A 56876-nucleotide genomic window follows, 5' to 3' on the forward strand; every position below is an offset into this window, starting at 1 on the left:
ACGGTCAACATCCTTTGGGTCTCTTTTTTCCTTTCTGCAGCTTTTTAATGACAGTATACTCGACAAATCCCGGACAGACAACGCTGTCAGCAATCAGTCATTTATAGCTAGCAGAAACAGGTACGTTCATCCTTAGGATATTTTAATGCCAAACTCTTTTTTAATGCTTCATATTCTCTTGCTTTATCAGGATTATCATTCAAAAAATCTCTTAAAAAAGTATGCTCTTTCCACCATGTTCCGTTATGTTCAACTATGTGCATGATATGTGTCTTAGTTAGGTTTTCTAAGTTAGAGAATTTAGCAAAAACTACTTTTCCTTCAAGACGCACTTTCGATAAATGGTAATATCCATTTTCTTTTAAACTCTCTTTATCGAATTTCTCAACTTTATCTAAAGACTCCACTCCAACGAGTATGTCGATAATAGGTTTAGCTTTAATACCTTCAATAGCTGTACTTCCAAAATGTTGAATATCTTTTATGTATTCTCCAATGATGGATTGTAACATTTCTTTCTCATCGGCAAATAGTTCTTTCCAGTTTGACGAATGAGTTACCAACTTGACTTCTCCTTTATTTACCCCTAACATTAAAGCCCCTCCCTAATAACATTCTATTCTTTAACAAAAGTGTACTGCGCTGGTTTAGTAAGGCTCCCGTTCCTGGAAGTGTGAATTTAGGTCAACTCTTTCTGAGGCATGAAATCAGATGGATTTAGTTTTTCTGATTCTATTACTATTGCAGTAAGCCCTGAATTAGTGAAAGTTTCGTGTCCTTCACCTTCCTCCCAATAGATAACATCACCTGCTTTAACACTTATTTCTGACATATCATCATTCCGTACCCAGCCTTCACCAGTAACAATAATAAGTAATTGAGGAACTACCGTTTTATGAAAGCCAATAATTCCGTCAGGCTCTAAATACATGCAACTAATTTGAGCAGCTAATTCCGTTTTTGTTATTCGGGACATTATAAAATTAGAGTTAAAATGAGTGACTTTTTTTCCAATTTCATTATCGAACCTATAAAGTTGCATATTATAATCCTCCTTGCAATAGACCATTCTTTTTACGAACTCTTGTATTACTAAACTCCTTCATATACCAAGTCACTCTCTTATGGTAATATTTAGAATATTAGAATAACAGCCTGAAATTTCATGGAAAATTATGCTATAATATAACTAAGAAAAAAGGCAGCGATAACCATTTTTATCGCTGCCTTTTTTGTATGTATGCTTTATTTAAGAATCTACTTCTACTGTTTAACATCAGTCCCCATTACGGATGCAATTATAAAAGCAAGCATATGCAGCTTCTAGGAACTATTGCTCGCCGTTTGTTTAATAAGCACTTCTAATTAAACCTAATATAGTAGTTTATATATTTAAAGTCTTATAGTTATACCAGTTATAACAATTATTATTCCGAGGCCTATGAATGCATATCCAATTATTTTAGACTCTTTCAAAATTAAGGGGGCTATGAGTATAAAAAATATTCCAATTGCAAAAATAAGTAGCGATAATAAATCATAAATTCGTAGAATAGCTTCAGTATAGTGCATACAATTTCCCTCCTTGTTATATAACCATAATTTTTTTATTAAACTCTTTTCCCCTTCGTACTGGCAAGCAATAGCAGCTTGTTCAACGATCGCTCGCCGTTAATTTAAGTACACCATTTCAAAAGTGATTATTCCTTATTACTTTGCTGTTTATTAAGTGTTATCTAAAAAAACTAGAGCCAATGGTATTAAATATATCACTGGACAATGCATAAACAAGTGTCACAAACATAGAAACAGGAATAACAAATAATACTAATTTAAAAAACGAAACCTTATGAAGCATTGTTTCCAATTGTTTAATAATAGATAAAAAACTATAATTCATCATGAATGAGTACCTCACTCTCTATTTTTAATTTGGATAACTTTCTCATTGTTCTATGAAGTTTATATATAAATGTATCTTTTCTAAATATGCCCCTCGTTAATGGAAGAAGCTTAATTTTATTTTAAAGTGCAATAACCAAATGACTAAATGACTTGACTCTATACCCTAGCATTTTTACCAAAAGGTTCAAACGCGTATTGAATAATGAAAAGAGGGAGAAATGCAGATATAACCCACGCTAAAAACGGCAAAGGAATACTTACGAGTAAAGAAACAAGAGTGATATATATAACATCGAAGAGAATCACTTTACTTTTTTTATTGTCAGGCACTTTTTTGATATTTTTATGAACTATTAAAAACAATCCTGCGATAGCAAATATTACGTAAAACCATAGAGGGTAAATATCACCCGAAAGATAATACCAAGAATATCCTTGTGCCGCCATCATAATAAATAAATATCCCAAAAAGTATTCCTTAATAAACCACATAATGACCCCTCCTCCTTCAAAATAAACATATTTAAACTATTGTTTTGTTGCAAAATTTGATTCGTTTGCTTATTGAAGGATCTTCCCCTTTAGTTTTAACATCATTTTCAAGTTGTGAAGCAAAGAAAAAAACCGCATATGCAGCTTCCTGACTCTTCAGCTATTGCTACCTTTAGTCCAGTTACATCACCAAACAACAAGTTTATAAGTATTTTATAAAGTTTATAAATAAGCTTCTTGAGGGTCGTTAGAAAGTTCTTCAATTTCTATAAAATCAAACCTGACTTCCTGATCTTTCCCTTGTGGGCTGCAAGCATATAACCCCGTTTTAACCAAAGAATGTTCTGGGATATCCAAGTGAGCAATACGTATTTGGTTCCATTCTGCCCCGTTTGATGAAAAGTCCACATAAACATTTTGACCAATTCTTGATAACCTGAAAAACAAATATTCATTATTATAGTCTACATTTTGTGAGGACCAATCAGAATAGCCGCGATTTGTAACCACTGCACCCAATTTACTTAATCCATTTGGTATATATTCCAATGATGTTTTTATCCATATATCTTCCGAGAACCTCAACATCAACCCTGCTTGGTCATACCTTGATTTAGGTTTTGTCTTCACTTTTGCAGTTAATCTAAAATTTTTATTTGTTTCTCTATAAAGAAAATGCCCATTATCCGCTTCAAAACCATAATGTGTTTTCTTCCAATAATCGGTGTTCTCATCTGTTTGTATTACAAGTTGAGAGGAACTTTTGTCTACAAACCATTCTTTAGGTTCACAGAACCACACTAATTCATCACTAAGTCTGTTATTTTCAAAATTATCGTTATAAATTATATTAGTTTTCAAAAAAATCCCTCCGCATAAAATTCTAAACTTAACAAAAAGTTTAGTTAAGGTGATGACTATCATCTTAACTTTACCTATCTTCACTTTAACAAAAAGAAATACTTTTGTTTAGCAGACCCCCTCTTAACATCATGTTCCAGTTAGCAGGCAATTTTAAAAGCCGCATATGCAGCTTCCTGGATCTTCAACTTTTGCTCTCCGTTATTTCAACAAACCCCTTCTTAAATCCACTCTTTTCCATGTTCACGAATGAATTTAATATCTTTTTGATAATATTCATAGTGCCCTTCATCTATCATCTTTTGAAATGCAATATTTCCTTCATCGGCTTTTCTTTTCATGTATTTACATAATCCTTCTAATCTTAGCAATACCATCTCTAAATATCCTGCTTTCATCCCCTCAATACCGTAAGATTCAAAGAACAATTCAACTCTTTGTTTTATTCGTTTAGCATCATCTGTTGGATTATAATGAACTGTCTCGCCTTTTTTAGTATGATAATACCTACTTAATGGAACGCATGTGTAAAGAGTATAAGCTATGTCCCAAAGTCTTGGACCAGGAGCAACGACATCAAAATCTATAACACCTACTGGTTTTTTGTGATTGAAAATAATGTTGTATATAGCAAAGTCATTGTGACATAAAACCTCCATGTTATTTGGAGTATTATCAATTGGTTTCCATTCATTTAATGAGGGAAAATCACTTACAGCATCATGATAGAGACGAAGCATTTTCGCTATTTCTTTTAAAACATCATTAGACCACATGTATTCTTTTAGTGGATAATTGGCAGCTTCTCCTTTGATAAATGATAATATCTCTCTATTTTTTTCATCAATCCCTAAAAACTTAGGTGAATAATCAAAACCTTTACTTTCCAAATGTTTCAGTAATTTATGAATTTTAATGCTATCAGGCTTTAACTCTCGTCTAACAGTATCTTCTATGCGATATACGTTTGAGACATTTCCTCCTGCTAGTTTTTCTTCGTTTTTATGATTCGACATTTAAAAATCCCTCCATTAAACTTTTACGCATTGATAATTTTCTATTATCACCTTAGCATCATTTTTTACAAATACTTTAAACAAAACAAAAACGTAATCTACATAATTTACTTTTTATCTAACTCTTCCCTCCATTAGTTTAACAACATTTTCCAGTATATAGATGCAAAAAAAGAGCTGCAAAACTGCAACTCGTAATTTTACTAACCCTCGCCGTTATTACAATAAGCGACTATTCTTTTGAACAATCGCACTTTTCACCACTTTTAGGAAGAACATATGATTGGTCACGAACTACTACTGTTTCGGGTGTAAAGCATATTAGAACATTACTATCATCTAATTCTTTAAAACGTGGGTCCCATTTTTCGATTTCAGTTCCCAAATAACGAGAAAGTAACTGATTAGCTATTATCTCGTCAAAAGGCTTAACAGTTGCTGTCCCTCTAAATCCTGCATGTAAAAATAGACCAGTATGCTGGTTGAAATCTACTATTCCAATAGCGCATTTTGAATTTTTCCTTATTCTATCTGGAAATGTATCTGAAGCTGTACCTATTATCCAAATTATTTTTTCTCGCCAATAAAACCAAACGGGTGAATCTCTTGGTGAATCTTCTGCGACCGTTGATAAATGAGCTACTAATGACATAGAAAGAAAATTATCTAAATCAAAACTTCTACCTGTATCCCTAATAATTTTCATCATAACCTCCTGAGTAGCTAATTAGCTTTTAATGATATCCTTCATTCTTAAACTATTATTCCCTTTTGTTGAACAAGAGCAGCGAGAGCTGATTGAGTTATCGCTTGCCCTTTATTTCAGTCTCATAATATGAAATTTACTCTCCTCGTTTAAACTTTTGCTTTAAAATATAATCGATAATAAAGAATATAACAGCGAAGATGGAAAAAAGGAGTGTAGCATAATTGAAAAAGATTTCGCAAAATGTAAGTTGTGTGAAGGGAATTGATACGAAAATGACACCATACGGCAGGACAAATGCGATTCCAAATAAAATATGAAGTATAAGAGAAAGAACATTCGAGTATTTTTCCAGAGCGAAGCTAATCTTTTCCGAAATTGCAGATGAAAAAATGCCGTAAATAAAAATAACAGGCACTGCATGAATTGAATAAACTAAAATGCCTAATGCCCAACCTCCATCCACAGGTGGTACAGGCTCCATTATATTTAACACTATAACTGCCATTATTGAAGTATATATAGCAGCCATAATTTTTCTCTTAAACATAACATCGCCGCCAATAGCAATTACAATAAATACAACAACTATTAAAGCCGAAATAATAAATGCCACGGTGTTCCTCCTCTTTATTTACATTAAAAGAAGTTCACTTATTCAACTCAACTCCCCCTTTAGTTTAACATCATTTTCCAGTTCGAAACTAAATAAAAAGCCGCATTTGCAGCTTCCTGGACCTTCAGCTATCGCTCTCCGTTTGTCAGGTCTATTTTCCGTTTAAGTTCATCAGTTTTATGGAATATCTATTGGAAAGGATGTGGATAATATGAGTTTTGATTACGATCTTGATTTTGACAACATCGACTTTAGGAAAGAGCCTGACAAGTATAGAGTGGGACGCGGGGAGCAGGGAGTTCTCATGGTAGAACCATATAAAGGGGAGATTCTGCCTCACTGGAGATTTAAAACTCCTGAGATTGCCAAAGAATCCTCTGAGAAAATTTATCAACTTTTTGAAGAGTATAAAGAAAAAAATGACTTCGTAGGAATGGATATGGCTCGGAAGTTTATCCAAATGGGCTACACGAGAGCGAGGCGCTACGCGAACTATAAAGGCGGAAAGAAATACGATAAGGAAGGGGAGATCAATCCGCGAGAGATCAATGATGAGAAAGCGGAATCAGCACGTATTTTCGAAGAGAAATGGAAGATTGTCCGAACCGATGAAGAATACTTAAAGAAAAAGAAAGAGCATCAAAAAAAGTACGGATGAACCTGAGCCTGTGTGATGGACGTTCAGACAACGTCCATCATCTACTTTCGCTATTAGTTTAAACGGTCTTTTAAAGAGTAAGTTGTGGTTCAACATCTTTCATATAAGCTGCTCCACCATAAGCTTCACTCGGCCTTTACTTCTTATATACTACCTTAAATTTTTCACAGACTACTGGTATTTTACTATGGAACTCCTGATCAACCTCTTTGAATTCTTTCTTAAAAAAGTCTTCGTGTACGTCCCGCCAATATTTTAAGGTACGGTCGCCTTCACCTTCTAAATAAGCGTGTTCTTCAGTGACTTCATCAAATGGAACAATCTCAACCGAGGTGGTTTCGGCTACGGCTACAGCTTTTCCATCCCCATCAAGAATAATATTATGAAGACCAACAAAAGGTAACGGCTCTTCATCTCCGTATAATGAATAATTTGAAGCTGTCGCAGTTTTTCTGCCTTCCAGTACTAATTCAGCAAGTTCATCAGCCATTTCCTTAGAATCCCCAAACGCCCACGCTTCATAATTTTCTGGCGCATCCGGATTCACCTTCTTAAAGTCCTCCCACATCTGACTAATCGAATCATTACTCATATCTGCCAACCTGCTTTCTATAATTTAATGGTATAGAATAATTATAACTCTCATTTTGTTGAGTGACCTATACTTTAATGCTGTAACTGTCTATAAATAAAATAGCCAGCCCCTGTGAATAAGAGCACTCCTCCAGCATTCATTGTACATGTAATATATGAATTTATGGAAAGTGTTATATTGGCCATTATCTGTCCACTAAGCCTTTAAAGGCTTGATCATGATCTTTGATGATATCATTCAAGACATTCATAATTTCAGCGTCCACCCCATGAGGGAGTGTAATCTGTTCTTTTTTCCATAAAACAATTCTTTTTTCTTTGACTTCCACTTGAACATGATCCCCCTGCGTTAAACCTACTTTTTTAAGTAGTTTAGCAGGAAGGGTTATACCCAGTCTGTTTCCAACCTTAGTTATTTTTCTTTCAAAGTGTTCCACTCTTTAACACCTCCAAGCTAACGATTTCTTCTCACCAACTGTTTCAAGAATCCTTTAATTGCCTTCAAACAACCCATCAATCAAAAAACTCCATATGTGGTTTTTCTTTCTGGTAGTAATCCAACCTGTCCTGCAAAGTACCTGTATGAAATTCAAACTTATGGCCGTCCGGATCAGTAAAGTAAATTGACCTTTTATCTTTTTCGTCCCGTGGGCGGCCTGACAGGATGTTTATATTCAACTCCTTCAGTTTCTGATAGATGCGATCATAGTCTTTTTCATCTATAGAAAAAGCTATATGGGTATATGAGTGGTTTATGTCGTTTCGGGGAATCTGCTTCTCTTCATTAAGAGCAAGCCACATACCATCTAAATCAAAATAAGCTGTGCTTCTCCCTTTTACTAACAATTTTGCGTCGAAGACTTCTGTGTAAAATTTAATAGATTTTTCTAAGTTAGAAACTGAAAATAAAAAATGATTCAGCCCTTTCACAGTCACCTTTATCACCTGCTTATCTTTTTACCAGAAAACTCCTCTGCTCTTCATCTCGATAGCTTTATAACTGCCGCTGCATCTGGCTGGACCGCGTCGATCAGTTACTCTTTTCCCGCTTTCTTCTTATAGTCTATACTTAGCCAGGAAATTAATAATAGGAGAAGGAGTGTCATAGACAAAGGAATTACCCATAAGTTATCTCCATTTAAATATAACCCTAGACCCATAATGGCCACTGAAATGACTGGTGCCATGACATAGAAGGGTTTAGCGTTATAAAACCAGCCGTACGGGAAAAAATGAGCACCGGTTATAATTGCAAAAAATACGATCGCATCATTTGGACTTTTTATGATCCCCCAAAAAAGGATGGGAAAATAAATAAGCTGAGCCAGGTTTAAATATAAACCAAGATTACCTAAGGGATTATTTTTAAGCCTCCAATCAGCCTTGATTAAAGCAGACATTCCGACGGACAAAGGAAACATTAAACCTGTGGAAAATAACATGTAGATGTTCTTGCTATGTATCTCTATTGGCTGTAAAAATATGATTGTGATGATTGCCCAGATCACAACGGCAGATAACAAAAAACCAATTCCATTTTTACTGATGACTGATAAATTATTCCGGCTTTGAGTAACGTCCAATTGCTTTTCCTCCTGTTAATTATTTGTCAGACAAATTTTCTTCAATTTAAGATTATCATAATTTTCCATTTATTTGGGCAGGAAAAACGGGACTTAGGAGAAAGCAATTAAGGAAGGTTTTTTTTGACGGGTTAAAAGGGGGGAGAAGGGTATGACAGCGGCGCATTTATTGTCGAAATTTGTTATACGGTAGAGTGGCCTTTTTATACGGTATAGTTACACTTTTATACGGTAGAGTTTCACGTTTATACGGTAGAGTTTCGCGTTTATAAGGTAGAGTTTTAATTTTATAATGTAGAATTATTAATGTTCTCTTGTTAATTTCAACTAAACTAGCCGATAAGTTTACGCCTGGCTGTCTGCTAATGTTTCCCCTTGGCTGATTCTCTTACCCCAGCTAATTTTCCTGCAAAATAACCAGCTAAACAAGACAAGTACAGTACGGCTATACTAATAATTCCTAAACTAAAAGAGGGATATAAGTCAAAAAAATATCTCATGCCGCCGTAAATAGGAAGGGTAAATAAAAAATTAGCCGGATAGAATATGGGGGCCAGAAATGAAAAGTAGCCAAAACTGTATAAAAAAGCCCCGATTCCCCAATAAGCTGTAATGAATGAGAAAAAATTATCCTGCATCCTCCTCCCTATAACTAACCCATACAGAAATAAGAAGGAGATAAATAGTATGGAAGACATGCCATGAAACAGGACAGCTTCGCTAAGCATGACATGTGGGTCATAGCTAATATAACTGAATATGGCACTGACAAGGATGAGTATGATTACAGGATGGTACTTACCAGCAAAGATTTTTATACGAGCACCTCCAAATTCTGCAGTAAAACCCTCTCCCAATAATACAAAATTGGCAGGAGATCTTCTGGCGCAAACGCACTCATTAGTTTAAGGCTTTAGTGCTGATTTTTAATATTATCCTTTTTTGTGTGTAGATAAATTTACAACGGGAAGACTAGCTACATGCCTTAATAGAGGAGGAGATTTATGGATAAGCAAATGAATTACGGAAGTGATTATAAATATATTCCAGCCACTTCTAAAGAAAGTGGTTCAGGTATAGAAGTATTGCCGGATCTTTATAACTACACCGTCCAGATCGTAAATATTCATATGATCGGCGACCCAAAAACCTCGGATTTTGTATTGGTTGACGCAGGAATGCCTCATTCAGCCAAAGATATTATCTCCGCTGTTGAAAAACGGTTTGGGACTGACAGCCGGCCAAAAGCGATCATATTAACTCACGGGCACTTTGACCATGTAGGAGCCATTATTGAACTGGTTGAACATTGGCAGATTCCTGTTTACGCACACGAGTTAGAAATGCCTTATTTAACCGGAGAAAGAAGTTACCCGAAACCGGATCCCTCGGTTGAAGGGGGCATGGTTGCAAAGATGTCGCCGATGTTCCCTAATGAACCCATTAATTTAGGAAACAACGTTAAACCATTACCAGCCGATGGATCTGTCCCTTATTTGCCGGAATTCAAATGGATTCATACGCCCGGACACACACCAGGTCAAATAGCTCTTTTCAGGGAGAACGACCGGGCGCTGGTCGCTGGAGATGCTTTTGTGACTGTTAAACAGGAATCTCTTTATAAAGTGATAACCCAGGAACAGGAAATCAGCGGTCCGCCAAAATACTTGACGACAGATTGGAAGGCAGCCAAGGAATCCGTCATTAAGCTGGCCTCATTAAAGCCGACTGTCGCCGTGACGGGACACGGACTGCCTATGTCGGGCGAATTATTAAAAAAAAATTTAAAAACTTTAGCTGAAAATTTTGATGACATGGCCAAGCCTGAGCACGGCAAGTATGTCAACTAAGGTTTTTCACCAAAAAGTAATTTAGCTTTGGCGCGATCAGGTCCTCCTCCCCTCTGCGAGAGTATTGGGGAGTTTTTTTGCCGGCACCAGACCAGGACGGCATACACAAGCGCCACTGCTATTGAAGCCTGCAAATTATAAATTACTTCTCCAACTCACTTTGAATTAGCCTGTATATGTCGTTATCCTCTAAAATTTCATATTCAGTCATCGTTCCAAAATCCCCCATTACCAGCGAGTCGTCTCCGATGTAAAACTGGAAGTGATCATTTTCTGTATGAACAGTGAGATGATAAGAGCCTAAAGGGACTTGGGAGGTCTCAAAAAGGACCATCTCTGCTGGACCAGAAAGGATCTCTGCAATCAGTCTCTCGTCTTCCGTTTCAATTGAGGAGCTCTGGTCGAGCGTTTCTATTTGAATGCTCTTCACAGATTCCTCCTGATCTATCACGTCTGCCATGACGGCTCCATAGGTGGTCAGGTTTCTTTCATAGATTATATGAAAGGTGCCCAAAACAGCCGCTACACTGAGACACATAAAAGTAATGGTAGCCACATGTTTTGTCCCCTCAAGGTACTTCCATTCCATCACTGCTTTAATTCCGTATCCGACTATAAAGGCAAAGACAAGAACATTTCTCAAAAATTCATATTGCATATTCAAAGTAAAGGAAAATAGAATCGCAACTAACAGAAAAACTCCGAAAATTATACGGGCCACACGTGCAAGGGTTTTCCCCTCTGTCTCTGAAAGCTTCTTCTCTTCCCCTGTCACGAGCCGCTTGCCTACAAAATGTTCAATACCCTGGAGCACGCTTAAGATTATGGGTATAAAAGTTAAAAGTGCATTCAAAAAAATCCCCCCGTTCCCCCAGAATCAGAGCACCTGCTCTGTCCCTCACTAACTCAGCTACATTTTAACATACCAGCATCCATATATTAGGGGAATGTATGACTTCATTTGTTTAAAAAGACCTTTCTTCCCTGGCTTTCTTTCATGGAAAATATATATAACGCAAAAACCGCCGTCCCCTTGAAGGACAGCGGCTAAAGCTATTTTACAAAAAATCGTTTGAAGGAGTAAGCGGTGGTGGATTTATTCAATGCTGCAATAGAATGTGTTAATGGAATTTCTTTCGGGCATACTTCAGCGCAGTTGCCTGAGTTGCCACACGACGTGATGCCGCCTTCGGTCATAATGTTTTCAAGCCTTTTGGATGCCTGCATTTTACCTGTCGGATGGGTGTTGAACAATCGGACCTGTGATAAAGGGGCAGGACCGATAAAGGTCGATCGGTCATTCACATTCGGGCATGCTTCAAAACAGAGTCCGCACGTCATGCATTTACTTAATTCATAAGCCCACTGCCTATCTTCCTCAGCCATTCGCGGTCCCGGGCCGAGATCGTGAGTCCCATCAATATCAATCCACGCCTTAACTTTCATTAAGGCGTCAAACATTTGCTTTCGATTAACGATCAGGTCACGTTCACACGAGAACGTTTTTAACGGTGCGAGATGGATGGGCTGTTCAAGTGAATCAATTAACGTTGAGCAGGCTTGCCTCGGCTTTCCGTTAACGAGCATTGAGCAGGCCCCGCATACTTCTTCAAGACAGACCGACTCCCATTGTACCGGTGTCGTCTCTTCTCCGTCCTTGTTGACAGGATTTTTACGGATTTCCATCAGGGCAGAAATAATATTCATGCTCGGCCGGTACGGCACCTCAAATTCTTCCACATAGCTGTCAGAAGATGGGCCGTCCTGACGCCGTATTTTTAAATGAACCAATTTACCGTTCGTCGTCATGACTTCACACCCGCTTTCTTGCCTTTCGTATAGTCGCGTTTACGGGGTTTAATTTTTGAAATATCTACTTCCTGGTAGCTGAATTCAGGCTTCCGCTCTGCCGCGTTAAACGTCGCCATTGTTGTTTTGAGAAACTTCTCATCGTCCCGGTCAGGGAACTCAGGCTTATAATGGGAGCCCCGGCTTTCATCGCGCAGATAAGCGCCCTGGGTAATGACTTTTGCGAGATCCATCATGCCTTTTAAGCCTCTTACAAAGGTGACGGCATGGTTATGCCATTTTAATGAATCCTGAATATTAATGTTTTCAAAACGATTCATCAGGTTGCCCAGCTGCTTATCTGTTTCCAGTAACTTTTTGTTTTCTCTTACGACCGTGACATTCTCCGTCATGAGCGTGCCCATCTCATGATGAAGCTGATAGGCATTTTCGTTGCCGCTCATACTCAAGATCTGTGTCATCTCTTGCTGGTCCTGCTTTAGCTGTTCCGTAAAAATACGGTCGGAAACACCATCTGTTGCCTGTTCGCTATTTTTGGCATAACGTACGGCTTCCGGCCCGGCAACCATTCCACCATAGACAGCTGACAGCAGGGAATTCGCACCCAGCCGGTTCGCCCCGTGCTGCGAGTAATCACATTCCCCTGCGGCAAACAGTCCGGGGATGGACGTTTGCTGATTATTATCCACCCACAGGCCTCCCATTGAATAATGGACGCCAGGGAAGATTTTCATCGGTACTTTTCTGGGATCATCGCCCATAAATTTTTCATAAATTTCAAGAATGCCGCCTAATCGGACATTCAGAAGTTCCGGGTCAATATGGGACACATCGAGGTAGACTTTATTTTCACCATCGACACCCAGCTTCTGATTCACACACACATCGAAAATTTCTCTTGTGGCGATGTCACGCGGCACAAGGTTTCCGTATGCCGGGTACTTCTCTTCGAGGAAATACCACGGCTTGCCGTCTTTATAAGTCCAGACTCGTGCCCCTTCTCCACGGGCAGACTCGCTCATAAGACGGAGTTTGTCATCACCCGGAATCGCAGTCGGATGGATCTGAATAAATTCCCCGTTTGCATAGATGGCGCCCTGCCTGTACAGTTTGCCTGCCGCTGATCCGGTATTGATGAGCGAGTTCGTCGACCGGCCGAAAATCATCCCCGGCCCGCCGCTAGCCATAATAACCGCTTCCCCTTTAAATGAACGGACCTCCATAGACAGGAGTTCCTGAGCGGTGACACCGCGGCACACCCCCTCATCATCTAAAACAGCAGAGACAAAGTCCCATCCTTCGAACTTTCGAACCCTTCCTTCCGATTCGAATTTCCGGACTTGTTCATCAAGGGCGTAAAGAAGCTGCTGCCCTGTCGTCGCACCCGCAAACGCTGTCCTGCGGTGCTGGGTGCCTCCGAACCGGCGGAAGTCCAGAAGTCCTTCCGGTGTCCGGTTGAACATCACTCCCATTCGGTCAAACATATGAATGATTTTCGGTGCGGCCTCGCACATCCCCCATACCTGGGTCTGGTTGGCAAGGAAGTCGCCCCCGTAAAGCGTATCGTCAAAGTGCTCCCACGGGGAATCATTCTCACCTTTCGTATTGCAGGCGCCGTTAATGCCGCCCTGGGCGCAGACGGAATGGGACCGTTTGACTGGAACCAGTGAGAGCAAGTCCACATCCAAACCCATTTCCACTATTTTAATTGTCGCCATCAGCCCGGCCAGGCCTCCGCCGACAACCACTATTTTTTGTCGCTTCATAAGCTTATGTCCTCCTCTTTAATCCTCTTATGCAACAAACGCAAAAATCGCAGTCAAACCAATCCCTGACAGCACAACGAACAGAATCACGCCGATCACTTTTCCGAAGTTCTGGGATTTTCGGTTAACTGTAATACCCCATGTGATCAGCATCGTGCGGAAGCCGTTGCTGAAATGGTAAGTGGTCATCAGAATGCCAACAATATAGAAAAACAGGTAGACAGGATTAGCTACAAGACTGGCTACCATATCAAAGTTAACTTCTGCTCCAAACGCTGCAGGCACCCTTGTTGTTCCAACATGCCAGACGAGAAACAGAAAAACGAGAATTCCTGACACTCGCTGAAAGTAAAAATACCAGTTTTTTTCGTATTTATAGGCGGAAATATTGTTTTTCGCTTCACGGGCTATATAAATCCCGTAAATGCCATGGAAGAGAAGCGGGATAAAAATAATCCCGATCTCCATCGCATAGCGGAAAGGCAGGTTGCCCATCATTGCAGCCGCCTGGTTATATGTTTCTGCCCCGTAAAAGGCCGTATAATTGATCGCAAAGTGAACGAATAAGAACACGCCGATGGGGATGAGTCCTGAAATGGAATGAAGCTTTCGCCAGAAAAATGTGCGATCTGATTTCACGTTGTCCACCTCTTTCACCTCTCTTTTAATTCATGGCCCGAAATACCGGGCTTCGTCATTTCAAATGGATCCAGAATAATATCAAGTTCTTTTTCTGACAACACACCGCGTTCCTCGCAAATCTCCCTTACCGGCCTCCCGGAAGCGATCGCTTCTTTTGCGATGGAAGAGGCGGTCTCATAGCCCACGTGCGGGTTAATAGCTGTAATAACACCGACGCTGTTTCGGACATACTGTTCCATTCTTTCCGTGTTTGCTTTAATGCCTGAGATACAGTAACGGTTAAATACATCCATCACGTTTGTCATCATTTTGATCGAATCAAGCAGGCTGGAGACGAGTACGGGCTCCATCACATTCAGTTCAAACTGTCCCGCTTCTGACGCCAGAGTAACGGTTAAATCATTGCCAATCACTTTAAACGCGACCTGGTTCACGACTTCTGCCATGACCGGATTCACTTTGCCGGGCATAATCGACGAGCCCGGCTGTCTCGGCGGCAGGAGGATTTCATTAAGACCAGTCCGGGGACCTGACGCCATCAGCCGGAGGTCATTGGCTATTTTCGATAGATTGGACATACAGATTTTCAAAGCAGCAGAGACGGTGGTGTACACGTCCGTGTTCTGAGTACTGTCTACGAGATTGACTGACGTCTTCATTGGGAAACCGCTAATGTCTGCCAGTTCTTTAATAACGAGACGAATATATTCAGGGTCGGCATTTAAGCCGGTTCCGACAGCGGTCGCGCCCATGTTTGTCTCATAAAGGAATGGGCGGGTCTGCTTTATTCGTTCAATATCTCTGTCTAAAACGGCCGCATAGGAACCGAATTCCTGGCCGAGACGGATCGGGACCGCGTCCTGCAGGTGGGTCCGCCCCATTTTCAGGCAGCCCTCAAACTCATATGCTTTATCGAGAAACGAGCAGTGCAAAGCTTCCATCACTGGCAGCAGCTGGTTGATGCGGTTCAGAAGAGCCAGTTTGAAACCGGTTGGAAAGGCGTCGTTCGTTGACTGCGACATATTCACATGGGAATTGGCGCTTAACACGAACGCATTTCCTTTCTCTTCGCCCAGTATTTCAAGAGCTCTGTTTGCGATGACTTCATTGGCGTTCATATTGACTGACGTACCTGCGCCGCCCTGGATCGGGTCAACAATAAACTGGTCGTTCAGTTTCCCGTCAATCACTTCCTCCGCCGCTTCAATAATCGCGTCTGCAATGTGGCGGGGCAGCTGGCCAACTTTATTGTTGGCCAGGGCCGCCGCCTTTTTCACCATGCCCATCCCGCGGATCAGTTCCTCATCGATTTTCTGTCCGGTAATCGGAAAGTTATCCACTGCTCTTAATGTCTGGATGCCGTAATAGCAATCATCGGAGATTTCTTTTTCGCCGAGAAAGTCTTTTTCTACTCTGATGCTCTCTTTAGTGACCATTTATAAAACCCCTTTCATTATTTAAAACAAGAAGACGGACAGGATAATACCGATGACCACTGCCATAAAGGTGGAAACGAGTCCCGGAATCATAAAGCTGTGGTTTAACACATACTTGCCGATCCTGGTCGTTCCGGTCGTATCAAAGTTAATCGCCGCTACGACAGTTCCGTAGTTCGGGAAGAAGAAGTAACCGTTAACAGACGGGAACATGGCAATTAACAGCGCCGGGGAAATGCCGAGCGAAATACCTAAAGGCATTAATGCACTGACTGTCGCTGCCTGGCTGTAAAGAAGGATAGACAGGATGAACAAGGCGATCGCGAAAAGCCATGGTGCCACTGTCACAAGTTCCTGAATATTGCCCTGGATGAATTCCTGGTTTCCTGTGAAAAATGTATTACCCATCCATGCGATACCGAAAATGGCTACAACTGCTGTAGCTCCAGCTTTAAACACACTTCCAGACACAATCTGATCGACTTTCGGTTTGCATAACAGGATCATAATCCCGGCAATACTCAGCATAATAATCTGAATCGTGAAAGGCATCGATAGTCGAACAAGCTCCCCATCGACTTCCCATGCCGGTCTCAAAAATTCCATTGAGCCCATAAGAACAACAAGAATCGCACCTGTTAAGAATAACCCAACGGCAACTTTTGATTTCCCGTTCATGTGATACGATTTGTCTTTCTTGGAAACTTCCACAAGGCCTTTTTCCAATCGTTCCTTGTAAATCGGATCATCCGGCAGTTCTACACCGCGGCGGCTGGAGATTAATGCAGCAATCATACAGGCTAGGAATGTTGCAGGGATACAGATCATCAGAATTTGCAGCAGTGTAATGTTAAAAGGTGACAGCAAAGCAAGTAATGTCACAGTCGCTGCTGAAATCGGACTGGCGGTAATTGCCTGCTGAGAGGCGATTACTGCAATCCCCATCGGTCTCTCAGGACGGACTTTTGATTCTTTGGCTACCTCAGCGATAACCGGCAGAACGGCATAGGCGACATGGCCCGTTCCTGCGCAGAATGTAAACAAATAGGTGACCACGGGTGCCATAAAGGTAATGTGTTTTGGATTTCTCCTGAGTGCTTTTTCTGCCAGATAGACGAGAAAATCCATTCCCCCCGCCGCCTGCAGCGTCCCGGCTGCTGTAATCACAGCTAAAATCATGAAGATGACATCGACTGGCGGCGAAGCTGGCTGGAGGCCGAAAATATAAACAAAAATAGCTAGACCAAGGCCCCCCATGACCCCAAGCCCAACACCACTGATTCGTGCACCAATAAAAATACACGCCATCAGAACTGCAAATTGAATCCAAAATTCCACCATTTTGAAATCCTCCTTTTTTGTAACGAATCCTTCACTATTGAGTTGTGAAAAGGTGAGCATTTAGATGTATTATGAAAGTAAGCGTTACAATTCATAATTTGATTGTACGTAGAGATGTCACAGTCTCTCAAAAAGTAACAGAAAGTAACTATGTCGAATTTATGAAAGTTGACAGGAGAGATGGCCTATGAGGAATAAACGGTTTTTTCCTTATTTAATATTAATCCTTCTCGTCCCTGCAGCCGGTGAACTCCAGTTTTACCCTTTACCGGTTGACTTCAGGGTAAGCTTTGCTACGCCGATTTTGCTGTTGCTGCTTCTTTATTTTAAAGACGTCCATGCCCCTCTTGCCGGCTTACTGACGGGCATCAGTGTCGTGCTGACGCGGATCGGACTGGGGGTCTTCGGCGGAGAAGATCTCGCACCTATGATCACCCTTCACCTCCCCGTTCTGGGATATTACATGACGTACGGAGTGCTCTTTCACTTTATTCCTATAAAAAATTATTCAAGAAGGCCTTTATTTATCGGGCTGTTCGCATGCTTACTCGAAATCGCTTCAAGCGGGGTTGAATTAACAGCACGTGCTCTCGTTCTCAATCTTTCTGTCACATCCGGACTGGTCTTAACGGTTCTGTTTGTGGCTGTAATCAGAAGTTTCTTTGTCATGGGATTTTATATGATGATTCTTTACCACGACCTGCAGACGAAAGAAAAAGCCCAGCGAAAGAAGAATGATAATATCCTGCTTGTGATTTCAGATTTATACGTCGAGCTCATTCAGCTTAAAAAATCCATTCAGACGTCTGAAAGTACAACAAGTGAAAGTTACTTTCTGTCAAAGCAGCTTCAGGAACAGGGAAACAGTGAAATGAGTAAACGGCTTCTTCAGATTGCCGGCAGAATCCATGAATGCAAAAAAGACGGCCAGCGTATTTACGCCAGCCTGTCCAGCTTAATTAACAGACAGGAGTTCAAAGAATGGTTATCCGTCAGCGAAATCATCGATCTTGTCGTCCGGACCAATAAGTCTTATGCCTCTTTTCTGAAAAAGGATATTTCTTTTGAAGTAGAGATTAAGGGCCGTCCGGTTAAATTTCACTCTTATTTCCTTTTGTCCATTCTGAACAACTTAATTTCAAACTCTGTAGAAGCTATTGAAGAATCAGGACGCATTAAAATTACGGCCGATCATGCCGTGAAAGAAGGCCGCATGACGTTTTCCATTAAGGATAACGGCCGGGGAATCGAACCGAAATATCACGATGTGATCTTTTCGCCAGGATTTACAACAAAATATAACGCTTCGGGAAACCCTTCCAACGGGATCGGTCTTTCCTATATTAAGAGTGTCATTGAAGCCCATCAAGGTACAATCTGGCTTATGCGATCGGTGCCTCACACGGCCACTGAGTTTACTATCGACATTCCTGTTACGTTAAAAATTGAGGAGGATGCCTCATGAAATATTTTATTGTTGATGATGACCGCGCGATCCGCGGCTCTCTCTTGAACTTGCTTGAGACAGACCTGGAAGCGGAGGTAGCCGGCACAGCTGAGGACGGGGTCCACATTCATGCGTCTATGCTTAATGAGCAAGCCGTCGATATTTTGCTGATCGATTTGCTTATGCCTGAGCGGGACGGCATTGAAACGTTAAAGGCTATTTATCCGGGTTTTACAGGGAAAACGGTCATGCTTTCACAGGTGGAAACAAAGGACATCATTGCTAATGCCTATCAAAACGGTGCTGAAGCCTATATAACAAAACCGGTGAACCGGCACGAGGTGCTTTCTGTACTTCAGCGGGTGGAAAAAAGCCTGAAACTTGAAAAATCAATGGATCAGATCAGGCATTCCCTTCAGTTAATTGGAGACGGGGCCCCGGAAACTGTGGCAACTGCAGTTGCGCCTGAAGCCGCTCCGTGTCTTTCTGAACAAGTGCTGTCTGATTTAGGGATCCTTTACGAAAAAGGGACCGAAGATTTACTTCTCCTCGTAAAGCTGCTGAAAGAAGAAAATATCACAGCCGTCCCGCCTCTTAAGGAACTATGGGAAATGGTAACGTTGGTCAAAACAGGCGGTCGTGAACCGTCCAGGAAAGAAATGAAAGCAACCGAACAACGGGTAAGGCGTGCCATCCAGCATTCCTTTAACCACATTTCCTCCTTGGGAGCAATGGATATCACGCACCCCAAATTCGAACATTACGGCATGAAATTCTTTGATCTCGATCAGCTTCAGTCACGCATCTATGACATTAATCAAGGAAACGGGGATCAGGAAAGAGCAGCTGGAATCAGAGTGAATATGAGGCGGTTTATTGGCGCGTTTTACGATGAATGCCGGATGGAAAGAGTGAGGTAAGGTAAGGTGGGATAGGGTCAGGGTCAGGCAGGGGTTTGGTGCTGCAGGAAGGATCGCGGACTTCCATAAAGGGCGGCCTGGAAAGTGCTTTTATTTTAAAAAGGGGGAGTACGAGCCAGAAATATCTTGGATACAAGGGTATAGTCGCACCTCCATTTTAGAGACGATCTAAAATTTGGAGGTGTATTTATTTTGTTTGCGGAGATGAGGAAAAGGTCCTCTCTTAATTCGCTTGTTTGTGGCTGTGCCATAAAGTCGTAAAAAAGAAAAAGGGCATCATCAATACCGGTGTACAAAGTTTTCGACCAAAAAAACACACACGGAGGTAATAATGATGACCCAAGTTAGTTTTACATTAGATCTAAATGATTTTAAAGGACAAATTAAGGAAAGTTTCCTGGATAGCGCGTTGTGAGTGGGTCTTATTTGCGGTTTATGATCCTCTCAGGTGCTGTAACGCCTTTTGAGTGGACCTTACCCTCCGTTTATCACCCGCTCAGTTGCGGTGGCGCCCTTACTCAATAAAGGACTAATTAATTAAAACTGCCATAGCAGATCAACTAATTTAACGTTAACACTACACATAGAGTGTTAATGGTGATAAAATTGGCACATACTTCCACACAATCCGATACAAAATCATATAAAATATCTAGCTGACACTAAAATTTAATCTGAAAAAAGGGGGCAGATCATGTCCGATAGCTATCCATTATCTATTTCAGACTTTCAATTGCTGAAAAATGCCGCAAATAAGATATTTGAGGTAATTACAAATAGATTAAATGTAAATACAGCGTATGTGACAAGAAAAGGAGAAACAGCGATGACCGTGCTGAGCTCCTTTAATAAAAAGGAAGAAATTATTCCTGAAGGCTACTCGGTCGAATACGGCGGGACGTATTGCAGGCTAATCATTTCAAACCCCAGCGATACCATCCGTACGAGTAATTTAGCAAATTTTGACCTTACAAAAGAACTGGCTGTGACAGGCCAGCTGAAAACAAAAGGATTTTTAGGCGTGACCTTGAGAAACCTTGACGGAGAAGTGTTTGGCACACTGTGTGTCATGGACTGGGAAGAAAAGGACTTCTCAGACGAGGACCGTGACTTTCTTTATTCAATGGCCGACATCTTTTCCCATCTCATTGAACTTGACGAAACCAAGTATAATATGGGGTTATTAAATGTTCCTATTATCCCTATAACGAATGGGGTAGCAATCCTTACGATACAAGGGATTATCGACGAAAAACGAGCGGATCACATTATGAATACTGTGCTTCGTTACGCGGCTGAAAATAATAATGAGCATTTCATCTTTGATGTATCAGGGCTGGTCATATTAGATAATAAGTTTCCAGAGGTGGTTACAGAGGTCGTCAGATGTCTTAATGTTATGGGTGTGCAGACGATTGTGACAGGAATTTCCCCTGACTTTGCTCTTCAAAATACCATTCATTCGAACCTTCAGAAGCTAGAAGTTAAGACTGCCATGGATTTAGAAACAGCCTTAGAGCACATTGGCTTTCAGTTAACAGTAAAATAGATTGTTTATTTGCAAAAAATTAAGGGGGCCTGCATGACACAGGCCCCCTTTGTAGTGACGTTTTATCCGGGTTTAACGTTTTTAACGTTTTTAAGCGCTACCTTTAGTTCCTCAAAAGACAGTTACTCCATTCCTTCGATGACTTTTTTCAAGTTCGCCACTTCTTCTTCAGTTAAGGTCACGCCTTTTCCCATTTTTTCATGATCTGGTGCCCAGTCGCGGATGTCATACTTTGGGTCTCTCCCGTTCCAGCTGATCAGATTCAGCTCTTTCGTCCATCCTTTCGGTGATTCTGACAATACACCGACTGTTTTAATAATCTCATATTTTAATTCTTTCAATTTAAATCCTCCATTAAAGCATTGTTTTATTCTTGTGCGGGTTTTCCCCGCCTGGCTCAGCTCCACAATAACTCAATTTCTCCATTGCGTCTAATTAAGATTTTTACCTCTGGGTAGCTACCCAGTAAAAACATCTCCTTTAGGATAACGAATTTTGCTTGGTTCCGTTTTTGATAAGGCAAAAGCTAGGGTTACTGGGCCTATACGTCCGATTACCATTAAAATAATAATCACTTGTTTTCCAAGCCATGATAATTCGTCCGTCAGTCCCATCGACAATCCCACTGTTCCAAAGGCAGAAAACGCTTCAAAAACGATAAGTAAATAAGGAGCATTCTCTGTTACTGATAGAATAAAGATACTAAATGTAACCGCCATGAGACTAATTACTACAATAGAAAGTGCCCGCATAACCATATGATCAGGAATCGTACGTTCAAAGGCCACAGATTCTTTTCTTCCTTTTAAATAAGTAACCACCGCTAAAACAATAACAAGGAAGGTTGTTAGTTTGATACCACTGCCCGTAGAGGCACTTCCTGCCCCAATAAACATGAGAATAAGAATAAATGTAATCGTACTCGGTTCCATACTGCCAATATCAATCGTATTAAAACCAGCAGTACGAGGTGTGACTGCCTGAAAGTAGGAAGCCCAAATCTTTTCATACCATAGGAGTTTTCCAATTGTTTCCGGATTAGCGTATTCCAGGACAAATATAGTAAACATCGCAATTACGTTGACTGCAAGAGTTCCAATAATCATAAGCTTTGAATGCAGCGATAAGTGATTAAACTTTTTAGTTTTAATTAGATCGTATACTACAGTAAAGCCAATTCCACCAGTAATAAACAGAAAAGTAATGATTAGATTTACAGACGGATCCCCCACATAGGCAGATAAACTGTCTGACCATAAAGAAAACCCGGCATTATTAAACGCTGAAATAGCATGAAAAAGGCTCGTAAACAATCCAAACCCCCATCCATACTCAGGCACCCATCTTAAAGCCAGAAACAGGGTAGCCACCAACTCTGAAGCGAATGCAAATATAAGCAACATTTTTACAAGTCTGATCATTCCGCCAAATGTTGGCTGATTAAATGATTCCTGTATTAAAATTCTCTCTCTAAGCCCTATCTTCTTACCCAGCGCTAACACTATTAAGATTGCGAAAGTCATAAGACCCAATCCGCCGATCTTTATTAAAATCATGATCACTGTTTGACCAAAAATTGTAAAATCTGAGCCCGTGTCCAAGACCACTAGTCCAGTTACGGTTGTGGCTGATGTGGCTGTAAACAAAGCGTCTATAAAACTGATTGGCTCTTCGGTTGAAAAAGGCATGAGCAATAAAATCGTCCCAATAATAATAGCACTTAAAAAACCAGCTGCCAGAAATTGAGGGGGTGATAATTGTGAGATTCTCGTCCTAAGATGTTTCATTTTACAATCCCTCGTCTTCAAAACGATCAAGATCGTTTGTATGCCCCATCACAATAAGAATATCTCCTTCTCGTATCTTATCATCAGGAGCAGGCGCAATATTCATCTCTTTTCCTCTTTTAAACGCGAGGATCGTCACCCCGTATTTTGCACGCACATCAAGCTCTATTAATGTCATGTTATGGACTTTTGATGTAGCAAGCAGTTCGACAATACTATAGTCATCAGCTAAATCAATAAAGTCAATAATCTTTTCTGAAGACATATTATGGGCAATACGCTTTCCCATATCAAACTCAGGATGGACAACGAGGTCAGCGCCTATTTTATCGAGTACTTTTTGGTGATAAGAGTTTTGTGCTTTTACCCATACAGTCTTTACTCCTATTTCTTTAAGAACGAGAGTCGTTAAGATACTAGCCTGGATGTTGTCCCCAATAGCTACCACTACATGCTCAAAGTTACGGATCCCCATACTTATTAAAGATTTTTCGTCTGTACTGTCCAGTTGTACGGCATGCGTAGCAAATTTAGCATATTCATTTACCTTATCTTCATCTTTATCGATGGCCAACACTTCGTGTCCCATCTTGAATAGTTCTTTACAGACGCTGCCTCCAAACCTTCCCAATCCAATTACTGCAAATTGCTTTTTAACTTTTGACATTTAATCCACTCCTTTGACATTAAAAAAAACCATTACAAAGAAATGGTCTAATGGAACAGACCTTTCTCTCTTGAAATGACGCTTACGAGGTTAGCTGTCGGATTAGGGATCGAGAGTATCCCTTCTTTTCGGAAAAAGATTCACCCCAAGACAATTACTAATTGCCAAAATTGGTTCCCCCGCACTGTCTAACAACAGTTTCAGCGAACAAAAGGCGTAATATTCGGTTTTTATAAATAGAATCTACTCCTGGCGGGGTTAGTTGTCAATATAATAATTAAAACATTAATAATTCAGAATATTTAAATGTTTACACCTTAATTATATTGTTATAGGTAGGGTCTTTATGTTTTTTTATAGCATATAATTCACTAAAAAAAACCGTTTTAAAGGGAGGGATATGGATGGTGGATTTTGGTTTATTTAGAGGGTTTGTGACAAGCATTAATGACTTTTTGACGGGGCAAAATACTGAAAATGAAGGCTGTTTTAAATTAATGACGGTCGAGGACGGTACCGGCACTATAGTCAATTTCGTGGTCGCTCCCGACACGTATGTTGTAGACCAGGCAATTATTGACGTCGGGGACCGGATCACCGGCTACTATGACCGGAACGCCCCCGTGCCCTTAATTTTCCCGCCGCAATACCGTGCGCTTGTCATGGTTAAGGAAATACCTGGTGTAAACGTTAAAGCAGACTTTTTTAATTCACAGCTCGTGAGCAGCGACGGCTTGCTCCAAGTTAATTTGACCCCTTACACACCGATCCTTCTGGCAAACGGGCAGCCTTTTACCGGAAATCCCGCAAACCGCAATCTGATTGTCATTTATGGTCCGTCCACGCGAAGCATCCCTGCTCAAACCGTCCCTTACAGAATAATTGTCTGGTGTTCTGTGTAATGTTTGGTGGTTTTTAGTGGGGATGAGGCGTAAATTGAGGGCCGGGGTGTAAGTTTAGGGGTGCTCGGCGGATTTGGGTGGTGCAGCAGCGAAAATGAGTGGTCATTCTGTGGATTGAGTTGTGCTGTCAGCGAATTTTGCTCTCACTATCGGCGGAAAATGAATTCTATCAGCGATTTTGTACCCTCAATCAGCGAAGATTTGATTCTATCAGCGATTTTGCACCCTCAATCAGCGAAAAATTGTATCTATCAGCGATTCTGCACTCTCTATCAGCGAAAAATTGATTCTATCAGCGATTCTGCACTCTCTATCAGCGAAAAATCGATTCTATCGGCGATTCTGCACTCTCTATCAGCGAAAGCTCCCTTCCTATCAGCGAATTAGATTTATTCTAATCACCCCCCCTCCTATTCCCCTTTACCCGTTACTTACAAAAAAAGCGCCTCCCGGCTACCACCCCGGGAGGCAAAATACCAGAACTACTTTTCACTACCTCATTTCAATACGAAACATTAACTCTAAATTTTTACCAAAGAGAAAAGTGTTTCCTTTATGCAACTTTATATGATATCCGTTAAAATGTCAATTAATCACAGACAAAACATTTCCATCTTCCTAACTCCACATCCACAACTATAGGTCTTCTCTATCCTATTTCCCCTCAAGCAGTTCCCGCGTTTTATCGAGAATCTCTTCGTCCTTCAGGCGGAATTTGAATTCTACCCGGCGCGATGCTTTGGCGCTGTAGTTGCCGTCTTCATCAGTGCGTCCGACTGAATGTGATTTTCCGTTGACTGTTAGCTTTTCTTTTAAGGCAGGCTGAATATTTTTGTAAGGAAAGTCAGCGCTCAGCACATATTCCGCCACGCTGAATGCCCGCTCCTGCGAGAGGTTCAGATTATATAAATAGCCGCCGTCACGGTCGGCGTGCCCTTCAATAATAATCTCGGAAATATAGTTTTCATAGCCTTTTTCTAACAGGACGTCTAAATAAGCAGGGACAAATTCATCGAGAAACTGAAACGCCTCCGGTTTAAGAACCGTGTCATCGTATTCAAACAGAATGTCGGTATTAAAGATGATCGCACCTGTCTTCTCATCCACCTCTATTCCGAGGCTGGAGTCGCCAAACTCTTCGTTTAAGTCCTCGACAATGTTGACTCTTACCCCCATAATCTGGTCGATGGTCCGCTTCATCTCTTCAATCTGGAAAGATTTTATGACCATCATAATGATAAAAATTAACACAAAGCATAGTAAAATGACTGTTAACAAATCAGTGAACGCCGGCCAGAAATGCCCTTCCTCCTCCTCGCCTTTAAACAGCCGCCGGTACTTACTAATCATTGGTGCCCACTCTTATCCGCCGGGGTTGTCTGGCCGGTTCCTGGGAAAAGGAGTGAAGCAGGCGGTTCAAGGTCTGGAATTCCTGCTGCAGATCCTGGATGGCCTGCTGCATCACCCGGATATTTCTCTGCTGGCTTTCTTCAGAGGTGTCGCTTATTTGCTTAAATTCTTTTTTGATCGCCCCGTTCATATCCATCACGTAGTCGCCGATGTTTCTGCTCACTTTATCTAACCGGTCCCCTAGCGTTCCTTCGAGACTTGACACATATCTGGAAAGCGTCTCTTTAAGCACGTCGACACTCGCTTCGATCTGATTTTCCCGCTGCATAAACTGATCAGTCATTTGACTGACTGTCCGGTTAATTTCCCTGATCATCTGGGTGTTTTTACTGCCGATATCCTCAAAAGTTGATGACGCTTCATGAAGCTGCTTTTCAAATTCAGCGGAATCTCTCGCATGGGCTTTTATATGCTGGTTGAACTCCTGGTTAAACTGCTTAAGGTCATCGAAACGGTCTGTCAGAAGGTGCTTATATTCCGCCTGGGTTGTATTAATCGTTTCCAGCGCCTCAGGCAAGTGGCCAATGGCGTTTCCGAGCTTATCAAAATCCCGGGTCAGCTCTCTCAGAGACGTTTGAATACCGGAAAGTTTTGAGCTCACATCTGTACCGAAGATTCCTTTGAACTGTTTATTGTTTTCTTTCATGAGCGTGACCAGTTCGCCGCTTTGTGCATTCATTCTTTCAAAAGAGCCGTGGGCGGCTTCCTGCCTGTCTGCCATAGTTGAAATGAACGTTTTCCAGTCTTCCACCGACTCTTCAAAGTGATTGAGCGCTTTGATCTGTGAGGTGGAAAGTTTCTCTATCTGCTGGTACGTATACTGGAACGCCTGCGACATGCGCTCGTTTCTCTTATCCATTTTTGAAAAATAGGCAAATAACTGGTCAAAGTTGTTGTTCAGCTTTGTTACCGCGGTTCCGAACCCGTCGGTCACTTTTTTGATATTTTTAAAAAGGACAGTAAATTCCTTAAGGTTCTCGGAAAGCCCTTTATTAAACTTTGCCAGATCCTCAGCTGATTTTTGCAGGCCGACCGTGTATTCCTGGAAACCGTGAAAAGCCTTTTCAATGTTTTGAAGTGACTGCTGGTTTGTCTCCTTGAGCTCGACAATGGATGAATTAATTGTTTCGGACACTTCAATCAGGCGGGACATCGGGTCCTGCTCAGTCTCTTCGAGGTGGGACTCCGTTTTTAACATAATGTCAGTGAGCAGATATTCCGTGTTGGCGACACGGAGCAGGATCGTCATGATGAGCGAGAAACCCATCCCTGCAATGCTTGTATAGAACGCCACGTCAATTCCCGCCAGGACCGCCGCCACATTTTCGACGAGCTGGTCCCCTGTCGAGTCGATGCTTCCCAACGACATGGTCAGCCCGATAAATGTCCCTAAGACACCGATTAAGATGAACATGGATACGGTCATTTGAATCATTTTAATGAGACTCACGACAGGGATGTTGAACACCCGCCAGCTCGAGAATTTCTGCTGGACAAACGTGTCCACTTTCACCGGTTCTTCCTGCTGTTTCTTATAAAATTCGAGCTTGAAGGCACGGAGCGGGTCAATGTCCAATGAGTCTGACATGTGTAAAAAATGCCGGATTCTTTTTAACCTGCTGAACAAAATCAGGTGAACGAGACACGCTATAGCAAATGACACGAACAGCACCATGAAAATAAATTCGATCACCTGATTTGAAAGAATTGCCTGTGCCTGCTGTTCACTCGTAAACAGTTTTAAAACGGCTTCCACCACAAAGACTTCCCCCTTTGGACTTCCGGCCAGATAAAAGCCGGCTAATTTGTCCCTCTTGTCTTAATTAATGTTATTCGCCGGGGGGACAAATCATGTTTCCGAAATGGGGATGTGGAAGGTCTCACTGGTGGAAAGTGACTTTTTTTATAAATTGTAAATGGCGAAAAGCCGGTACCTGATCCCTTGTAATGTTAATTTACTTTCTGTATCGTCTTCCTCTCTAATATTTTCCTTAAGCAATTCAATCTCCATCTCAAGGTCATGAATTGTATCAATTGCTCCTAACATGAGTAATTTCCACTTCCGCTCGTCATAGGTTTTTTCTATCTTTTTAACCCTGGCTGAGGCCTCGTCCCAGTCACCAGCCTCAACCTCCTCGTATAACTCCGCGATTTCCGTAAACAAACGCTCATCCTTCTCTGTTATAAAAAAATCAGCTGTCGTGCAGCCGGAAATCAGGATGACCATTATAACTAAGGCTGGCATTTTAAACGCTTTATACACAATTGACCCTCCTTAAGCCTGCACCTCTATGTATGTTTCCATTTAGTTTGCCCGATAATGGAAAAATAGTACGTCAATTAAGTAATTGGGGTGTCAGACAGTGACTGAATTAGGAACGGTTGTAATCAGAGGGGTTATAGGCTTTTTTCTATTATTTTTACTTGCGCGGATTATGGGGAAAAAACATATAACTGATATGACCTTCTACGAATATATCGTCGGAATTGCCATAGGGAGCATCGCGGCGGAAATGACGTTTGGAACGGAAGTCAGAATATCAAATTTTGTTGTTGGAATGGTTCTTTGGGCGGTCTTTCCAATGGTCATTTCCCAGCTCGAGTTAAAGTCCTTTCGTTTTCGTACGCTTACTGAAGGAAATTCAACGGTATTAATGGAGAATGGCGTCATTTATGAAGACCGGTTGAGGAAGGAAAGCCTGACAGTCGATGAATTAATGATTCACCTCCGTCAAAAAGATGTATTCAAACTGGACGATGTAGAGTCAGCTGTGATGGAAAAAAACGGCCAGATAAGTGTCTTGAAAAAAAGCGATGCCCAGCCGGTCACATCTAAGGATATGGGACTGACGGCGGAGCCGGAACACCAGCCGCGCATCGTCATCGTGGACGGCAATGTGATGGAAAAAAGCTTAAGCGACTATGGATACGAAAAAGAGTGGCTTAAAGACGAACTCGGAAAGCAGGGCGTTGACAGGTTTTCAGATGTTTTCCTTTGCCAGATCGATTCGGGCGGGAACATTTATGTCGATTTATTCAACGATAAGCAGAAAATGCCGCAGATCAAACAAAAACTTTTAGTCGCAGCAGATATTAAAAAGCTTCAGGAAAGTTTAAGAGCCTTTTCCATTCAAACAGAAAACCAGCAGGCCAAACAGACGTATCTGAAACAGGCTGACCAGTTGGATGTGTTATTGGATAACTTAAGTAGTTACATAAAAGAGTAAAAAGCATCTGTGCGTGTGGGACGCCCAGGAAGCAGCAGAAATAACTACAGCTCTCAGGGATTATACCTGAGAGCTGTTTTGGTGAGGAGCATTATATGAGGCCTGGTGTAGGAAACCAACAGTACTTTTAAAGCCGCTATTTCCTACCTTAACACCGCCGCCACACCTGTCTTGCTCGGCATTCTTTCTTTTGGCAGGACGACCACATTGGCTTTTTTCTTAAAGGCCATTTCAGTCAAATCACCGAGAATGTCGCCGTATTGCTCCTCCCTCGTATCGGTCACTGTAATTTCCCCTGTGGCCTGGTCGACGCGGCCGGGAATGGTCCGGCCGTCTTCTATTAGCATGGCAGCGATCCGGTTTTCGACAGCTGCCTGGGCGACTTCTTCCAGATGCGGGGAGCCTGATCCGTTAGCTTTAGCTGATGCATAGGTCTCTGTCAGCTTTTTTGTTTTTTCCAGATAAATAGGTTCGATGATTGCCCAGACTTTCTCTCTCAATTGTTTTTCTTCAAGAGAATCAAACGCACTGCCGATGCCTTCCTCCATTAAATAAGGGTTACTGCTCAATTTTTTAAAAATACCGTGGTGTTCTTTCAAGGCTGTGAGAATGAGCGGCTTGCCGGAAGGTTTGGAATAGTTCTCATACACGTATTTATCTACATATCTGAAAAACTTTTCTGTGTCTTTATCAATTTCATCTTTTTTCGCCCCTTGCCCGAAAAACTTTGCGGAATTGCCCGTGCTCCCTGCTTTGGACAAATAGGCTTCCGTTCGGTGGTCGCCTAATACTTCTTCTTTCGTACGCAGCGCATCAGCAGGCAGGACAATTTCCTTAAAGCCGTACCTGTTGCCTTCATAAAGACAGAAAGTATTTTTGTTAAGGCCAAGAACCTGATACTGGTCAGCTGACTGATATACCCGGATAAGGGGATTAATATGAAGCCTCTCCGCAGCCACAGCCAGCTCTTTTACAGGGCGCGGGATTTTGTAGACGACGCATTGGGTGGCGGAAACCAGTATGGCAAGGCCTTCTGAGGTGGTGCGCCAAAACTCTTTATCTTTTTCAATCTCCTGGAGAGGTTTAAGAAGTGTGTCACGGTCGGTCTCCGGATAGGCCTCTTTCAATGCCCCTTCGAGCTGCCGCAGAAGTCTTTTAAATACAATCGGATCTTGCTTGTTTTCCGGTGAATGCCGGTGTGTCGGCTGGTAAAGAGAAATAAATGGTGCCCCTGACTCATAAATGATGTGATGCGGAAATTCGTTAACAATTTCGTACCTCATTAGACGCCACCACCCTTTAGTCTTAAAAATAGTTTGCCGCTGTCTTGTGTGACGGTTTGCGATCGGCCCGGTACGCGGATCACAGGTGAATATTGAAGGGGCGTTCGCACGGCTCTTTATTGTCACTCTGAACAGCTCATATACGCTTTCATTATACTACGGAAACCTGTTATGCCGGCGTTCAAGCGGAAAAAATTTCTGTTTTTGTCATAACTAAAGAGCATGTATTTTTCGCACATGCTCCTTGGCTGATGGGCAACTCATTTGTTGATGATGGCTGAGTGTTGTGGGAGGCTGATGGATATAGTTATTTAACACTGGTCGGTTCGGTCCCGGGGCACAATCAGTCTTCAATTGTTTTAATTGGTTTAGCCGGGTTTCCCCCGACGACGGTGTTCGGCGGGACATGTTTAGTGACAACGGCACCTGAAGCAATCACCGCATTATCTCCTATAGTGACACCGGGGTTTATGATCGCTCTTCCGCCTATCCATACGTTATGTCCGATCGTCACAGGCTTTCCGAACTCACGGCCTGAATTTCGCTCATCGGGTTTAAGAGGATGCGTGGCGGTATAAATATGGACGCCGGGTGCGAGAAAACAATTATTTCCCATTCTTACTTCGCAAACATCAAGAATGACACAGTCGAAGTTGGCGTAAAAGTTTTCTCCTGTGTGAATGTTATAGCCGTAATCACAGCGGAATGGCGGCTCGATATGCATGCTTTTAGCCGCCGAGCCGAACAGCCTTTTTAAAAGAGCTGTGCGCCTGGCCTCATCTGATTCATTCGTTCCGTTATATATACGCGTTTGCCGCCTCGCATGCTTCCTGTCCTCCACGAGCTCCGGGTCTTCCGGGTTATACATCTCTCCAGCCAGCATTTTTTCTTTTTCTGTCTGCATTCTGCACGCACCTCCAAAGCAAATTTTAAGGTCCTTTAACTATACCAAAAACTGGGGGGACAGACCCCCCATTAATTTCCATAATTAAAAAAGGAATCCGCCCGCTCCCCTGGCTATCACTTCGGTTGTCGTTTTGAAGCCTCCTTTTTTATAAGTATATTCATCGATATGCCTGTAAATAGCTTGTTCACCCATCTCACTGTATGAATAAAACTTAACTGTGATTTTATTTATTTCTTTAGTGACTGAAGGAGTAAATGAGCCGGGCTTTTGCTTATCCCATGTTAATTCTGCAGCCCAAGGTGCTTCCAACACCCACTCTCCTTGATTTTTTTCTGTTTCCCCATTCAGGCTTCTACTGTCAATAATTTCGTGTGTGCTCCAATTTAGCCCGTGCCACAGCGCTCCATATTCAAGGCACTCACGTTCAAGAAGCGAAGCTGTTATATAAGATTTTGCCGTGCCGTCAAGCATCAATGCCTCCACAATATGTCGTTCTGTCCCTGGCTGCTGTTTATATGGATAGGATGTGCCTGGATAGTTGTTCCACTCCGGCAATTCGATATTCATTCCCTTTTTCTCCGCACGAATGAGGCCATTGCCATTCAGTCCAGCCCGATACAGATAAGCTTTCAGGGTGTACTCCGGCTTTAACGATATACCAGGTAAACTGTTTATTAAGGCCTCTGGGTTATAAGGGACCCGGCTCCAGCCATCAGGCAGGTTGGATGGCACTTTTATTTTGCGGCGGATTCGGTTACGGAGGCGGGTGGCCTGGGCGGCAGTAAAATAGGTCACTGTCGGCCGATGGCACCTCTTATTATCACTGTTTTGGCAGCTCATCATTTTAAGTTCCTCCTTTTAAGTCACTTTGAGAGAGAAAAGGGGTGCTCTTGAAGCAGGTCAATTCCCGGAAAGCATAGCGATAAAAAGAATGCCTCCGACCATGAGACCTGTAACTAATCCCATTAGCCCGAACAGGGCGAATCCAACAATGGGGAAGGTTAAAAGGAACGTGAGGGCACAGCCAGCCCTCTGAATTTTCCGCCCTGCCACTTCCAGACGATTTTTCTCACTCTCCTGCTTTTGTCGCTCATGTTGCCATTGCTGGTGAATGTCTTTCCAGTTATTCAGTTCCTTCCCGGCAAAAAGATTTTCTTTAGTCCAGAAAGCTCTTTTAAAAGGATTCCAAACTGTGTTTTTAGACTTACCCATGATGGAAGCCCCCTCCTTCTTTCATTCACTAACTTTAGTTTACTTGGATCAGTGACACCCTCTGTCAGTGAATGAGTGTTCGGAGGAAGAAACTTTGGGAAAGGGGTTTGTCGTAAAGGGGGTTGTTCACAAAGTGGATTTTCACATAGTTAATTTTCACATAGGGGTCAGACCCCCCAGCAATTTCCAACATAGTAATTGCTGGGGGATCCGGGCTATTATAGGGGCTGTGAAGCTTGGTTTGCCCATAGGGTTATCGGGTTGTCTTGTCCTGCTTCCAAGGCCATTTGTTTCATCACGATCTGCCGCTCCTCGTTTGATTTGGCAAGATCTTCATAAATAATTTGTGGTTTTGTAAGGCCTGCCTGGACACCTTCTTCGATAGATGAACAGTAAAATATATTATTTATTCCTGCAAAATACATTGCCGCCAGGCACATGGGACAAGGTTCTGCACTGGCATACAGGGTAGTGCCCGCTAGGTTATTAGTCTGTTCTTTTTCCTGGAGCCGCCTTATCGCAACAATCTCTGCATGACTCGTCACGTCATAAACATGGTGATTTTCATTAACACTTTCCGCTACAATTTGCCCATTTCTTGTCATTACGGCCCCGAAAGGAGCGCCTCCCTCTTTGACATTCCGGACTGCCAGATCGACCGCTCGCTTCATGAATTCATTCATAAAATAACGCCTCCTTAATTTCGACTGCGTTAATTAGTATGTCCTGTATACCTGAATTCACAAAGCGCATTTTCACATAGGGGTCAGACCCCCCATTAATTACCAAAAGCCCCTTTCTCCGTGGAGAAAGGGGCTGATTCAGTTTATTTGCTGGGTTTCTCTACCGGGACTTGAAGTTCTGTAAGCCAGTCTTCTTCGTTGTCTTTGTTCCAGATGCCGTCGATGTAGCTTTCGCGCGGATGGCCGGTAGCGGTATAGCCGTTGTCTTCGATCCATTTGAAGACGTAGGCATATGCTTCACCCAGCTGATTGTACGGGCCTTTATGCAGGACAGTGACCGCCTGGACGCTGTCAATCTTCTTAAAAGTTATCGTATCTGTCTCTGTTCCAATGCTTTCTACGGCTTCGCAAAACTCCACCTCAAAATCCTTTTCTTTGTACTCGCCGTCCAGGTATACAATGAATGAGTACTCCGGTTGTGCCAGCTTCAATGATGGATTGGCTGCTGTGACTTCCTCCCCAATCTTTGGTACGAGCTCAAAGTAAGCGTCATAATTCGGAACGCGCATTTTCTTTGAATACACAATACATTCCGGCAACTCCTTAATAACTGCCTGATAACTCATGCTAAAACCCCTCTCCTGCTGATTTTTAAAATTTTTGATACGAGAGAGCTTATCGGCTGCGGCTATGATTTCTGCTTCTAGTTCCGCTTCTTTCCTGGCGAGCACATAATCCAGTTTATCTCTGTCCTTCACCTGCAAAATGTCCTCGATGGAAAAGCCCATCTGCCTGAGTGCCACGATGTGATGAAGCTGAACCAGCTGGTCTGTCGTATAAAACCTGTACCCGTTCGCCTTGTCGGTATAAGCCGGCTGCAGCAGCCCGATGTCATTGTAGTATCTGAGAGTCTTAACAGTTGTTTTCGATATTTTTGAAAATAGCCCGATTCTGTACATTCGCCTTCCCCCGCTTTCTCTCGTTCACATTAACAATAAATTCTCCCCTAACTGGAGAGTCAACAGCAGAATATTACATTTCCCTCAAAAAAACCCCGCTCAACTAAAATACGCAGAGAAAATGCCTCCCCCTCTGCGTACCATCTTCTTTATCAGTTTCCTAATCAGCTAGCCGCCTTACCCTTTCCCCGCCGGCTCTGCCCCGCTCCGTTCAGCGCTTCCAGTCACTTCTTGGCAAAGCTCCCACAGTTTCTCTCTGATTTCCATGTTTTCCGCATAAGCTGGATAGTGGGCCGTGCCAACTGTCTGTTTAATATCTTTTAAAATACCGAGCTTTTGGCCGGAAGCCGGCTGCATGATTTCCAGTTTGTCATTAAATAACTGTCCTGTTATGTCTTGATATTTTTCCGAGGTGCAAATTTCAAAGTAGTTATTTGCCATATATTCCGCCGGACGGAAAAATAAATTCTGTACGCGCGCAACCATTCTGTAGCCCGGAGTCACTTTTTTAAGCGTTTCTTTGGACATCACAGCTCCGTTAATCTGCAAAGTGTTGACTTTAATGCCCTCGCTCTTGTATTCTACTGCCATTTTAAACCCGAGCATCATCAATGCCATCTTAGACTGGCAGTACATTTTATACACGCTGAATTTAGGGTCCTTCTTGTCCCCCATCACATACTCAAACTGTATTTTTTTCTTAGGATCAAAAAAGTGTTTAATAATATTGCTGCCTGCATGCAGAATTCTTGGATCTTCCGATTTCGAAAGGCAGCCGAGAAGCAATGAGGTCATTAAATAAGGCCCGAACACGTTTGTCGCAAATGTTAATTCAAGTCCGTCAGCGCTTAGACGGTGTTTTGAGCCGTGGTTAAAATACGCAGCATTATGAATTAAAATATCCAGTTTTTCATACCGGCCCTTAAATTTCCGGCAAAAATCCCGGATGGAGGTAAAGGAAGAGACATCCAGTTCCATCAGATCGACCCGGTCATTTCCAGTGGACTCAATCATTTCTTTTTGGACGTTTCGGCTTTTGTCCAGGTTCCTGCAAGCCATCACGACCGTGTATCCTTCTGAAGCAAACCTGTACGCCGCGGCTTTCCCGATTCCTGAATTTGCCCCTGTAATCACGACTGTACGATCTTTCATCTTCCTTCATCCTCCTTTAAATTACCGTTCTAATTTTCCTTCTTTCCTTAGACGGGCACCGGCAATGATGTCTTCTGCGGCGCTGTCCAGCATGTCCACCATCCGCTCTTCACTTACATCTTCTCCCAGCAGCCTGTTCGCCGCCATGACTGAAAGACCTGTTTGAAAAACTCTCATTTTTGTTAAAATCCTGCTTAATTCTTCATCTGTGAAGCCCTCAAGATCAGGGGATTGTTTCATTTGACCGAGCAACTCTCCACCCATATTTTCATCATAATTTTTTAATTCATCCCTGGGATTCAGGAGAATATCTCTGAAAAGGACGGGGTACTGTCCGGCAAACTGGATGCTGGCCACCCCGATGTCACGAAACGGATCACCTGACTGCTGATCAAGAATCATCTGCCGGCTGACATCCGTGACTTTTTGGATGAGGGCCTCTTTCAATTCGTCTGCATCATTGAAATTCACGTAAATCGGCGCAATCGAACTTCCGAGCCTGTCTGCAACCTTTCGGATCGTGAGGTTATCTGTTCCTTCTTTTTGCGCAATATCAAATGCGGCATCAATGATTTGTTCTCTGGAAAATTTCTTTTTCGGCGGCAACGTCCTTTTCCCTCCTTTGTCGCAAAAATACAATACGTACCTTTTTAAAATATCGCTTGTTATATATCAAATGTTATATTATCCTTTTCTTTTTGTCAATGCATGTTTTTACCATGTAAATGTGCCATGAGAAGGATGAAAGCTCCCCCTCTCCCCTTTTTTATGAAAAATTGTCCCTTGTCTCACATATGATTAGTAAACAGATAACGGGAGATGATAGGATGACTTATTACTCTGCTTATCCAAGACAGGCGCTGATCGACTATAAACAAAGCGACGTGACCGGCGACGGGGTGCCTGATAATCTTTACCTGGTTGGTGAGCGGCCTTACGGAATGGAAAGTGCCTATACGGTGAACATTTCTTTGTACATTCAGAACGGCAGGACAGGAGGATGGCACCAGATTATTCCTAAAGAAAATGCCGGCTATCAGCCGACAATTTTTCTCGGAGACTTTACCGGCAACGGGGTGAATGAGATTATGCTCAGTATTTTCAGCGGAGGAAGCGGCGGATACACGTTTTACTACATTTACTCTTTTCTTAACAATACGTCCACTGTGATTTTTGACCATGAGGTGTTCAATCAGGAAGTGACTTACACAGTTACCTATAAAGACAATTATCAGGTGGAAGTGGCCGGGAGCAATACTAACACTTACACGATCGACCTTAAATATAAAGGAGAAGAGTATCTCTCGGAAATTTACAACCCGGACGGCACTTTAAAAGAGCCGATCCAAGGCTGGGTCAATCCGCTCGGCGGGCTGTATCCGGTCGACTTTCAGAGGAACGGCGTTTACGGCTTGTATGCCACGCAAAGAATCGCCGGCAGATATAACGCCGACACAATCGGGGAGGTCCAGACAGCCCTTGATTGGAACGGGGAACGTTTTGCTCCGCTGTTCCAGACAGTGGGGATCTTCGGATGACCTAAGCGCGCCTGTAAAAAGGCTCAGTTCATGCCCAGCATCAGGCTTAACGTGCCCTCCCCCGGAGGGTATGGTTTAGTCCGGCTCAAAAAAGTGAATAAATGAGCGTAGAAGACTAAATTGAGACAAGGATGTTATAAGGCATGAAACTCTCTGAAATGTATGAACAAAATTTATTGAAAGGCTCGGCGTATGCCGCAGCCGCTTTTGCTGTGATTTCATTTGTGCTCGGGCTGCTGCTTCGCTCGCAGGTCATCTTGTTTGACGGCCTTTATTCCATTATCAGTGTTATTTTATCTTTTCTCACTTTGTCGGCCTTTAAGTTTATGAATAAAGCCGATTTTAAGCGATTTCCGTTCGGTAAAGAGACGATCGAACCGCTCATTATCATTATTAAATATTTTTCTATGATTGCGCTGATCGCCGGGTCATTTATTGCCGCAGTGATCGCGCTGTTCCAAGGGGGACGTCCGGTTCCTGTGGGAGCAGGTCTTGCTTATGCCGCATTTGCTTCGCTGTTTTGCTTTGCAGTCTACCGCTATTTTGTGGCCAGAGGGAAAAAAATCAATTCGAATTTGCTGCGGGCAGAGGCTAATGAATGGTATTTGGACACGATGGTCAGCCTCGGTGTCCTGATAGGCTTTCTTATTGCCTTCATTCTTCAGTTCATTCCTGCCCTGGAAGCCTTCATCGTTTATGTAGACCCAGTGATGATGATGGTTATTTCCTTTTACTTTATTAAATGGCCGCTAATCGAAATCCGTCATTCTATGCGGGAACTGCTGGAAATGCGCCCGGCTGACGGGACGAGCGAGGTTGTGGAAAAAGCCGCGAAAGCGATCGAGGAGCGGGAGAACCTTAAAGAATCATTTATAAGAGTGACAAAAGTTGCCAAGACGTTATGGGTGGAAATTGATTTTGTAGTCGGTCCACATGGAAGTGTTCAGACGATCGATGACCAGGACCGTATCCGTGAAGAATTGGAGGAGCGCCTCAAAAATCTGCCTCTCGAAAAAAGATGGCTGACCGTTTCCTTTACTAACAACCGTAAATGGGCGCTTTAACGACAGGCCACCGCTATCAAAGGACCCGTAAATAGAGACTTTGGTGATTTTACTTAAATAGAAGAACGCAAGGCGGCTCTGAAGTTAATAACGAGGCCGCCTCTCCTATATTTCACCGCCACACCATGCCTCCCCTTTTATGACCGGCTGCCTGAACGGCGTTCTTTTAGCGTACTCATGAATGCCCAGCCTGCGTAAATCAGGGCAGCTATATTTAAGATGAGCATGATAACGTTATAAACAGAAAAGGCTCCTTCAAATGTATAAGTAAGATATCTGAACGTATTAAAGATGAGAATGGTAAACAGAAAGATATATAAATACTTTTTCACTACTTCTCCCCCCTCACATGGCCTCCGTTTCCAATTGCCCATTATACCATGTTATTTTTTACAACACCCTGCTTTTTCACAAAGGCTGCCGCAGCCCGTGCAGCCTGCCCGCCCAATCCCTCCTGCCTCTCTTTTCCGCTATATAGAATGTATACTTCCCATCACGCATAGAATGTACCGGTGCTTTTAAAAACTGGAGGTGGTGGTGTGCTTCATACCGTTAAGCCCGGTGAGACACTCGGTCAAATTTCAAGGGATTACCGTGTTCCGATTCAGACGATCATTCAGGCGAACCCAAACATAGATCCAAACATTATTTTTCACGGTCAGTTAATAGAAATCCCGGGTTTCTCCCGCCCTGAAACTCTTCCGTACCGGATTGAAGTCTCAGTTAACAATCGTTCGCTCGCACTTTACCGCAACGGCGTGCTGGAAAGACAATATCCAATAGCAGTCGGCCGTATGCTTTATGACACGCCCCTCGGCGATTATATTATTATTAATAAAGCGCCCAACCCGGGCGGCCCGTTCGGAACGATGTGGATGAGCCTGTCAAAGCAGGGTTACGGTATTCACGGGACTGATGATCCGGCTTCCATCGGCCAGGCAGTCTCCCGCGGGTGCATTCGAATGTACAACAGAGATGTGGAGGAACTTGCCAGCATTATCCCGATCGGAACCCCTGTTTCAATCAGAGACTGAACACAGCGCCTCCCCGTCCGGCTCTTTATATAAAAGGCCAGGACAGCGTAAACTATCCTGGCCAATCAAGATCAAGCTCTTAATATTCTTCCACAGAAGCAATATAAGGCAAGTTTCTGTATCTTTGCGCAAAATCAATGCCGTAACCGACAATAAATTCGTCAGGAATTACAAAGCCCACATAATCAATAGGCAGGTCGACACGTCTGCGTTCAGGTTTATCCAGCAGCGTGCAGACTTTAATCTGTTTCGGCTTATGCATATGTAAGTGATCGCGCAGAAAATGAAGCGTCAGGCCGCTGTCCACTATATCCTCTACCACTACAACGTTTTCATTTGTAATGTTGCTGTCGAGATCTTTAAGAAGCCTTACTTTTCCTGTAGTTTCGGTCTGGTTTCCATAACTTGAAACCGAAATAAAATCGACTTGGACGTTGCCTTTCATTTCACGCATGAGATCAGCCGCAAAGACAAACGAACCTTTCAGGACAGCAACCAGTACGACAGGTTCGTTATTGAAATCTTTTTCAATTTCCTCTGCCAGTTCCTTCACTTTTTGCTTGATTTCCGATTCTGAGATCATCGTTTCTTTAATTCTGTACGCCACGGCGTGCACCTGCTTTCCAATAAGTTATTTCAAAAAAAGCCTTTCTCCGTTTCATATTTTATAAAAGATTGAACTAAAATGATACCTGCATCCTCGCTTTTCTTATATTTTCATAACCCTCTCACTCCTATTCCCTCTTTCTTCATACTCCTTCACCGCCACTGCCTGAAAAAATCTCTAAAACTAATCACAAATTAGGTAAAACGCCCATAAGATACCGTGGAGGTGGATTAATAATGAGTATGCCAATCGTTCCTAAACAGCCTTATCGCCCGGATCTTGATGAGACAGTCATTGATTTGCTGGAATCTATCGCCCTTGAAGAAGTCGCCTTATCACACTTGCTTAATGCAGAAGCTGAAAAAATCCAGGCTTTTTTATGTAAATTTCATGAATGTGATAAAGCAGACTATAAAGAGCTGATTCACTTTAACAGAACGGTTAACAGTACGTTAAGTTCCATTGTAATGAAAGAATTCCTACTTCTGCGGAAATTGGAAACAACCTTGCAGATTACTGATGAAAAGGATTGTCCAAAAAAAGATAAAAAAGAAAAACCTAAGAAAAAGTGTCCGCCGCCGCCTTGTCCTCCGGGCTGCACATGTAAACACTGCCGAAAGGAATAATCTTATGACTGTTTCACAGCCTAAACCTACCACAGACGACCTGTTATTACAGGCCTTCAATGATATGGAAGAATCGATTGTTGATTTTTTCAGAATTTCCGAAAAACTGATTCAGGCCTCTCAGTTATCAGGGATCGAAAAGGACGGGGAATATGAAAATCAGTTAGGCAAACTGATTTTCTGTTTTAATTCTTTCTTTAGCCAGTTAATTGAAATTGAAAAAATGGTTTTTAAAAAAAGAGCTGTCATTTTTTACAGAAACACCGGCGAAGCTGACAGCCGCAGCTATCATGAAAAATATATTCATAACCGGAAAGCTCTGAAAACCCATATAGAGAGAATAACCGATATTCTCTCTAATTGTATTTTCTATAAAGAAACGCGTCTCATCAGGCATCAGCTTGAGGAATTCAGCGATTATTGCCATACGGCTGATTTCCTGTTTGAAGACATGAAAGACGATATCAGTGCTGAATCTTTCCCTGATCCTGCACCTCCATTAATAAAAATAATGACTGGAAAAAGGACTGGAAGCAAACGATGAAAAAAGAGTGTATACTTTTCCCGCATGCCCGGCATGAAGAGGAAAGACTCTTTTCCCCCTTCATGCACCGGCGGCGGCTTTTAGCAGCTGCCAATTTATTTTTTCACCCTTAGTGTTTCAATTGTATGAACACAGAATTATCCCAGCTACATTTCTTCCTTATCATCGTCGTCAATTAAATCAATTGTATCTTCAAGTTTGAACTGAAGCAGCATTTCTTTCTTAATGACATTTCTCAAAGTTCTTTCCACACTCCTGTTAATATCGAACAAGTCATCAATGGTCGCGTGTTTGTTGCCTATAACCTTCTGAATCTTTTCACCTTCCGCGTTCATGATGTGCGCTAATGACAGTTCTTCTAAAGCAATAGATACGAGCAGCAGATTAATGACGTCCTCACGATCAAGATCAATTTTCGGCTTTAAATCAGGAATTTCAGGCATACCCATGTTTAATGTCCCCCTCAAAATTAAAGTCAATTACAGCGTATGTAGGCTATTAACATTTGGCATAGGCAAACACCCGATCTTTAAAATTAATATTTCCCGTTACATAACTAAACAGCTGGGCATATGGTAATTGAAAGGAGCGACTAATAAGCCGTTATAAAAAGGGGGAAAATAAGTGACTTTTTACCAGCGAGACGACTGCAAGCCGCTTGTTGGGGTTTTTATTTCTAAAAAACAGGCTAACAGACTGTTAAAACAACTCCCGCACCCAAGGCTCTCGGATTTAGCTGAGGCTAATGACATTGCGGGCACTAACCTGTATTTTTTCTCCCTCAAAGAAGTCCTGATCAGCAAAAAAACAATATATGGGATCTTCTATGATAAAGATGATTATTATTGGAAAAGAAAACCCTTCCCTTACCCTTCTGTTCTTTATAAATTATGGACAGAAAACAAACTGAATGAAGATAAATATTTACCCTTTATGACCCAGTTAACGGAGGAAAATATTCACTATATAAACTATCCGCATCCCTTAAACAAATGGAAGCTTTATAATCACTTGCAAGCCTGTAACGAGCTGAAAGACCATTTACCTGATACAAGGCTGCTTTATTCTGCCGATGTTCTTAACGGTATGCTGGCTGAATACGGGACTCTTTATGTAAAGGCAGCTGTTGGAAGCCGCGGTGAACAAGTTGTAAAAATAACTGACCTTGAGGATGGGCAGTGCCTCTACAGTTACTACAAAAATGGAGGAGTTATTAATCGAAGCGGCACCCCGGAAAGTGTTTATCACTATGTAATAAGACTTTTTAAAACAGAGGAGATTATTAGTCAAGCAGCGATTGACCTCATCGAAGTTAATGGCTCAATAAGTGATTTTCGCGCAGAAGTTCAGCGGGATGGAAGCGGAAAACTGGAAGTGACGGCCGTTCCAGTCCGCCTGTCACGGCAGCACTCTCCTATAACCACCCACGCCAGGAGTTATACTTTTGAAGACTTTCATCAGGCCTACATGCGTTATACGCCTGAAGAAATTGCTGCTTTAAAAGAAAGAACAGGCGATTTTGCAAAAAGAATTTATGAATGTGTGGAAAAAAAATACGGGCCGGTGGGGGAACTGGGAATCGATCTGGCTATAGATAAGAGCGGCAAGCTTTGGTATATTGAAACGAATGCCCAATCAGCCAAAGTGTCCTTATATAAAGCATACAGGGATGACATAATTTCCAGAGCTTCTTTAAACCCTTTGCAATATGCGAATTATTTACACAGCAGCAAAAATAAAATCCCCCGCTGCACTTAATCAGTGAAGGGGGGAAACCTTAAGTTTCTGAAGCTGGAACCTCGGCCGCTTTTTCAGCCGACTGGTGATCCCTGTTCTGCCTGCTGCACCAAACAGCGTGCTCAAAGAGAACCTTATAATGCTTACTGTCAAACTTGCTTCTGTAAGGCCTGAAGTTCGCTTCAATGAGCCAAACTTGATCATTTTTGTCTATAGCGACATCGAGTCCAAGATCCACAATATGCGGATTCTTTGCTTCAAGAGCTTTAGCCGTTTTAATACACGCTTTTTTGACCTGCTTCTTAATAGCCGGTTCTAGAACCGGGTTTACATTGAATTTCAGACGGCCGCCCTGGTCAGCATTGGAAACGAAAGGGCATTCGTCCGCAATTCTCACATATATTTTCGTCACCTGCCACTTGCCTGATTTATTTTTTTGAGTGAACACTCTTAAATCAAACTTTTGGTTCTTATATTTTCTGCTGTTAATCCCTTCCTGAACGATAAACCTGCCTGGGGTTTTAAAGGTCGAAGAGTAATAATTCCGCAGCTCGGTATCCGGTATCTGTTTGACTGTCTGATTGGCGCTTTTAATATGGGACATCGTGAAGGCAGAGCCTGATTTCTCCAGCATATAAATATTGTTTCCTTTGCAGCTGTGTTTCGGTTTAATATAAACTTTATCGTAACGGTCCGCCATATCCTTCATTTTTGAAAATGACAAGGTCGACGTCTCAGGCAAACTCGGTCCCAGGTCATCTACAGTTTCCAAATATTTATGAACACTGTATTTGCCTCGTTCTTCATTCGTCAGCACATTTAAAAACACCTTATTGTGGTTCTTGATAAAATATCTTACTTTATCAATGCTTTCTTTGTTTTTTAAATAGGAATATCCCCTGTATAAATTAACTTTTGGCACCGGAACGGTCTTTCTTGCCCGCTCACCGTTCCTATGCTCATACACAAGCCCGTTAACTGTTCGGGTTTTAAGTGACAGACGTTTAAAACTGTAGAAGCAAAGGTCGACGTTGTTTTTATTCGCGAGTTCCTCATAAAATTGCACAACCGGACTCCCTGTTCCTGACAATGAATTTTTAATGACAGTGGGCGATAAGATGATTCCTATCATTCTTCCTGCTCCTTTCGCATGGCCGGTGCCGTGGACAGGGCCCTTGGCCAAAGGGTAAATGCTCTTACACCCTCACCCAGGGGATTTGCTTTAGTTTTCAACGGCCTTTTTATAAGCCATTATGCGCTTAATTTGTGTTCGGTCTTCGAGACTCCGGAATCCTCCCAAAAGCGGCCAGAGGTTTAATTCAAAAATATATAAGTTCCCCTTTTGATCCATCCCGATATCCACCCCAAAAATTGTCTGCTTGGGATAAGACTGCCCTAATGTTTCTGCCGCTAAGAGTGAAAGCTCTTTAAGGTTATTTACTAACCGTTCCTTTAAATGTTCTGGAATATCCAGTTTATTCAGAGCCTCTTCTAAGGCCAGGGCTGTTCCATGATGGCGGCGGTTGGTTACCTTGTAGCCGCTCCCTCCTTTTCTGGCGAGAATACCAGTGACTTCCCACGGGCTTTTTAAACTTAACCTCTGTACAATAATCCTAAAATCAAAACGGCGGTTGTCTATTTTAGCAAGGTTAATTTCCCTCTGAATAATAAATTCTTTATCTCCGATTGCTTCCGTTAAATAAGTGTACACTTGGTACCTTCTCTTAAACTCTTTCGTTTCTTTATTAATAGACAACGTATAATTTGATTGGCCTTTCTCAATAAAGTAAATATTTTTCCCTTGTTTGCCATTATTCGGCTTCACAACAACTGCCTGATAGTCTTTTAACATTTGGTAGAAGTTTTTTTTAGTCCATTTCTTTGTATCAGGGAGATGCGGCTGCAAAAGAAGGTTGTTATTCATTGCCAGGTGCATTTTATACTTATCTCTTCCCTTCAATCTCAATTTTTTTCACCCTTTCTTCTCCGTGTTGTACCAAACCAGCCTGCACCACCTGGAAAATGAGTTCCAACATTTATAATACGTGTCCTGCGTCCACTCGATTAGCCCCGGTTCCTCTTCTGCTTCGGCCAGTTCTTCCTGCAGCTCTTGTTTGAGCTGATCTGCCTCCCTGGTTTCTGATGATTGTTTTGCTGCTTTTACAGCAACCGGTTTTTTTTGTTTTTCCGTTTCTCCAAAAGTCTTGGCTTGGTCTTCGGCATTAAATGATTTCTTTGCTTCCAGAGTCTGGCTGCCTTGTATCAGTGCCGGTTCTGCTATTTCTTGTTTCTCATCAACCGGAACAGTTTGTTGAATGAACCCTTCCTCACTGTCTTCCTTTTCCGGTTCTTTAAAAGCATTACCTTCTTCCCAGTAAGCAGATGAGCCCTCTGCTTCCTTAACTTCTTCCTTTTCCGGTTCTTTAATAGAAGCTGCCGCTGTTTCAAGTCCAGCCGGTTTAATTGATGGATCAGGCAGTGAAGGTTCACTATCCTCTTTGGAGGCGAAAGTTTCATCTGTCGAACCTGTTTCTTTTTCAGAAATTTCTTCTTCCTTTTCAAAAATTACCTCTTCTTTTTTCTCCGCAGGCTGCTCTTCTTTCCCGGCTGTCTCGTCCTCATCTCTTATATCCGGCAGAATATCCGGCTTCTCCTCTGTTGTTTCTGTAGCTTCAGCGAGGCCTTTATCCTCCAGCTTTTCATTAAGAAGATATCTCGCATAAAAGAGAATATTGGATAATGCGCGGTTTAACGTCTTTTCGCCGTATGCTTTAATTAACGAGACTTTTGCACTTTGTGAATTGCATTCGATAAATTTTATTTGGAGATTTTTTGTTAAAGCAAAATCTATGCCGATTTCTGCAAATTTACCGTATTTTTTCTCTGTATCTTCATACACAACAATTAAAAATCGCTCAATCTCCTTTTTTATTTCTGATTTTCTCTTTAATGGGATATCCAGCAAATCCAGCAGCTCATCTAAAGGAAAGGCTTGAGAGTGGATTGTAATCGGTGAGTTTTTCTGACTCATCCGTGCGCTGATGCCGCTGATTTCGATTTCTCCTTTTTTGTTTCTTTGAAGCTCTGCTCGTAAATCTAGCCGTCTCCCTTTCACTTCGAGGAGGTCGATCGCCTCTTGTACCATGAACTCTTTACCTTTATAAAACGCCTGAATGAATGGAAGCATGTCATCCATCGTTTCATAGGTTGTTAAATTGACATTGTTTTTAATATGGTCAAAGAACTTACAGGCATACTGATAATCCGGAAGGGTTTCCACTCTTACGACCTGCTGCCCTTTTCTTCCTGTGACTCCCTTCAGGTAGATCGTTTTATGCTTTTCCAGCATCTGAAATAAATCTTCCGGCTCTTTGTACAGGAGAGTTTCCATTAAATAAGGCTGAAGCCTTTCTACCGTACCGAAATAATGGTATATCTCCCAGTTTCCTAAGGTAGAAGGGTTTAGATATAACGTTTCTCTTTTTTCACATTGATTCAGGAAAGTAGTATAGTCATGTTTGTATCTCTTAGGCGGACCGCCGCGCCGGTAAAGCACGTCAGGGTAAGGAAACATATCAATTTTCCATGAGTCATCTTTAGTATCAAAATAGTATCCAATAATTGTTTGAGTTTTTAAGTCAACCTGTTTAATGGAGAAAAGATACATTTTGAGATTTACCTTTTTATTGGCTTCCGCTAATTGCTGCAGCCGGTAATGAGGTTTTTCTTTAATAATGGCTCTCCAAGCTCTGTTGGATATTAGAACCCCCAGATAACCGTGTGATTTGTCCTGTGAGGCCAAAATTTTTCACCCTTTCTCGTCTATTTTACTGATAGTGTATTAAGAAAGGGCTGGTGAGTAACGGCTTAACACCCGGTTTTACGTCTCCTTTGCCAAAAATAGAGCATGTATCACGGTTTTTAAAATGGATTTTATTATCACAGGAAAACCAACGACAAATACCCCCTGCAAAAACAGGAGGCAGAAACTATCAGTGTCAATCTATTTTTTCTTAACCTTTTTTCTCTTAACAGGAAAGCCGTCTAAACTCATTGCATACAGAAAAGGCGTTCCTTTCACGGCTGCTTCGAGAGCCGGGTCTTCAACCGGATACACATTCCTCATATTCATTTCAAGAATCCAGAAGTGAAGGTGTTCATCTACTACAAAGTCTATAGCAATATCTCCGTATGTTCCTTTTCTGCCTGCCCGCCGGCAGGCACGTCTGCATATTTTAACAATCTTTCGTTCCAGCAGGGCCGCTTTCTTCTTATCCAGGTTATAAATCTGCCGGAAAGCTTCGGGTCCCGGAAGCCAGTAATCCATGCATCTGACGTTCGTAATGATGCTTCCTTTTTGGGAAATACGGGCCGTTATCCCCGAAGATCTCCATCTTTTAGATGCTCCCTTTTGCATATAGATCCGAAAGTCGACGTGGCTTGAGTCATAATTAACCGGCAAACCTTGCTGTACAAGGTACTCCTTTGAACTATTTATTCTCTTTTCAATTAAGGGGTGGGCTTCCAGGTCTTCTGTAAACTCTTTTTGCTGTTTATCGTCTGTTATAAGATAACCGCTTTTGTCTCTTTCCAGTTTAATGATTGACCTGCCTTCCGACCCTCTAACCGGTTTTACATACACACACGGATAGTTGGTCAGAATCTCCTTTATATGTTCTATCTCGTCTGCTTTTTTAGTATAAGGCAGATATTTTCGTAAGATCGAGTCAGGAGAAAGCCATTGCCACATTTCCCACTTGTCAAAAAAATAAGAGTTAAACATTCTTCCATTGGTCAATTCAATTAAATGGTTGTTTATATCTTCGGATAATCGTACTCTTTTGAAAATAGCACCAGGTGAGAAAAAAACAGCTTCTTTCCATTTTAATTCCCCTGTTTTTGCTTCTGGCGAATAATAATATCCTCTTATTTCCTTTTCTTCCGGATCAATCCCGTCTTCCGCACAGAGGCAGATCATTCCTTTTTCGGGTACAAACTGTTCAATCCGTGTTTGTAAATGCTGTAATCTTCTGGAAAGCCTATCACCCTTATTTGACGCAATCCATAAGATCACAGGACCTAATTGGAGCGTATTATTTGTAATTTTGAAGTCGAAAGTCAGATCTTCCGGAATAAATAGATCTTCCTTGAGATCAGAGGCCAATTGAATTACGTCTTTTGGAAGATCATCGTGAAATTCAACTGCCAGTTTCCTTTTCCATGAGCCAAATCTAAAATATATCTTCTTAGAGGTAAGTTTATCCTTACTCTTCATGCTCTCAGGCAAATAAATGTCCGTATCGCCTTGTCGAGGTACCCACTTTACCTTAAGCATAAAAACCTCCCGCTTCTGTTTTTGATATCTTATGAAGCAAGCGGGAAATTTGCCTTACTTTACTTTTTATTTAGCCTGCCCCAGTTTGCGCTCGTTGTTCCAAACCAAATTTTAATACTTAAAAGTGCGGTTATTTTCGACGTAATGAAAGATAATAAAGAATGTTTGAAATGGCCATGCTTATTTCAAACGCTTTCTTTAAGCACTCTGTTGACGAAATAACTTATCGCTCAGTTTTGTTCGTTGGCACAACCAAACTAAAGGAGATGTTAGTATGTTCAGAATGGGTCGAAACAACAATAATAACGGAAACACCCTGATGTTATCTCTCATTGGTCTGGGTATAGGAGCAACAGCAGTTGGCCTTATGAGCAGACGAAACCGGAATATGCTTCAGCCGGTCCAAAATGCATTTAATCAACTGAAGGATTAGTTATATCTAATGAGTGCAGCGGGGGTTTGCCACAGAAGTCTAACTTTTGGGGGCGACCCCTTTTTCTTAAATGCTGGTGCTGGAATCTCATATCGCCTGCTCAGCATGCGATAAGGGCGACGAGCGGACCTTTTATACGATATATGGTTTATTCAGGTTGCGGTACGCCCAAAGAGAGGCTCCTATAATTGATATATCACCTTCTCGGACTCCCAAAAAGGATCGCCAGTGGAGAATAAGCCAGAAATGCCTTCGACTAATTAAGGGTTCATCTGCTAGGGAGGAGACCTAAATCTTCTTACCCCCTCCTTCAACTCCCCTATAAACAACGTCAAAAAAGCAAATATTTTTCTAATCAATAAAGCCTTACTCTTTCTGGACATACTTCGCGCCCAAGGACATATGTATGAAAAGGGGGTGTCCACATGGAAAAACGACTGGCTTATTTATGGACTGCTTTAAATTTGATCGGATTCGCCGCAATGGTGACAATAAATTACCTTGCCAACTCTCTTCCAATTGGCGGAAGGACAACAGGCGAGGTGTCCGCAATGTTCCCTGTACTCGTTACACCTGCCTCTTACGCCTTTTCTATCTGGGGACTCATTTATTTACTCCTTGCCTGCTTTATAGTCATTCAGCTGATTCCTCGAAAAAGGAATGTTCCGCTCATTACTATGATCGGCCCCTGGTTTTTTGTCAGCTGTCTCTTTAACATCTTCTGGATTTTCCTGTGGCATTATTTATATATTGTCTCTGCTATGTTTATAATGATCGGAATCTTAATCACCCTCAGTGTCATTTATCAAAGGATTCATTATTATAATACGCGTGTAGAGCGGTTAAACAGAGTCGAGCGGCTTTGTTATCTGCTCCCTTTCAGTATTTATCTTGCCTGGATCTCAGTCGCTACTATTGTCAATATTAGTATTGGTCTGGAGGTGCTTAACTGGGATAGATGGGGATTACGTGATGAGTTTTGGGCGGTAGCCGTTCTTGCACTGGCAGCCGGGCTTGCCCTGTACTTTGGCTCCCGTTATACCGACATAGCCTTTATGCTTGTTATTATCTGGGCTTTAACCGCGATTGGAGTGCAGCAATCCGGTCTCGTTTCCCAAACCGCCTACCTCCTTTCTGCCGTGCTTATAGTTTCGGCCTTTATTTTCCTTTACCGCAGACACCGCGTCCGGCTTCCCTAGCCGGACATTTTTTTAATAGAAAGAATGTCAATTGGAAAATAATAGGTTATTATTAAACTAAGAGGGCCATTTAATAGTTATACGTAAAGGCGAAAGGGGAAAAGGACATGAGTATCGCATTTATACTTGTTTCGGCTGTTTGGAGTTATTTGATAGCAGCCTCGCTTCAAAAGAAACATAAAATAACCTGGTTTTTTATCCTCTTATCTTTTAGCAATTTAGCAGCCGGAATCGCTGTCACTCATTCTTTTTTATTTATTTTCGGCCTTATTGCTTTTATTCCCTTAATTCTGCATCTCTCTTCTGCCTATTATATGTTTATTAGGAGCAGAATTTATTAATCCCCCAGTACGCCGGGGAATTGGAGTGATTACAATCGGAAAAGTAAACTTCTCTATTCTTATCATTTCAGTGATCGCTGCCTTGTCAGCTATAGCTTCAGGAAATTTCTGGCTGTACGTCTTATGGGCTTTATCAGCTGTCATTGGTGCCCTTCACCTGGCTTCTTATGACAAACATTCCGTGAAAGTCTATTTTTGGTTAGCTTTTTTCCTCGTATCATTAGGATTAATCTACCAGCTATTTCTAAGTTGAGAAGGTTATCCTGCTATCCTCTTTCGTTTCTGCTCTTTCTCCCCCTTCCAGCACCTATCTCTTTTTGTTTCCAAAATACTCCCCTAATGTTACCTTTTCATCCGATCTGCTTTACATAGTTTCGTCTCTATAATATGGCCTCTCACCAACATGGAACTTCTTACGTCTCTATCCCTTAAAAACCCCCCGCAAAATCCGATTCTTCCCCCTGGACGATCACCCATGCGACACTTTCATCAATTTACTCGCACTGCATATAGAAGCCCTGTCCACTTTCAGAAAAATAAATATATTATAGTAGCACTCTCAGGTGCTCTACAGGCATTTATATCAGAAAGGAGAGTAAAAAAATGTCTACCTCTTCACCAGTAATAGGCCTATTATGCAGAGCAAACATGAAGAAGAGGCTGCTCAGACAGAAAGTGCCTTTTCGGGCGAGGCTTTCATACAGGGCAGGCCTTCAAACTGGTGCCACCGTTTATTTCTTCACGGCTAAAGACTTTATAAAGAAGAGAAACAAGATCAAAGGCGTCTATTATGACAGGAGCCAAAAGAAATGGAGAAGAAAACTGTTTCCCTTCCCTGACATCATTTTCAGACTGGGAGGCACTTATACGGGAAATAAATATCCGTCTTTCAATCGTTCTCTTAAATCCCGTAAAACTCTTGTTCTCAACCGCCTGAAAAGTTTTGATAAATACACCCAGTACAAGGTTTTGCGAAAAAAATCCTCTACTGCCTCCGCCTTGCCAATTACGAAGGAGTTATCTCTCAAGAAGAAACAGCAGCTATTTCAATTTATTAATAGACATTCCAATGTTTATATCAAAGCAAAGTACAGTTTCCAGAGCAGAGGCGTAATGAGGGTTCGTAAAAAAGGAACCAACTCGTTTGAATACCTCTATTTCCGACGAAAACGAATCAGACAGGGAATTGTTTCAAAGTCTCAACTCATAAAAATTTTGACAAAATTTTTTAAACGAAAACCTTTGTTTATTCAAAAAGAAATTCCAATCGTCAGACACCGCGGAAAGCCTTTTGATATCAGGATTGAAATAAATAAAACGCTAAACGGAAAACCCAAAGTTTCAGCCTACTGTGTCAAAGAGCACCCAAAAGGTGTGTTCACTTCGAAAAATTCAAAAAGCTACAAGCTGAGAAACTTTTTCCTAAGAAAATACACTTACTCCGATCAATACGTGACTTCTTTAATTAAAAAAATTGACCAGGTTTGTTATGCCACTTATGAGGCACTGGAATCCGGTTACGGACCGCTTGGTGAAATCTCAGTTGACTTGGGCTTAGACAAAAATGGGAAATTGTGGATTATAGAAGCTAACTTGTGCAGCGGTAAACGCGCGTTCTATCACACTTACGGAGCTGCAGATATTGAGAGATCCTACGTTGAGATGTTTTCCTACGCGGTTAAGAAAATTAAATAGAAAGGAGTTCCAGCATGAGTGAGGAAAATCGAATAGGTATTATATTAGCTTCGGCTAAATATAAGAAGTTGAGAAACGGAGACAAGAATGTGCGGAAAGTAGCCCAGCTTTATATGACATCTGCGAGAGAAAAAAACTGCTCTGTATGCTTTTTCCGCCTTCACGACCTGAAAGTCGGGAAGAAATCAGTCACATGTCTTATAAAAAAGCGCGGGAGGTTCAAGTTAACGGCAGTTCCGATTCCGAAAGTCATTTATAAACGTGTCGGCCATTCGAGAAAGCATCTTCCTCTCTTTAGGTATTTAAAAAGAAACGGAACGATTGTCTTCAATCATTATAATAATAATTATAAATGGAACGTATGGAAAATCGTCAATCAGCACCCCACTCTTTCGAAAAATCAGCCATTTACTAAAATTGCATCTGTAAGTACCGTTAAATCAATGATTACGGATTACCCAAGCGTCATTATAAAACCGAACAGAGGGGAAGCCGGCCGCGGCATTATGAAAATCAATAAAGCTGGAAAAGGAAAGTGGGTCTTATTTACTAAAAATAAACATGGCCGGTGGAGAAAACGGTATTTTACTAATCAGCTGCCGGGAATTCTCGTTAAAAGGATTAAAAAACGCAAATACCTTGTTCAGCAAACAATTGATTTGGCGACATATAAAGGCTCACGCTTCGACTTAAGAGTTGCAGTCCAGAGAAAAACAAATAATCAATGGCAAGTGACCTCCATCTTTGGGAAAGTAGCTCAAAAAGGACAATTACTCACAAACATGAGCCAGGGGGGCACCTCTTATACCCTTGATCAGATTCTTCAGGCTCATCCAACCTTACAAACTGAAAAAGTAAAACAGAAAGTTCATAACTTAGCACTGAAACTGGCAAAACATTTGGGGCATTATAAGCCTGGCATGCATGATTTTGGATTTGATATCGGTATCTCTAAAGATGGTGAACCTTTCTTATTTGAGGCCAACCATACGAATGACTACCCGTTTTTTTCAATTAAAAACGGCAAACTGCTAAACAATGACTGGTACTCGGTTTATAAAACACCGATCGACTTAGCAGCCTCCGTACTGCCTGGCAGGAACAGTGTCAGACGAAAAGATTTTTTAAACAGGATTAAGTAAAAAGAAGCCAATAAACGAGCAAAACAGACATCCTTAGCGAAAAGGATGTCTGTTTTATTGTAACCTTAAACTCAACACTTACTAAAAATAAAAGAGTCCGCGAACGGACCCTCTTAACTTTAGTAAACATAGTATAATAAGGATGATTAACCATTCTGTCTAATTTCTGATCCTGTTAATGTCCCATTATTAAAAGTGACGGTTTGGGCTGCAGGACCAAGTGTCCCTGCTGTCGCTACCAGCGTATAGGTTCTTTCTCCTTCACCTGGGTTTTCATCACAGCATGTCAAAGCACTCATTCTCCAACTGCCAACCGGGCCAGAAGTATCTGTCCCGCTGCATATCACTTCATCATCATCTCTTACAATACTAAATGTAACTTGCCGGTTTCCAATCACTCCGCCAGTTAACGTCCATGAGGCATAGGCTGTTAACCATACAACGTTGTCAGACTCATCCACATCCAATGTGACTGTTGCAAGATTCGCGCTCGCACCTGTCGCGGCCAAAGTCTGACCAGGTGTCACCTCGCTGCAGTCAAACTCCAAAAATATTTGTGGTGGTATAATTCCCATTTATTCACTTCCTCTTTATTATTTGATTGTTGAGTCACTTACTTCTCAACACTACATCTTATGTTGTAAAACGTTCTTGGAAAGGGACAAACTGGCAGACGTATATCTATTTTTCCGGAAATAGTTTTGTGTCTGAAGTATGTTAGGAATGGATAGATGCATGTCTCCATCCAGGGCAGCTTCATGGTACGATTAAGAAACAGGGAGGATAAGAAAGTGAAGAAAAAGAGGTTCCAGCGCAGGACCAATATAGGGTGCTGCTCCCTGCCCAATCAATCCGACAGAGCGGCAAACATACAGACCTATGAACTCTAAAGAAACTACCTTTGCAATTTTAAAAGGATTAAAAATTGAAATACACATAACAGGATAATAAAATTAATTGCCTATAGGGCAGACTTATATTACCTAAAACAACACCGGGGGTAAAAGATGTTCTTTTTTAAAAACTATGAACAAAGTATTTTGCAGCTGCCAGTAAAAGAAACGTATACAAAGGAAGACTTAATGACTGACTCTTTCCTTTACGCAAAAGACAATAAGGCAGAAGTTTTCTGGGCTCCCTTTGAAGATATAAACAGGGAGGCTAAAGTAATTATACTGGGGATTACCCCAGGATGGACGCAGATGGAGCTGGCCTATAACTACGTTAGAAAACACATTGGTTCTGAAGATAAAGAACTAATGTTGCGCCGTGCTAAAAGACAGGCTAGTTTTGGCGGCAAAGGTATTAGAAAAAACCTCGTTGACATGCTTGACGGCATAGAATTGAATAAGCACCTTAACATTCACAGCTGCTCAGAGCTCTATGGAGAAATGAACCATCTTTTGCACTCCTCTTCCTTACTCAGATATCCCGTGTTTATCAATAAAAAGAATTACAGCGGCTCTAACCCATCTATGCTGAAGCATCCCTTACTTTTTCAAATGATTGATGAACTGTTTGTCCCCGAGTCCAACGAGGTGAAAGATGCTGTCATCATTCCAGCGGGTAAAGCTGTGTCAGATGTGCTTCGTTATTTAGTTGACGAAGAAAAGATACAAAATCACTTAATATTGTTTGATTTTCCTCATCCTTCTGGAGCGAACGGGCACCGTAAAAAGCAATATGAGGAAAAAAAAGAGTGGTTTAAGGAACAGCTGAAGGCACATTTCAGTTAAAGGAGCTTTTGCTTGATATATTTAATTGCTTCGTAAACATCATGGGGAGAGGGAGCGAAATATTTAATAGACTTTCCCCTCCCCCTTATTTTTTCTCACTGGCTTCTGCCTTCGCGTCCGAGATAGTTATTCCTCGATCACTCCCTCCTCTTTCGCTTGATTTCACAGATCCCCTCCACCCTCTTTTCCTTAATCGCCAGCACTCCAATTAAGCCAAACAGTGAGAAGATGACCGGCGTGAAGAATCCGTAATAATATCCTTGAACGATATTACCTGCCGTTGCCTGAAAATGATCGAGTATATATCCAAAAATGCCCGGCAGCAGTACGGCACTTAGAAATCCGCCTGTATTCGCAAACCCGGAGACCATACCCGATTCTTTTACAGGAAAAGAGTGGCGAATCGCTGCGAACGTTAAAGAATTTGATCCAAACCCAAAGCCAATAAGAAAGAAAAGGACAACCAGCAAGTAAAATGGCGGATGAGCTTGAAAGAAAAGAAAGGCCGACCATAACAATAAAACCGCAAAATGAAAAACCATATAAGGCCGTTTGATGGTGTTTAAACAGCTTGATATCCAGCCAATTAGAGGGGCGCCAATAAGTGCTCCAACGAGACTGATCATAATCAGCCGGCTTGCCTCTATACGTGTCATTCCATAGATCTCCATCCCGTAAGGAACAGCCCACGAGCCGATAAATCCGATATATCCTCCGACAAGCCCGAAGTGACATAAAAATAATCCCCATGCTTGCCGGTTCGAAAGCATTTTTCGCAGAATGAGCATTACAGGTGCTCTCTCTTTTGGTACGGTGTTTTTCACGACTGCCGATTCGTTTGATTTTTTTATTAGGACAAAATAAAGAAACACGCTGCACAAACATAAAAGTAGGCCTGCTGAAAGAAATGCCCCCCTCCAGCCAAGTACAACAATGAATACGGAGAAAGGAACGGTCGCCAAAAGAAATCCAAGGCTTCCAGTCATCCCCGCAAAACCGATTAACCGCGTAAATTCCTTTTCATTAAACCAGAGACTCAATATTAATATCATGTTTACCCATATGGTCGCATCCCCTATTCCCGTCAGTATTCTGGCCAAGAACAGGACAGCTTCATGGGTGCCAAGACTGTAGATAATGGTGCCTGCGCCTGTTAGTGCTGTACCTGTAATAAGGAAAAAATCAGGCCCGTAACGGTCTGCGAGAATTCCCATTGGAATTTGCAAACTCGTATATACGAGAAATTGGATACTTGTCACTAAACCAATCGTTGAAGCCGTGACACTAAAATCTGTCATCAGCTGGTCTGTAATTAATCCGGGAGCGGTTCGCTGGCTCGACATTATCAAATAAGTAAACAATACAGAAGCAAATATAACCCATCTGAACCTACTGTTTTGTTTGTCCAATTACATCTACTCCTGTCAGCTTTTACCTTATATATATGGGTTTAAGGAAACAGTAGATGTATTTTCTTAATAGAAAACTTAAAAGCAGCAGCCAGAAAATCCTGGTTGCCGGGGTTCCATACTATGAGGCATATACACAAATTCCAGTTCATAAAATTCATAGGGATGTTTTTTAGTTTCAACTAAAAAGGATAAAGCTCATGTCTAACAGCACGGAGGCATGGAAAGCAAGCTTGGAATGGAGGATGGAATGATACAAATATCAGGGGCCCCGTTTCAGCCACAGGAAAATTGGGAGCTTGACAGTATTGAAGAATCAATCATACAGCATATGCTTCATGCTCCGAACGTTTATTCTTATGCTTCAGCGGATGAGTTATTGTTTGAAGTGAACATGCGAAAAAACATTATTAAAAGTTCTAAAGAGATGAGTGAAAGTGAAGCACAGTTTACAACTTTTGAATATGCCACCTGTAACCCCCGGTACTGGAATTTAACAGCGCAAGGCGGATTTCTTTTAAGAGGCGATGTGCAACCTGCTGATGCCATTCATGATATTTACCGGAACAGTTCGCTCTATGGATTTGAATGTGCAACTGCTATTGTGATTATCTATTACCATGCCACATTGAACAGTATTGGCAAATCCTTATTTAATGCCTTGTTTCAAAACCTTTACCTTTACAGCTGGAACACGGATCCCGACCTGGGTATCGTGACCTTTTATTCCAATCACTTATTGCCAGGTGATGTTAGTTATGTTAATAATCCCGACTTCCATAATAATGCTCCATGGTTCAGAGGCCTTAATGTTGTCCTCCTGGACGACGGGACGTATTTCGGTCATGGATTTCATATAAGAACTAAAGAAGAAATCATTGATATTCTCAACGACTATAGAAACCCGGGCAGCCAACAGTCAGCTTACATGACTAATTTAGTGACAAGGCCATCATTTAACTCTTTAGCCAGTCTAGTCAGTCAGCAAAGAAACTATAGAGCATACAAGATGTACCACCCGGTTATCCACCATAACGACTCTTCCATTTCATATGT

61 protein-coding genes and 1 riboswitch (1 of these 62 running past the window's edge) are annotated in these 56876 nt (G+C 41.9%); of the genes, 19 read left to right on the forward strand and 42 right to left on the reverse strand.

The annotated features are described in order from the left end of the window. Positions 1-107 precede the first annotated feature (107 nt). From K8O68_RS05285 to K8O68_RS05320, 8 genes are all read right to left on the reverse strand, one after another. Positions 108-593 carry a GrpB family protein gene (locus K8O68_RS05285; RefSeq protein WP_230895883.1) on the reverse strand — a complete coding sequence of 162 codons (486 nt, stop codon included), beginning with the start codon at positions 591-593 and terminating at the stop codon, positions 108-110. An 86-nt stretch (positions 594-679) separates the two neighbouring features. Beyond that, positions 680-1042, reverse strand: a complete 363-nt coding sequence (locus K8O68_RS05290) for a cupin domain-containing protein (RefSeq protein WP_230895884.1) — start codon at positions 1040-1042, stop codon at positions 680-682. Positions 1043-1392: 350 nt separating this feature from the next. Further along, positions 1393-1572 carry a hypothetical protein gene (locus K8O68_RS05295; RefSeq protein ID WP_230895885.1) on the reverse strand — a complete coding sequence of 60 codons (180 nt, stop codon included), beginning with the start codon at positions 1570-1572 and terminating at the stop codon, positions 1393-1395. 489 nt (positions 1573-2061) lie between these two features. After that, positions 2062-2397 carry a hypothetical protein gene (locus K8O68_RS05300; protein WP_230895886.1) on the reverse strand — a complete coding sequence of 112 codons (336 nt, stop codon included), beginning with the start codon at positions 2395-2397 and terminating at the stop codon, positions 2062-2064. Positions 2398-2619: 222 nt separating this feature from the next. After that, on the reverse strand, positions 2620-3258 hold the full coding sequence (locus K8O68_RS05305) for a DUF1349 domain-containing protein (RefSeq protein ID WP_230895887.1): 639 nt from the start codon (positions 3256-3258) through the stop codon (positions 2620-2622). A 221-nt stretch (positions 3259-3479) separates the two neighbouring features. Next, positions 3480-4274 (reverse strand): phosphotransferase, encoded by a 795-nt coding sequence (locus K8O68_RS05310; protein ID WP_230895888.1) that lies wholly within the window; start codon positions 4272-4274, stop codon positions 3480-3482. Between the two features lie 232 nt (positions 4275-4506). Next, the gene (locus K8O68_RS05315) at positions 4507-4983 is read right to left on the reverse strand and encodes a pyridoxamine 5'-phosphate oxidase family protein (protein ID WP_230895889.1); all 477 of its coding nucleotides are present in this window, start codon (positions 4981-4983) and stop codon (positions 4507-4509) included. 133 nt (positions 4984-5116) lie between these two features. After that, positions 5117-5596, reverse strand: coding sequence for a hypothetical protein (locus tag K8O68_RS05320; RefSeq protein WP_230895890.1), 480 nt, complete (start codon positions 5594-5596; stop codon positions 5117-5119). Positions 5597-5807: 211 nt separating this feature from the next. Here K8O68_RS05320 and K8O68_RS05325 point away from each other — a divergent pair, with 211 nt between their 5' ends. Then, the gene (locus K8O68_RS05325) at positions 5808-6254 is read left to right on the forward strand and encodes a DUF4385 domain-containing protein (protein ID WP_230895891.1); all 447 of its coding nucleotides are present in this window, start codon (positions 5808-5810) and stop codon (positions 6252-6254) included. Positions 6255-6390: 136 nt separating this feature from the next. On the opposite strand, the gene K8O68_RS05330 is transcribed toward K8O68_RS05325, so the two are convergent. From K8O68_RS05330 to K8O68_RS05345, 4 genes are all read right to left on the reverse strand, one after another. Beyond that, on the reverse strand, positions 6391-6846 hold the full coding sequence (locus tag K8O68_RS05330) for an ASCH domain-containing protein (protein WP_230895892.1): 456 nt from the start codon (positions 6844-6846) through the stop codon (positions 6391-6393). A gap of 187 nt (positions 6847-7033) precedes the next feature. Then, positions 7034-7285 carry an AbrB/MazE/SpoVT family DNA-binding domain-containing protein gene (locus K8O68_RS05335; RefSeq protein WP_230895893.1) on the reverse strand — a complete coding sequence of 84 codons (252 nt, stop codon included), beginning with the start codon at positions 7283-7285 and terminating at the stop codon, positions 7034-7036. A 76-nt stretch (positions 7286-7361) separates the two neighbouring features. After that, positions 7362-7784 carry a FosM family fosfomycin resistance protein gene (fosM, locus tag K8O68_RS05340; protein ID WP_230895894.1) on the reverse strand — a complete coding sequence of 141 codons (423 nt, stop codon included), beginning with the start codon at positions 7782-7784 and terminating at the stop codon, positions 7362-7364. A 98-nt stretch (positions 7785-7882) separates the two neighbouring features. Further along, the gene (locus tag K8O68_RS05345) at positions 7883-8431 is read right to left on the reverse strand and encodes a DUF7010 family protein (protein WP_230895895.1); all 549 of its coding nucleotides are present in this window, start codon (positions 8429-8431) and stop codon (positions 7883-7885) included. Between the two features lie 1004 nt (positions 8432-9435). On the opposite strand from K8O68_RS05345, the gene K8O68_RS05350 reads away from it, so the two are divergent. Continuing rightward, complete coding sequence (locus tag K8O68_RS05350) at positions 9436-10281, forward strand: MBL fold metallo-hydrolase (RefSeq protein WP_230895896.1); 846 nt, start codon at positions 9436-9438, stop codon at positions 10279-10281. Between the two features lie 142 nt (positions 10282-10423). Here the strand turns inward: K8O68_RS05350 and K8O68_RS05355 are convergent, their stop codons facing one another. The 6 genes from K8O68_RS05355 to K8O68_RS05380 all read right to left on the reverse strand — a co-directional run bounded on the left by K8O68_RS05355 (position 10424) and on the right by K8O68_RS05380 (position 17275). Then, the gene (locus K8O68_RS05355) at positions 10424-11134 is read right to left on the reverse strand and encodes a DUF4181 domain-containing protein (protein ID WP_230895897.1); all 711 of its coding nucleotides are present in this window, start codon (positions 11132-11134) and stop codon (positions 10424-10426) included. Positions 11135-11334: 200 nt separating this feature from the next. Then, positions 11335-12090 carry a succinate dehydrogenase iron-sulfur subunit gene (gene sdhB, locus K8O68_RS05360; protein WP_230895898.1) on the reverse strand — a complete coding sequence of 252 codons (756 nt, stop codon included), beginning with the start codon at positions 12088-12090 and terminating at the stop codon, positions 11335-11337. Then, a complete protein-coding gene (gene sdhA / locus K8O68_RS05365) occupies positions 12087-13856 on the reverse strand; it encodes a succinate dehydrogenase flavoprotein subunit (RefSeq protein WP_230895899.1) in 1770 nt (589 codons plus the stop codon). The genes sdhB and sdhA overlap by 4 nt, the downstream gene beginning before the upstream one ends. Before the next feature lie 27 nt (positions 13857-13883). Next, a complete protein-coding gene (locus K8O68_RS05370) occupies positions 13884-14495 on the reverse strand; it encodes a succinate dehydrogenase cytochrome b558 subunit (RefSeq protein ID WP_230895900.1) in 612 nt (203 codons plus the stop codon). A gap of 14 nt (positions 14496-14509) precedes the next feature. Beyond that, positions 14510-15934, reverse strand: coding sequence for an aspartate ammonia-lyase (gene aspA / locus K8O68_RS05375; protein WP_230895901.1), 1425 nt, complete (start codon positions 15932-15934; stop codon positions 14510-14512). 21 nt (positions 15935-15955) lie between these two features. Then, positions 15956-17275 carry an anaerobic C4-dicarboxylate transporter family protein gene (locus tag K8O68_RS05380; RefSeq protein WP_230895902.1) on the reverse strand — a complete coding sequence of 440 codons (1320 nt, stop codon included), beginning with the start codon at positions 17273-17275 and terminating at the stop codon, positions 15956-15958. A 187-nt stretch (positions 17276-17462) separates the two neighbouring features. Between K8O68_RS05380 and K8O68_RS05385 the strand changes: the two genes are divergently transcribed. From K8O68_RS05385 to K8O68_RS05395, 3 genes are all read left to right on the forward strand, one after another. Beyond that, positions 17463-18740 (forward strand): HAMP domain-containing sensor histidine kinase, encoded by a 1278-nt coding sequence (locus K8O68_RS05385; protein WP_230895903.1) that lies wholly within the window; start codon positions 17463-17465, stop codon positions 18738-18740. Beyond that, positions 18737-19642, forward strand: coding sequence for a DNA-binding domain-containing protein (locus K8O68_RS05390; protein WP_230895904.1), 906 nt, complete (start codon positions 18737-18739; stop codon positions 19640-19642). Before K8O68_RS05385 ends, K8O68_RS05390 begins: the two co-directional genes overlap by 4 nt. Before the next feature lie 694 nt (positions 19643-20336). After that, positions 20337-21191, forward strand: coding sequence for an STAS domain-containing protein (locus tag K8O68_RS05395; protein ID WP_230895905.1), 855 nt, complete (start codon positions 20337-20339; stop codon positions 21189-21191). Positions 21192-21313: 122 nt separating this feature from the next. Here the strand turns inward: K8O68_RS05395 and K8O68_RS05400 are convergent, their stop codons facing one another. The 3 genes from K8O68_RS05400 to K8O68_RS05410 all read right to left on the reverse strand — a co-directional run bounded on the left by K8O68_RS05400 (position 21314) and on the right by K8O68_RS05410 (position 23645). Further along, complete coding sequence (locus tag K8O68_RS05400) at positions 21314-21532, reverse strand: YdbC family protein (RefSeq protein ID WP_230895906.1); 219 nt, start codon at positions 21530-21532, stop codon at positions 21314-21316. A gap of 117 nt (positions 21533-21649) precedes the next feature. Next, a complete protein-coding gene (locus K8O68_RS05405; protein ID WP_230895907.1) occupies positions 21650-22978 on the reverse strand; it encodes a TrkH family potassium uptake protein in 1329 nt (442 codons plus the stop codon). Position 22979: 1 nt separating this feature from the next. After that, positions 22980-23645 (reverse strand): potassium channel family protein, encoded by a 666-nt coding sequence (locus K8O68_RS05410; RefSeq protein ID WP_230895908.1) that lies wholly within the window; start codon positions 23643-23645, stop codon positions 22980-22982. A 64-nt stretch (positions 23646-23709) separates the two neighbouring features. After that, positions 23710-23861, reverse strand: a riboswitch (cyclic di-AMP (ydaO/yuaA leader). 188 nt (positions 23862-24049) lie between these two features. Between K8O68_RS05410 and K8O68_RS05415 the strand changes: the two genes are divergently transcribed. Next, positions 24050-24547 carry a hypothetical protein gene (locus tag K8O68_RS05415; RefSeq protein ID WP_230895909.1) on the forward strand — a complete coding sequence of 166 codons (498 nt, stop codon included), beginning with the start codon at positions 24050-24052 and terminating at the stop codon, positions 24545-24547. Positions 24548-25201: 654 nt separating this feature from the next. On the opposite strand, the gene K8O68_RS05420 is transcribed toward K8O68_RS05415, so the two are convergent. The 3 genes from K8O68_RS05420 to K8O68_RS05430 form a co-directional block, all read right to left on the reverse strand. After that, positions 25202-25897 carry an OmpA family protein gene (locus tag K8O68_RS05420; RefSeq protein WP_230895910.1) on the reverse strand — a complete coding sequence of 232 codons (696 nt, stop codon included), beginning with the start codon at positions 25895-25897 and terminating at the stop codon, positions 25202-25204. After that, positions 25890-27716, reverse strand: coding sequence for a MotA/TolQ/ExbB proton channel family protein (locus K8O68_RS05425; protein ID WP_230895911.1), 1827 nt, complete (start codon positions 27714-27716; stop codon positions 25890-25892). Before K8O68_RS05425 ends, K8O68_RS05420 begins: the two co-directional genes overlap by 8 nt. A 144-nt stretch (positions 27717-27860) precedes the next feature. Beyond that, a complete protein-coding gene (locus tag K8O68_RS05430) occupies positions 27861-28220 on the reverse strand; it encodes a DUF4363 family protein (protein WP_230895912.1) in 360 nt (119 codons plus the stop codon). Between the two features lie 100 nt (positions 28221-28320). On the opposite strand from K8O68_RS05430, the gene K8O68_RS05435 reads away from it, so the two are divergent. Next, entirely contained in the window at positions 28321-29184 is an 864-nt protein-coding gene (locus K8O68_RS05435) for a DUF421 domain-containing protein (protein WP_230895913.1), read from the forward strand. Between the two features lie 143 nt (positions 29185-29327). Here the strand turns inward: K8O68_RS05435 and K8O68_RS05440 are convergent, their stop codons facing one another. The 8 genes from K8O68_RS05440 to K8O68_RS05475 all read right to left on the reverse strand — a co-directional run bounded on the left by K8O68_RS05440 (position 29328) and on the right by K8O68_RS05475 (position 35986). Continuing rightward, complete coding sequence (locus tag K8O68_RS05440; RefSeq protein WP_230895914.1) at positions 29328-30467, reverse strand: baeRF3 domain-containing protein; 1140 nt, start codon at positions 30465-30467, stop codon at positions 29328-29330. 343 nt (positions 30468-30810) lie between these two features. Further along, the gene (locus K8O68_RS05445; protein WP_230895915.1) at positions 30811-31371 is read right to left on the reverse strand and encodes a maltose acetyltransferase domain-containing protein; all 561 of its coding nucleotides are present in this window, start codon (positions 31369-31371) and stop codon (positions 30811-30813) included. A gap of 84 nt (positions 31372-31455) precedes the next feature. Beyond that, entirely contained in the window at positions 31456-32217 is a 762-nt protein-coding gene (locus K8O68_RS05450; protein ID WP_230895916.1) for a hypothetical protein, read from the reverse strand. A gap of 57 nt (positions 32218-32274) precedes the next feature. Continuing rightward, positions 32275-32586 carry a hypothetical protein gene (locus K8O68_RS05455; protein ID WP_230895917.1) on the reverse strand — a complete coding sequence of 104 codons (312 nt, stop codon included), beginning with the start codon at positions 32584-32586 and terminating at the stop codon, positions 32275-32277. Between the two features lie 218 nt (positions 32587-32804). Beyond that, the gene (locus tag K8O68_RS05460) at positions 32805-33269 is read right to left on the reverse strand and encodes a nucleoside deaminase (RefSeq protein WP_230895918.1); all 465 of its coding nucleotides are present in this window, start codon (positions 33267-33269) and stop codon (positions 32805-32807) included. Between the two features lie 143 nt (positions 33270-33412). Then, positions 33413-34228, reverse strand: coding sequence for a MerR family transcriptional regulator (locus K8O68_RS05465; RefSeq protein ID WP_230895919.1), 816 nt, complete (start codon positions 34226-34228; stop codon positions 33413-33415). A gap of 177 nt (positions 34229-34405) precedes the next feature. Then, the gene (locus tag K8O68_RS05470; RefSeq protein WP_230895920.1) at positions 34406-35380 is read right to left on the reverse strand and encodes an SDR family oxidoreductase; all 975 of its coding nucleotides are present in this window, start codon (positions 35378-35380) and stop codon (positions 34406-34408) included. A gap of 21 nt (positions 35381-35401) precedes the next feature. After that, a complete protein-coding gene (locus K8O68_RS05475) occupies positions 35402-35986 on the reverse strand; it encodes a TetR/AcrR family transcriptional regulator (RefSeq protein ID WP_230895921.1) in 585 nt (194 codons plus the stop codon). Between the two features lie 221 nt (positions 35987-36207). On the opposite strand from K8O68_RS05475, the gene K8O68_RS05480 reads away from it, so the two are divergent. Together K8O68_RS05480 and K8O68_RS05485 are read left to right on the forward strand one after the other, a co-directional pair. Further along, a complete protein-coding gene (locus tag K8O68_RS05480) occupies positions 36208-36918 on the forward strand; it encodes a VCBS repeat-containing protein (RefSeq protein WP_230895922.1) in 711 nt (236 codons plus the stop codon). Positions 36919-37061: 143 nt separating this feature from the next. After that, positions 37062-37982 (forward strand): cation diffusion facilitator family transporter, encoded by a 921-nt coding sequence (locus tag K8O68_RS05485; protein ID WP_230895923.1) that lies wholly within the window; start codon positions 37062-37064, stop codon positions 37980-37982. 137 nt (positions 37983-38119) lie between these two features. Here the strand turns inward: K8O68_RS05485 and K8O68_RS05490 are convergent, their stop codons facing one another. Continuing rightward, positions 38120-38314 (reverse strand): hypothetical protein, encoded by a 195-nt coding sequence (locus K8O68_RS05490; protein ID WP_230895924.1) that lies wholly within the window; start codon positions 38312-38314, stop codon positions 38120-38122. A 207-nt stretch (positions 38315-38521) separates the two neighbouring features. Between K8O68_RS05490 and K8O68_RS05495 the strand changes: the two genes are divergently transcribed. After that, positions 38522-39016, forward strand: coding sequence for a L,D-transpeptidase family protein (locus K8O68_RS05495; protein WP_230895925.1), 495 nt, complete (start codon positions 38522-38524; stop codon positions 39014-39016). Between the two features lie 79 nt (positions 39017-39095). Here K8O68_RS05495 and hpt read toward each other — a convergent pair whose 3' ends face one another. Further along, a complete protein-coding gene (gene hpt, locus K8O68_RS05500; RefSeq protein WP_235788424.1) occupies positions 39096-39599 on the reverse strand; it encodes a hypoxanthine phosphoribosyltransferase in 504 nt (167 codons plus the stop codon). A 260-nt stretch (positions 39600-39859) separates the two neighbouring features. Here hpt and K8O68_RS05505 point away from each other — a divergent pair, with 260 nt between their 5' ends. Together K8O68_RS05505 and K8O68_RS05510 are read left to right on the forward strand one after the other, a co-directional pair. Next, positions 39860-40249 carry an alpha-helical endospore appendage domain-containing protein gene (locus tag K8O68_RS05505; protein ID WP_230895927.1) on the forward strand — a complete coding sequence of 130 codons (390 nt, stop codon included), beginning with the start codon at positions 39860-39862 and terminating at the stop codon, positions 40247-40249. A gap of 4 nt (positions 40250-40253) precedes the next feature. After that, a complete protein-coding gene (locus K8O68_RS05510) occupies positions 40254-40793 on the forward strand; it encodes a hypothetical protein (protein WP_230895928.1) in 540 nt (179 codons plus the stop codon). Positions 40794-40939: 146 nt separating this feature from the next. Here K8O68_RS05510 and K8O68_RS05515 read toward each other — a convergent pair whose 3' ends face one another. After that, complete coding sequence (locus tag K8O68_RS05515) at positions 40940-41242, reverse strand: alpha-helical endospore appendage domain-containing protein (protein WP_230895929.1); 303 nt, start codon at positions 41240-41242, stop codon at positions 40940-40942. A gap of 175 nt (positions 41243-41417) precedes the next feature. On the opposite strand from K8O68_RS05515, the gene K8O68_RS05520 reads away from it, so the two are divergent. Beyond that, a complete protein-coding gene (locus tag K8O68_RS05520) occupies positions 41418-42551 on the forward strand; it encodes a YheC/YheD family endospore coat-associated protein (protein WP_230895930.1) in 1134 nt (377 codons plus the stop codon). A gap of 19 nt (positions 42552-42570) precedes the next feature. Here K8O68_RS05520 and K8O68_RS05525 read toward each other — a convergent pair whose 3' ends face one another. The 4 genes from K8O68_RS05525 to K8O68_RS05540 form a co-directional block, all read right to left on the reverse strand. Continuing rightward, positions 42571-43662 carry a YheC/YheD family protein gene (locus K8O68_RS05525; RefSeq protein WP_230895931.1) on the reverse strand — a complete coding sequence of 364 codons (1092 nt, stop codon included), beginning with the start codon at positions 43660-43662 and terminating at the stop codon, positions 42571-42573. A gap of 90 nt (positions 43663-43752) precedes the next feature. Then, positions 43753-44496, reverse strand: coding sequence for a YheC/YheD family protein (locus K8O68_RS05530; RefSeq protein ID WP_230895932.1), 744 nt, complete (start codon positions 44494-44496; stop codon positions 43753-43755). Between the two features lie 6 nt (positions 44497-44502). After that, entirely contained in the window at positions 44503-46332 is a 1830-nt protein-coding gene (locus K8O68_RS05535; RefSeq protein ID WP_230895933.1) for a YheC/YheD family endospore coat-associated protein, read from the reverse strand. 201 nt (positions 46333-46533) lie between these two features. After that, positions 46534-47865 carry a YheC/YheD family protein gene (locus K8O68_RS05540; protein ID WP_230895934.1) on the reverse strand — a complete coding sequence of 444 codons (1332 nt, stop codon included), beginning with the start codon at positions 47863-47865 and terminating at the stop codon, positions 46534-46536. 274 nt (positions 47866-48139) lie between these two features. Here K8O68_RS05540 and K8O68_RS05545 point away from each other — a divergent pair, with 274 nt between their 5' ends. Together K8O68_RS05545 and K8O68_RS05550 are read left to right on the forward strand one after the other, a co-directional pair. Further along, positions 48140-48298, forward strand: coding sequence for a hypothetical protein (locus K8O68_RS05545; RefSeq protein ID WP_177174317.1), 159 nt, complete (start codon positions 48140-48142; stop codon positions 48296-48298). A 425-nt stretch (positions 48299-48723) separates the two neighbouring features. Continuing rightward, positions 48724-49497 (forward strand): tryptophan-rich sensory protein, encoded by a 774-nt coding sequence (locus K8O68_RS05550; protein WP_230895935.1) that lies wholly within the window; start codon positions 48724-48726, stop codon positions 49495-49497. A gap of 284 nt (positions 49498-49781) precedes the next feature. Here the strand turns inward: K8O68_RS05550 and K8O68_RS05555 are convergent, their stop codons facing one another. Continuing rightward, on the reverse strand, positions 49782-49982 hold the full coding sequence (locus K8O68_RS05555) for a hypothetical protein (RefSeq protein ID WP_230895936.1): 201 nt from the start codon (positions 49980-49982) through the stop codon (positions 49782-49784). Between the two features lie 459 nt (positions 49983-50441). On the opposite strand from K8O68_RS05555, the gene K8O68_RS05560 reads away from it, so the two are divergent. Together K8O68_RS05560 and K8O68_RS05565 are read left to right on the forward strand one after the other, a co-directional pair. Beyond that, positions 50442-51533 (forward strand): YheC/YheD family protein, encoded by a 1092-nt coding sequence (locus K8O68_RS05560; RefSeq protein ID WP_230895937.1) that lies wholly within the window; start codon positions 50442-50444, stop codon positions 51531-51533. Positions 51534-51547: 14 nt separating this feature from the next. Continuing rightward, positions 51548-52675, forward strand: coding sequence for a YheC/YheD family protein (locus K8O68_RS05565; RefSeq protein WP_230895938.1), 1128 nt, complete (start codon positions 51548-51550; stop codon positions 52673-52675). A gap of 146 nt (positions 52676-52821) precedes the next feature. Here the strand turns inward: K8O68_RS05565 and K8O68_RS05570 are convergent, their stop codons facing one another. Further along, positions 52822-53250, reverse strand: coding sequence for a hypothetical protein (locus K8O68_RS05570; protein WP_230895939.1), 429 nt, complete (start codon positions 53248-53250; stop codon positions 52822-52824). A 432-nt stretch (positions 53251-53682) separates the two neighbouring features. Here K8O68_RS05570 and K8O68_RS05575 point away from each other — a divergent pair, with 432 nt between their 5' ends. Further along, positions 53683-54411, forward strand: coding sequence for a hypothetical protein (locus tag K8O68_RS05575; RefSeq protein WP_230895940.1), 729 nt, complete (start codon positions 53683-53685; stop codon positions 54409-54411). 137 nt (positions 54412-54548) lie between these two features. On the opposite strand, the gene K8O68_RS05580 is transcribed toward K8O68_RS05575, so the two are convergent. Further along, complete coding sequence (locus K8O68_RS05580) at positions 54549-55820, reverse strand: MFS transporter (RefSeq protein WP_230895941.1); 1272 nt, start codon at positions 55818-55820, stop codon at positions 54549-54551. Between the two features lie 250 nt (positions 55821-56070). Between K8O68_RS05580 and K8O68_RS05585 the strand changes: the two genes are divergently transcribed. Next, positions 56071-56876, forward strand: the 5' portion of a protein-coding gene (locus tag K8O68_RS05585) for a protein-glutamine gamma-glutamyltransferase (protein ID WP_230895942.1). Its footprint extends 40 nt past the window's final position; the window shows 806 of its 846 coding nt (coding positions 1-806); its start codon is at positions 56071-56073; its stop codon lies beyond the right edge, outside the window.

The organism is Salipaludibacillus sp. CUR1, from assembly GCF_021028955.1.
Lineage (GTDB): Bacteria > Bacillota > Bacilli > Bacillales > Salisediminibacteriaceae > Salipaludibacillus.

Excerpts from the sequence above, each read along its gene's own strand:
- aspA (WP_230895901.1), bottom strand. The coding sequence starts at position 15,934 with ATGGTCACTAAAGAGAGCATCAGAGTAGAAAAAGACTTTCTCGGCGAA.
- K8O68_RS05560 (WP_230895937.1), top strand. The coding sequence starts at position 50,442 with ATGTCTACCTCTTCACCAGTAATAGGCCTATTATGCAGAGCAAACATG.
- sdhB (WP_230895898.1), bottom strand. The coding sequence starts at position 12,090 with ATGACGACGAACGGTAAATTGGTTCATTTAAAAATACGGCGTCAGGAC.
- K8O68_RS05385 (WP_230895903.1), top strand. The coding sequence starts at position 17,463 with ATGAGGAATAAACGGTTTTTTCCTTATTTAATATTAATCCTTCTCGTC.
- K8O68_RS05290 (WP_230895884.1), bottom strand. The coding sequence starts at position 1,042 with ATGCAACTTTATAGGTTCGATAATGAAATTGGAAAAAAAGTCACTCAT.
- K8O68_RS05390 (WP_230895904.1), top strand. The coding sequence starts at position 18,737 with ATGAAATATTTTATTGTTGATGATGACCGCGCGATCCGCGGCTCTCTC.
- K8O68_RS05505 (WP_230895927.1), top strand. The coding sequence starts at position 39,860 with ATGAGTATGCCAATCGTTCCTAAACAGCCTTATCGCCCGGATCTTGAT.
- K8O68_RS05550 (WP_230895935.1), top strand. The coding sequence starts at position 48,724 with ATGGAAAAACGACTGGCTTATTTATGGACTGCTTTAAATTTGATCGGA.
- K8O68_RS05485 (WP_230895923.1), top strand. The coding sequence starts at position 37,062 with ATGAAACTCTCTGAAATGTATGAACAAAATTTATTGAAAGGCTCGGCG.
- K8O68_RS05420 (WP_230895910.1), bottom strand. The coding sequence starts at position 25,897 with ATGATTAGTAAGTACCGGCGGCTGTTTAAAGGCGAGGAGGAGGAAGGG.
- K8O68_RS05540 (WP_230895934.1), bottom strand. The coding sequence starts at position 47,865 with ATGCTTAAGGTAAAGTGGGTACCTCGACAAGGCGATACGGACATTTAT.
- K8O68_RS05380 (WP_230895902.1), bottom strand. The coding sequence starts at position 17,275 with ATGGTGGAATTTTGGATTCAATTTGCAGTTCTGATGGCGTGTATTTTT.
- K8O68_RS05450 (WP_230895916.1), bottom strand. The coding sequence starts at position 32,217 with ATGATGAGCTGCCAAAACAGTGATAATAAGAGGTGCCATCGGCCGACA.
- K8O68_RS05315 (WP_230895889.1), bottom strand. The coding sequence starts at position 4,983 with ATGATGAAAATTATTAGGGATACAGGTAGAAGTTTTGATTTAGATAAT.
- K8O68_RS05310 (WP_230895888.1), bottom strand. The coding sequence starts at position 4,274 with ATGTCGAATCATAAAAACGAAGAAAAACTAGCAGGAGGAAATGTCTCA.
- K8O68_RS05545 (WP_177174317.1), top strand. The coding sequence starts at position 48,140 with ATGTTCAGAATGGGTCGAAACAACAATAATAACGGAAACACCCTGATG.
- K8O68_RS05460 (WP_230895918.1), bottom strand. The coding sequence starts at position 33,269 with ATGAATGAATTCATGAAGCGAGCGGTCGATCTGGCAGTCCGGAATGTC.
- sdhA (WP_230895899.1), bottom strand. The coding sequence starts at position 13,856 with ATGAAGCGACAAAAAATAGTGGTTGTCGGCGGAGGCCTGGCCGGGCTG.
- K8O68_RS05570 (WP_230895939.1), bottom strand. The coding sequence starts at position 53,250 with ATGGGAATTATACCACCACAAATATTTTTGGAGTTTGACTGCAGCGAG.
- K8O68_RS05285 (WP_230895883.1), bottom strand. The coding sequence starts at position 593 with ATGTTAGGGGTAAATAAAGGAGAAGTCAAGTTGGTAACTCATTCGTCA.
- K8O68_RS05510 (WP_230895928.1), top strand. The coding sequence starts at position 40,254 with ATGACTGTTTCACAGCCTAAACCTACCACAGACGACCTGTTATTACAG.
- K8O68_RS05325 (WP_230895891.1), top strand. The coding sequence starts at position 5,808 with ATGAGTTTTGATTACGATCTTGATTTTGACAACATCGACTTTAGGAAA.
- hpt (WP_235788424.1), bottom strand. The coding sequence starts at position 39,599 with ATGATCTCAGAATCGGAAATCAAGCAAAAAGTGAAGGAACTGGCAGAG.
- K8O68_RS05465 (WP_230895919.1), bottom strand. The coding sequence starts at position 34,228 with ATGTACAGAATCGGGCTATTTTCAAAAATATCGAAAACAACTGTTAAG.
- K8O68_RS05470 (WP_230895920.1), bottom strand. The coding sequence starts at position 35,380 with ATGAAAGATCGTACAGTCGTGATTACAGGGGCAAATTCAGGAATCGGG.
- K8O68_RS05480 (WP_230895922.1), top strand. The coding sequence starts at position 36,208 with ATGACTTATTACTCTGCTTATCCAAGACAGGCGCTGATCGACTATAAA.
- K8O68_RS05295 (WP_230895885.1), bottom strand. The coding sequence starts at position 1,572 with ATGCACTATACTGAAGCTATTCTACGAATTTATGATTTATTATCGCTA.
- K8O68_RS05300 (WP_230895886.1), bottom strand. The coding sequence starts at position 2,397 with ATGTGGTTTATTAAGGAATACTTTTTGGGATATTTATTTATTATGATG.
- K8O68_RS05445 (WP_230895915.1), bottom strand. The coding sequence starts at position 31,371 with ATGCAGACAGAAAAAGAAAAAATGCTGGCTGGAGAGATGTATAACCCG.
- K8O68_RS05565 (WP_230895938.1), top strand. The coding sequence starts at position 51,548 with ATGAGTGAGGAAAATCGAATAGGTATTATATTAGCTTCGGCTAAATAT.
- K8O68_RS05555 (WP_230895936.1), bottom strand. The coding sequence starts at position 49,982 with ATGACAGCTGATAAAGCCCATAAGACGTACAGCCAGAAATTTCCTGAA.
- K8O68_RS05395 (WP_230895905.1), top strand. The coding sequence starts at position 20,337 with ATGTCCGATAGCTATCCATTATCTATTTCAGACTTTCAATTGCTGAAA.
- K8O68_RS05575 (WP_230895940.1), top strand. The coding sequence starts at position 53,683 with ATGTTCTTTTTTAAAAACTATGAACAAAGTATTTTGCAGCTGCCAGTA.
- K8O68_RS05350 (WP_230895896.1), top strand. The coding sequence starts at position 9,436 with ATGGATAAGCAAATGAATTACGGAAGTGATTATAAATATATTCCAGCC.
- K8O68_RS05330 (WP_230895892.1), bottom strand. The coding sequence starts at position 6,846 with ATGAGTAATGATTCGATTAGTCAGATGTGGGAGGACTTTAAGAAGGTG.
- K8O68_RS05515 (WP_230895929.1), bottom strand. The coding sequence starts at position 41,242 with ATGGGTATGCCTGAAATTCCTGATTTAAAGCCGAAAATTGATCTTGAT.
- K8O68_RS05410 (WP_230895908.1), bottom strand. The coding sequence starts at position 23,645 with ATGTCAAAAGTTAAAAAGCAATTTGCAGTAATTGGATTGGGAAGGTTT.
- K8O68_RS05440 (WP_230895914.1), bottom strand. The coding sequence starts at position 30,467 with ATGAGGTACGAAATTGTTAACGAATTTCCGCATCACATCATTTATGAG.
- K8O68_RS05415 (WP_230895909.1), top strand. The coding sequence starts at position 24,050 with ATGGTGGATTTTGGTTTATTTAGAGGGTTTGTGACAAGCATTAATGAC.
- K8O68_RS05405 (WP_230895907.1), bottom strand. The coding sequence starts at position 22,978 with ATGAAACATCTTAGGACGAGAATCTCACAATTATCACCCCCTCAATTT.
- K8O68_RS05455 (WP_230895917.1), bottom strand. The coding sequence starts at position 32,586 with ATGGGTAAGTCTAAAAACACAGTTTGGAATCCTTTTAAAAGAGCTTTC.
- K8O68_RS05525 (WP_230895931.1), bottom strand. The coding sequence starts at position 43,662 with ATGATAGGAATCATCTTATCGCCCACTGTCATTAAAAATTCATTGTCA.